35 protein-coding genes and 1 pseudogene are annotated in these 40,761 nt (G+C 60.9%); 20 read left to right on the top strand and 16 right to left on the bottom strand.

Annotated elements, in window-relative coordinates; genetic code table 11:
• Positions 1-130: 130 nt before the first annotated feature.
• Positions 131-315: pseudogene (locus Q0X85_RS03545) on the top strand (ISKra4 family transposase); the annotation flags it as partial.
• 75 nt (positions 316-390) lie between these two features.
• Here Q0X85_RS03545 and Q0X85_RS03540 read toward each other — a convergent pair.
• On the bottom strand, positions 391-2,373 hold the full coding sequence (locus Q0X85_RS03540; protein ID WP_297769087.1) for a calcium-binding protein: 1,983 nt from the start codon (positions 2,371-2,373) through the stop codon (positions 391-393).
• A gap of 497 nt (positions 2,374-2,870) precedes the next feature.
• On the opposite strand from Q0X85_RS03540, the gene Q0X85_RS03535 reads away from it, so the two are divergent.
• The 3 genes from Q0X85_RS03535 to Q0X85_RS03525 all read left to right on the top strand — a co-directional run bounded on the left by Q0X85_RS03535 (position 2,871) and on the right by Q0X85_RS03525 (position 5,962).
• The gene (locus Q0X85_RS03535) at positions 2,871-3,434 is read left to right on the top strand and encodes a hypothetical protein (RefSeq protein ID WP_297769084.1); all 564 of its coding nucleotides are present in this window, start codon (positions 2,871-2,873) and stop codon (positions 3,432-3,434) included.
• A 426-nt stretch (positions 3,435-3,860) separates the two neighbouring features.
• A complete protein-coding gene (locus Q0X85_RS03530; protein ID WP_297769081.1) occupies positions 3,861-4,877 on the top strand; it encodes a sterol desaturase family protein in 1,017 nt (338 codons plus the stop codon).
• Positions 4,874-5,962 carry an acyltransferase gene (locus Q0X85_RS03525; RefSeq protein WP_297769077.1) on the top strand — a complete coding sequence of 363 codons (1,089 nt, stop codon included), beginning with the start codon at positions 4,874-4,876 and terminating at the stop codon, positions 5,960-5,962. The genes Q0X85_RS03530 and Q0X85_RS03525 overlap by 4 nt, the downstream gene beginning before the upstream one ends.
• 79 nt (positions 5,963-6,041) lie before the next feature.
• Here Q0X85_RS03525 and Q0X85_RS03520 read toward each other — a convergent pair whose 3' ends face one another.
• The 7 genes from Q0X85_RS03520 to Q0X85_RS03490 form a co-directional block, all read right to left on the bottom strand.
• Positions 6,042-7,115 (bottom strand): ATP-binding cassette domain-containing protein, encoded by a 1,074-nt coding sequence (locus tag Q0X85_RS03520; protein ID WP_297769073.1) that lies wholly within the window; start codon positions 7,113-7,115, stop codon positions 6,042-6,044.
• A 3-nt stretch (positions 7,116-7,118) separates the two neighbouring features.
• The gene (locus Q0X85_RS03515) at positions 7,119-8,153 is read right to left on the bottom strand and encodes an ABC transporter permease subunit (protein WP_297769070.1); all 1,035 of its coding nucleotides are present in this window, start codon (positions 8,151-8,153) and stop codon (positions 7,119-7,121) included.
• A gap of 96 nt (positions 8,154-8,249) precedes the next feature.
• On the bottom strand, positions 8,250-9,230 hold the full coding sequence (locus Q0X85_RS03510; RefSeq protein ID WP_297769067.1) for an ABC transporter substrate-binding protein: 981 nt from the start codon (positions 9,228-9,230) through the stop codon (positions 8,250-8,252).
• A gap of 405 nt (positions 9,231-9,635) precedes the next feature.
• Complete coding sequence (locus Q0X85_RS03505; RefSeq protein ID WP_297769064.1) at positions 9,636-10,424, bottom strand: IclR family transcriptional regulator; 789 nt, start codon at positions 10,422-10,424, stop codon at positions 9,636-9,638.
• A gap of 13 nt (positions 10,425-10,437) precedes the next feature.
• Positions 10,438-11,799 (bottom strand): TRAP transporter large permease, encoded by a 1,362-nt coding sequence (locus Q0X85_RS03500; RefSeq protein WP_297769061.1) that lies wholly within the window; start codon positions 11,797-11,799, stop codon positions 10,438-10,440.
• 1 nt (position 11,800) lies between these two features.
• On the bottom strand, positions 11,801-12,469 hold the full coding sequence (locus Q0X85_RS03495; RefSeq protein ID WP_297769059.1) for a TRAP transporter small permease subunit: 669 nt from the start codon (positions 12,467-12,469) through the stop codon (positions 11,801-11,803).
• A gap of 97 nt (positions 12,470-12,566) precedes the next feature.
• Positions 12,567-13,802, bottom strand: a complete 1,236-nt coding sequence (locus Q0X85_RS03490) for a TRAP transporter substrate-binding protein (protein ID WP_297769056.1) — start codon at positions 13,800-13,802, stop codon at positions 12,567-12,569.
• 118 nt (positions 13,803-13,920) lie between these two features.
• Here Q0X85_RS03490 and Q0X85_RS03485 point away from each other — a divergent pair, with 118 nt between their 5' ends.
• Positions 13,921-15,558 carry a choline dehydrogenase gene (locus Q0X85_RS03485; protein ID WP_297769053.1) on the top strand — a complete coding sequence of 546 codons (1,638 nt, stop codon included), beginning with the start codon at positions 13,921-13,923 and terminating at the stop codon, positions 15,556-15,558.
• 370 nt (positions 15,559-15,928) lie between these two features.
• On the opposite strand, the gene Q0X85_RS03480 is transcribed toward Q0X85_RS03485, so the two are convergent.
• The 3 genes from Q0X85_RS03480 to Q0X85_RS03470 form a co-directional block, all read right to left on the bottom strand.
• Positions 15,929-17,950 carry a hypothetical protein gene (locus Q0X85_RS03480; RefSeq protein ID WP_297769050.1) on the bottom strand — a complete coding sequence of 674 codons (2,022 nt, stop codon included), beginning with the start codon at positions 17,948-17,950 and terminating at the stop codon, positions 15,929-15,931.
• Between the two features lie 21 nt (positions 17,951-17,971).
• The gene (locus Q0X85_RS03475) at positions 17,972-19,198 is read right to left on the bottom strand and encodes a carboxylate--amine ligase (protein ID WP_297769047.1); all 1,227 of its coding nucleotides are present in this window, start codon (positions 19,196-19,198) and stop codon (positions 17,972-17,974) included.
• 432 nt (positions 19,199-19,630) lie between these two features.
• Positions 19,631-20,554, bottom strand: coding sequence for a PRC-barrel domain-containing protein (locus Q0X85_RS03470; protein WP_297769044.1), 924 nt, complete (start codon positions 20,552-20,554; stop codon positions 19,631-19,633).
• Positions 20,555-20,783: 229 nt separating this feature from the next.
• Here Q0X85_RS03470 and Q0X85_RS03465 point away from each other — a divergent pair, with 229 nt between their 5' ends.
• Positions 20,784-20,969, top strand: a complete 186-nt coding sequence (locus Q0X85_RS03465; RefSeq protein WP_297769041.1) for a PLDc N-terminal domain-containing protein — start codon at positions 20,784-20,786, stop codon at positions 20,967-20,969.
• 277 nt (positions 20,970-21,246) lie between these two features.
• Here Q0X85_RS03465 and Q0X85_RS03460 read toward each other — a convergent pair whose 3' ends face one another.
• Complete coding sequence (locus Q0X85_RS03460; RefSeq protein WP_297769040.1) at positions 21,247-22,296, bottom strand: AI-2E family transporter; 1,050 nt, start codon at positions 22,294-22,296, stop codon at positions 21,247-21,249.
• Between the two features lie 137 nt (positions 22,297-22,433).
• Between Q0X85_RS03460 and Q0X85_RS03455 the strand changes: the two genes are divergently transcribed.
• Positions 22,434-22,574 (top strand): entericidin A/B family lipoprotein, encoded by a 141-nt coding sequence (locus Q0X85_RS03455; protein WP_297769037.1) that lies wholly within the window; start codon positions 22,434-22,436, stop codon positions 22,572-22,574.
• Between the two features lie 54 nt (positions 22,575-22,628).
• Here Q0X85_RS03455 and Q0X85_RS03450 read toward each other — a convergent pair whose 3' ends face one another.
• Positions 22,629-23,540 (bottom strand): LysR family transcriptional regulator, encoded by a 912-nt coding sequence (locus Q0X85_RS03450; RefSeq protein ID WP_297769034.1) that lies wholly within the window; start codon positions 23,538-23,540, stop codon positions 22,629-22,631.
• A gap of 182 nt (positions 23,541-23,722) precedes the next feature.
• On the opposite strand from Q0X85_RS03450, the gene xdhA reads away from it, so the two are divergent.
• The 6 genes from xdhA to Q0X85_RS03420 all read left to right on the top strand — a co-directional run bounded on the left by xdhA (position 23,723) and on the right by Q0X85_RS03420 (position 32,413).
• On the top strand, positions 23,723-25,186 hold the full coding sequence (gene xdhA, locus Q0X85_RS03445) for a xanthine dehydrogenase small subunit (protein WP_297769031.1): 1,464 nt from the start codon (positions 23,723-23,725) through the stop codon (positions 25,184-25,186).
• 11 nt (positions 25,187-25,197) lie between these two features.
• Complete coding sequence (gene xdhB, locus Q0X85_RS03440; RefSeq protein WP_297769028.1) at positions 25,198-27,522, top strand: xanthine dehydrogenase molybdopterin binding subunit; 2,325 nt, start codon at positions 25,198-25,200, stop codon at positions 27,520-27,522.
• The gene (gene xdhC / locus Q0X85_RS03435) at positions 27,519-28,355 is read left to right on the top strand and encodes a xanthine dehydrogenase accessory protein XdhC (protein ID WP_297769025.1); all 837 of its coding nucleotides are present in this window, start codon (positions 27,519-27,521) and stop codon (positions 28,353-28,355) included. The genes xdhB and xdhC overlap by 4 nt, the downstream gene beginning before the upstream one ends.
• Positions 28,356-28,434: 79 nt before the next feature.
• Complete coding sequence (locus tag Q0X85_RS03430; protein WP_297769022.1) at positions 28,435-30,027, top strand: xanthine/uracil/vitamin C permease; 1,593 nt, start codon at positions 28,435-28,437, stop codon at positions 30,025-30,027.
• A 55-nt stretch (positions 30,028-30,082) separates the two neighbouring features.
• Positions 30,083-31,387 carry a guanine deaminase gene (gene guaD, locus Q0X85_RS03425; protein ID WP_297769019.1) on the top strand — a complete coding sequence of 435 codons (1,305 nt, stop codon included), beginning with the start codon at positions 30,083-30,085 and terminating at the stop codon, positions 31,385-31,387.
• A 213-nt stretch (positions 31,388-31,600) separates the two neighbouring features.
• Positions 31,601-32,413, top strand: coding sequence for an MBL fold metallo-hydrolase (locus tag Q0X85_RS03420; protein ID WP_297769014.1), 813 nt, complete (start codon positions 31,601-31,603; stop codon positions 32,411-32,413).
• On the opposite strand, the gene ispH is transcribed toward Q0X85_RS03420, so the two are convergent.
• From ispH to Q0X85_RS03405, 3 genes are all read right to left on the bottom strand, one after another.
• Positions 32,392-33,369: a 4-hydroxy-3-methylbut-2-enyl diphosphate reductase gene (ispH, locus tag Q0X85_RS03415; RefSeq protein ID WP_297769011.1), complete on the bottom strand. Its 978-nt coding sequence runs from the start codon at positions 33,367-33,369 to the stop codon at positions 32,392-32,394. The two genes, Q0X85_RS03420 and ispH, sit on opposite strands and share 22 nt — an antisense overlap.
• A gap of 311 nt (positions 33,370-33,680) precedes the next feature.
• Positions 33,681-34,133, bottom strand: a complete 453-nt coding sequence (locus tag Q0X85_RS03410) for a YqaA family protein (protein WP_297769008.1) — start codon at positions 34,131-34,133, stop codon at positions 33,681-33,683.
• Positions 34,134-34,178: 45 nt separating this feature from the next.
• Entirely contained in the window at positions 34,179-34,751 is a 573-nt protein-coding gene (locus Q0X85_RS03405) for an NYN domain-containing protein (protein WP_297769005.1), read from the bottom strand.
• A 143-nt stretch (positions 34,752-34,894) separates the two neighbouring features.
• Between Q0X85_RS03405 and folK the strand changes: the two genes are divergently transcribed.
• The 7 genes from folK to Q0X85_RS03370 form a co-directional block, all read left to right on the top strand.
• Positions 34,895-35,464 (top strand): 2-amino-4-hydroxy-6-hydroxymethyldihydropteridine diphosphokinase, encoded by a 570-nt coding sequence (folK, locus tag Q0X85_RS03400; protein WP_297769002.1) that lies wholly within the window; start codon positions 34,895-34,897, stop codon positions 35,462-35,464.
• 78 nt (positions 35,465-35,542) lie between these two features.
• Positions 35,543-35,896 carry a DNA-directed RNA polymerase subunit omega gene (gene rpoZ / locus Q0X85_RS03395; protein ID WP_297769000.1) on the top strand — a complete coding sequence of 118 codons (354 nt, stop codon included), beginning with the start codon at positions 35,543-35,545 and terminating at the stop codon, positions 35,894-35,896.
• Positions 35,897-35,929: 33 nt separating this feature from the next.
• Positions 35,930-38,071 carry a bifunctional (p)ppGpp synthetase/guanosine-3',5'-bis(diphosphate) 3'-pyrophosphohydrolase gene (locus Q0X85_RS03390; protein WP_297768997.1) on the top strand — a complete coding sequence of 714 codons (2,142 nt, stop codon included), beginning with the start codon at positions 35,930-35,932 and terminating at the stop codon, positions 38,069-38,071.
• 11 nt (positions 38,072-38,082) lie between these two features.
• Entirely contained in the window at positions 38,083-38,763 is a 681-nt protein-coding gene (locus tag Q0X85_RS03385) for a DUF2062 domain-containing protein (RefSeq protein ID WP_297768995.1), read from the top strand.
• A gap of 39 nt (positions 38,764-38,802) precedes the next feature.
• Complete coding sequence (locus tag Q0X85_RS03380; RefSeq protein ID WP_297768991.1) at positions 38,803-39,552, top strand: pyridoxine 5'-phosphate synthase; 750 nt, start codon at positions 38,803-38,805, stop codon at positions 39,550-39,552.
• 13 nt (positions 39,553-39,565) lie between these two features.
• Positions 39,566-40,045, top strand: a complete 480-nt coding sequence (locus tag Q0X85_RS03375) for a nucleoside deaminase (protein ID WP_297768987.1) — start codon at positions 39,566-39,568, stop codon at positions 40,043-40,045.
• The coding region (locus Q0X85_RS03370; RefSeq protein ID WP_297768984.1) for an alpha/beta fold hydrolase at positions 40,042-40,761 on the top strand (720 nt) is incomplete at its 3' end. The genes Q0X85_RS03375 and Q0X85_RS03370, both read left to right, overlap by 4 nt.

The following is a 40,761-nucleotide window of genomic DNA, read 5'->3' as shown; positions in this document are numbered from 1 at the left end:
GCGCGTGGCAAACCGCACAAGGTCGTTATCGTCGCAATCGCGCGCAGACTCGCCACCATCGCAAATGCCATCCTCAAATCAGGCACCCCCTGGCAAGCAAAGCCGATCATCTAGACACAGTTGCTAGGCCGACTATGGTCGTCGATACAGAAATGGCCTCGCCGTTTCATCGTCCCGGGAAGAAGGCTGAATCAATGACATCGGCAACAACAGCATGGGAAAACGCCGCCGAAAAAACGCCGCCGAATGAGATGGTCACCGCAGGGCGCTCATCGAGTTGCCGTCACACGAGCTGCCGTACTTGACGGGAGGCTGTAGGCGTAGACAAGTTGGCCGCACGCTGGACCGCTAGATGTTGCAGACTCGCGACCGACATATATGAACGGGATGCTAGAACAGGAAATCTCCGGATTCGATGTCGCCAGCCGCGTCGAGGATGCGTATCGTATTGCCGAAGCCATCGTCGACGATCGCATCAAGCCCTGACGCGGTGACGTTCAGATCCGCAAATTCATCAATTTGCGTGTGCGCCCCAAAGTCCAGTATATCAATACCCTTCGTGAAGTCCTGCACCGTGTCGATCCCAAAGCCGTTCGTAAAGACGAATACATCCGCGCCAGAACCGCCAAGCATCTCGTCATCTCCGCCTCCGCCTTCCAGCGTGTCGTTGCCAGACGCGCCGCGCAGCCAGTCCGATCCGCGCCCGCCCTCGATGAGGTTATCCCCGGTCGAACCGGTCAGCGTATCGTCATGGTCCGAACCCAAAAGGTTCTCGACATCCGTGTAGGTGTCACCGTTGGCATTGCCCGCCGATCCCATGCCCGCGCCGAGATTGGCGTTCACCCCCGCCGCAGCCGTCACGAATGCCGCCGTGTCGCGCCCGGGACCGCCGTCGATCACATCAGCGCCAATGCCGCCTTCCAAAGTGTCGTTTCCCGTCTCTCCGAAAAGCTGATCTGCGTTATTTTCACCCTGGATGAAATCGTTTCCTGAGCCACCCTCGACGATGTCACCACCTGCCCCTGCAAAAATCCGGTCTGGGCCGCCGCGCCCGTAGATGAGGTCTATTGCAAGCGTGCCGTTGATCGTTTGGCCCAGATCACCATCGATCACAAGATTGGCATTCGAGAAGGTCAATTGATTTGGGGGAAAGACCTGGCCCGCGAACTCGAACCGTTCGATGTTCACTACAGTATCCACCCCTTCGCCAGGCGAAGCGATTAGAAGCCGGTTGAACTGATCAAGGAAAATATGAACCTCGCCCGGCGACGCCTGCCAGACGCCCCGATCGGGCGGTTCGCCTGCGAAGACCGATCCGCCGCCGCTGCCGCCATCAAGAAAGTCGAACCCGATTCCGCCGACAAGCACATCTTCGCCTGGGCCGGATCGCAAAGTGTCATCCCCAGCCAGCCCGATCAGCCTGTCCCAGTCGATGGTTGCCGCGAAACGACCGACAATCTCATCATCGAATTGCGTGCCAATCCCAACCTCGACGCCCAGGATGTTGTCGTTGGCCGCAATGCCCGCTGGTTGCTCCAGGCTGGCCGCGTCCAACACAATCTTGGCGCCCGAAGACGCAAGTTCGTAGGATACTGTATCGACATCGCTCGTGTTTAGGACGTTTTCACCGATGCTGTTCGTGCCCTGTCCGAGGAAGTAGAAATCCGACCCAGGTCCTCCGTTCAGGACATTGACGCCCGAACCACCGTTCAGGATGTCGTTTCCTGCGGCACCCTCCAGCTGGTCGTTACCACCAAGGCCTGTCAGTTCATCGCCATTGCTAGTGCCACGCAACGAGTTGTTGGCATCGGTGCCGGTGAACGAGAACTGAAATTGGTCGAAGAATGCCTGAAGTTGCGCCGGCGAACCGCCATTATAAGAAGAAACCACTGCTTGCCCGAGTTGAGCGGCGTTCACGCCAGGCAGGCCGAGGATGGCATCCGGCGCTCCCCCAAGATTGAGGAATGCAATATTGGCGAAGATGGCCCTCTGCTCTTGAAGCAAGTTAATCTCGGAAGCCGAGAGCCCAGGGGTCGCGAGATTGCTGAGAGTTCGATCTAGATCTTCGTTGAAATAAAAATGTAAACCGGTGATCGTGCCGGAGGTCAGTTGCGGGAAAGTTCCCAACCCGCCTTGTAGGTTCGCCGTCGCGATGGACAAACCGGTTCCGAAAATCCGCAATTCTCCTAAAAATTCGGGATCGCGTAGCACGATCGAGGATGCCGTGGCGCTTATCACATTCGGCGTCGCAATATTTACGCCATCCGTGATATCGGTTGTACCAAAATACCCCTTTAAGCCCGAAATCCCGTTTATCGGGTTCTCACCAATAAGATTATACGTCGCGCCATTGAATGTTCCGACCCAAAACATTGGCACCTCCCCAAAGGTCACCCTAAAAAATTGAGGCACCCCGCAGAAGTCGAAGGCCGCCGATTCCTGCTTCAGGCTACCACATCTTGCTCGTCACCCTGAACTGAAAAGGAAATCTGGGGAATAACCCCATGCTTTTCCTAGGGCCGGGATCCATTAATTTTGGAGTTGGCGCGATCGTCAAGTTATTGACCACAATTCCAATTATCCGTAACGCGCGGCATCATCATCCAGATTTACCAACCTAGCTTCAATGGCTTCCGCTACCCGCGTGAGGTCGTTGCGCAGGCTGTCTGAGCGTACCTCCGGTTGGCCTTGATACCAGAAGTACAACCTAGAATTGTTTTAACGGTCGACGACTAAATTTGGAAGGTAGTGGATGGATATAATGTTGTGCGAAGTCGAGTGCATATGTTGACGAACTTGTTCCCTAAACTTTTACGAGACTTCACTGAGCGTTGTGTTTCCAATAAAAAGTATAAACGGCTACACGCTATTTGCAAGGTCAGTACATTCTGCCGGACGATTTGCCCGGCGATGAACGTCTATTTGATTTCGCCGCCTGGATGCGGAAAGAGGAAGTATTTAATAAGGCCAATCCAAACCTGCGCATCGGTGGGGGAAGCCAAACTGGTTACACCTTGTTCGAGGTCACGCCAAAACTGGCGCGATGGTATTCTGATGTCGAAGTCGAATTGCGATCTAAATTAGGTGTCCGCGACGTAACAGGTACCCACTTGCGGCCAGTTGCTGGACTTAAGACTGAAGGGCCTCTCATATTTCAGGCGCTAGACGCCAAGGAGTTTCGTCAAGAAATTGTTGCCTATTTTGATGATGAAATCTCTCTAAACTTCGATCCGCCCGGACCTGGTGGAAATGCGCACAGGTTGGCTGCTTCTGAAGGCCTTGAGTTGATAGCGATACAACGTGTTGGAGCACTTGATGAGAACCTGAATGTAACAGGTGTTGGTGCAGCGCCGCTGGTTTTCCTCAAAGACCAAGATCAAACGATTGAATTACTGGAAATAACCTTGGGGGCAACACGTAATGATCGCTTATGATACATTTCTTAATCTGACGTCTCATATAGATGCTGCTAATCAAGATTTAATCTGGAACTACGTAAACACTAGCGACCTTTCTTTTGATCTCTCACTGCGGAAGTCCGAAGGTCGGATCTATCTTGACGCTTAGCTTGGGCATCAAACTTGGTGTTTCTTGTGTTCCAGGGGCCAGACCTCGAGAATTGCAGACAAGATGCTGGCTAAACTCTGACATGGATGCCTCCCACATGTTGGTTACTATAAAACCGTTATGGCACATTCGATGCCGTTGGATGGCGGCATCCAACGCATCAATTCCCTTGACCCTTGACCCTTGAAACGGTTGTCCGGGCCAGAGCTTTCCCTCTCGGGGCTCAAATCTTGCCATAATTATGGGGTTTGATCTGCTTCGAAGTGCAGTGTCAGGGGCGGAGGTGCCACGCGATGGAGAACGTCGTACGCGAGATCGGGAATGTTATAATCGAGGCAGCCCAGAGCGCCGTTCAGCCAAGCAGCCGGCTCTGGCCTGTTTATCTTTTGATCACGGTTCTGATTGCCTATGCGGTATTCCGGCGCCAGGCTGGCGGGGGCTCGTTTCTGAAATGGCTGCTGCCCCGCTCAATCTACTTTCACGCCTCCCACATCGTTGATCTGAAAATCTTTTGCCTGAATCGGATCATCGCCATTCTGGGTGTCTTCGGCTTTGTCATGGCGAGTGCCACGCTTGCCGGGGGATTGGCGGACGGTCTCGGGCCGGCGCACTCGTCGTTGAGCTTGCACCCCGTTGCGATGGCGGCTCTTTTGCTGATTGTCGGCGATTTCGGAACCTATTGGGTGCACCGGATCCACCACGAAAACCGGGTCCTGTGGCCTTTTCATTCGTTGCATCACTCTGCTGAGGTGATGACACCGATCACGGTGTACAGAAAGCACCCGATCTATGATCTGCTCTCTGCCTCGATCAAAGGCATCCTGATCGGCGGCCTACAGGGGCTTTGCCTCGCAATTTTTGCCGAGGTGCCGTCCTACGCGACATTGGTCGGCATCAATGCCGGATACGCCCTCTTTAACCTTGCCGGGGCCAATCTTCGGCATTCGCATGTCTGGCTGAGCTTTGGGCCGGTTCTGGAGCGCATTTTCATTTCTCCATGCCAGCACCAGATTCATCATTCGCTGGATCCGCGTCACCACAACAAGAATTACGGTGAAGTTCTGGCGATCTGGGACTGGATGTTTGGTACGCTCTACGTGCCGAAAACGCGTGAACAGATCGCCTTTGGGCTTGGCGACAAGACCGGGCGACCACTTCGCCAGCGTCATGACAGCCTGGTCGCGGCCATGGTGGTGCCGGTGCAGGACAGCTACAGGCAGATCCGCAAGCTGTTTGATGCCGGTGGCAAACACCCGAGCCCGCCGGTTGGCCAACCCGATGACACGCGAAAGAATGCGGCACGGTCATGAAACCCGGCCTCTCTCTTTACCTCGATGCGCTGCGCTTTGGCGCGGCGCTCGTCGTGCTGCTTTCGCATTTTGCCTACCCCCGATTCTCGGACGGACGCTGGCTGTGGGTGCGCGAGTTGAATCTCGGAAGCGACGCGGTGATCGTCTTTTTTGTTCTTTCGGGGCTGGTCATTGCGCATGTTGCCGCCCGTCCGGATGCGACCGGCCCGCGCTTTGCCTTCGATCGTGCCACGCGACTCGTCTCTGTCGCGTTGCCGGCGATCATTCTGACCTTCACGATGGACCGGATCGGATCGCAGTTGGCGCCGGCGGTTTACGCTGCCCCGTTTTACCAACCGATGCCGCTGTGGGAGATGCTCTTGCGCGGGCTGACCTTTTCCAACGAATGGGGCATCTCGGTGGCGCGATTGGGGAGCAATGGCCCATATTGGTCGCTCAGCTACGAGGCCACCTATTTTGCACTGTTCGGTGTTGCGGTCTTTACCCGTGGGGCTCGGCGATTTGCGTTGTTGATTCTGCTCGGCCTCGTTGCCGGGCTCACTATCCTGCTGTTGTTGCCGGTCTGGCTGATGGGCGTGGGGTTGCACGTTTTTCTGGCGCGCGGACATACCCCGTCTGATCGTCTGTCATGGACGATGGCGTTGGTCCCGGTTTTGATCTATTCAGTCGCGCTCTGGCTGAATCTGCCTGGTGACCTGCGGGCTTTCACCTTCGAGAGCTTGCCGCGGCTTGCGCTTCGGTTTTCAGACGAATTCATCTGGAATACCGTTCTGGGACTACTCGTCACCTGCCATATCGCTGGAATGGCAGGACTCCTGCGGTCGCAACGCACATGGTCCACCGCAGGCGTGATCCGCTGGGGGGCTGGGCGTAGCTTTTCCATCTACCTCGTGCACTACCCGGTTTTGCAGTTCCTGGAGAGTCTGCCATTGCGCGACATCGGGCCATGGCAGGGCGATGTCACCATGATCGGCTTGACGCTTGTGATCTGTTTGGCCTTTGGCAGCATATTCGAGGCGCAGTTGCCGAAATTACGCGCGGCGCTGCGAAATCGCGGGCTTGGCCTGAGCGAAAAAGAAGCCTGAAGCGGTCCCGGTGCACGAACGCAGACCATGCCCGGACACCGGTGCCTTTCGCGGCACCGGTATCCGTTTGGGCTGGGTCTCAGGCTGCACCGGCGCGGATGCCGTCATCGGATGCTGCGATGGGCACGAGCGCTTTGAAAAGGTCAGTCATTTTCAGGACGCCGACCTGTGTGCCATCTTTCATGACCCGATATGTCAGCGCCGTCTCGCCCTCGGATCGCGCAATCACTGACTCCAGCGTCGCGTCGTGATCGACCTCTCCGGCCGGGTTGTCCGGCGCTTGCCCTGTCTCTTCCATCACCGAGCGCACGCGCAGCACGCGGGCGCGATTGATGTCAGAGATGAAATCGACGATGTAGGGGTCGTTCGGTTTCATCAGGATCTCCTGAGGTTCGCCCTGCTGAACGACATACCCGTCTTTCAGGATCACCAGGTGATCCGCCAGTTTCAACGCCTCGTCCAGATCGTGCGAAATGAACACCACCGTTTTCTCAAGCTCCTCCTGAAGCTCAAGAAGGAGATCCTGCATGTCGGTACGGATCAGCGGGTCAAGGGCCGAAAACGCCTCGTCCATCAACATCACTGGCGCGTTTGAACACAGTGCGCGCGCGATGCCCACGCGCTGTTGCATCCCGCCCGAAAGCTGGAACGGAAACTGATCGCCAACCCCCTGAAGGCCGACGCGCTCCAGCCATTTATGGGCTTCTGCTTCGTATTCCGCTTTGGCCACACCACGAACCGCGAGGGCGGTTCCGGCATTTTCGAGCACGGTCCGATGGGGCATGAGGGCGAAGTTTTGGAAAACCATCGACATTTCCTCGCGACGAACGCGACGCAGCTCATGTTCGGTAAGGTCTACGATATTCGTGCCATCGAGATTTACCGCGCCCGCAGTCGGCTCGATCAGGCGGTTCAGGTGCCGGATCAAGGTAGATTTTCCCGACCCGGACAGACCCATCATGACCGTGATGTCGCCCTCCTTCACGTCCACGTTGATATCGTTCAGCCCGAGGACGTGATTGTGCTTTTCGAGCAAGTCATTCTTGCTGATGCCGGCCTTCACCTCGGCGAGAACGCTTTCGGGCTCTGCGCCGAAGATCTTGTACAGATCGCGAATGGCGATCTTGGTATTCTTCTCGGTTTTCGTAGCCATGGGTCAGCCTTTCTGCGCGGCGTTGATGCGGTTGAGGGCCGCTTTGGTCACGCGATCGAGGATCACGGCAAGGATGACGATGCCCAGCCCCGAAACCAGACCGACCCCAAGCTCGAGGTTGTTGATCCCGCGCAGGACCAGAACACCAAGGCCCGGTGCCGAAACGAGAGAGGCGATGACGACCATCGCGAGGCTCATCATGATGGTTTGATTGACGCCCGCCATGATGTTGGGCAGGGCCAGCGGCACCTGTACGCCGAACAGCTTCTGGCGGTCGGTCATGCCAAAGGCGTCCGCTGCCTCGATGACAGTCTCGTCAACCATGCGGATACCCAGATCGGTCAGGCGTATGACCGGGACGATCGCGTATAGAATGATCGCGATGCCGTAGAGCTTTGGCTCTGTGACCGAGAAAAGGAAGATCAGAGGTATGAGATATACGAAGGGCGGCAGGGTCTGGAGCATGTCCAGAATGGGTATCGTGAACGCGCGCATTTTGTCAGAGCGTGACATCGCGATCCCGATCGGCACGCCGAACAAAACGCACAGGAATGCGCAGACCATGATGATCGCGAGGGTCTGCATCGCGTAGCTGTAATAGTCGATAAACGCGAGTCCGCAGATGCTGATCGCGACAAACGTCAGCAATTGCCACGACTTGGCGACCATCCAGACGATGGCCAGCAAGAGGGGGATGATGATCCACCACGGCGTATTCAGGACCGCGTAAAGCGATGCGTCGAGCATCCACGACAGCGGTTGCGTCAGCGGGTCAAGAACGACGCTGATCGAGTCCTTGACGTTGAGGAATCCATTTTCGAGGCCCAGTGTCAGTTCGCGCGATTGCGGAAACGCCGCACAGGCGTCATTCAACGCGTCCATCGACGGGAAAGGGAGGTCCCAGATTGATCTGGAGACTTCTTCGCCGGAGCTTTGTGCCACAAGCGCTTCCATCGACATCGGTGCCGAACCACCACCATCCGCTTTGCACCAGTCCTCCAGCCCAAGCGCCCTGAAGGCGAAATCATATGTTGCCATAGTGCTTTTCTCCCGTGCGCTGCCGCATCCGCAAGACGCAGGCGCACAAAAAGGGCGGGGCCAGCCACAGACCAGCCCCGCCCAGGTTTCATTGAATTAGCTTTGGTTCAGAATCGAGACCAAGTTTTCCTCAGCCGAGTCATCGAGCCACGTCTTCCACTGGTCCTTGTAATTGGTCAGATAGTAGACTGCCGCTTCGTCCGCCGATGCGTTGTTCTCATCTTTCCAAGCAAGAACCGCGCTCATGTCGGAGGTCTTGAAGGTCATGTTCTGCATGAGTTCGAAAACGGCGGGGTTGCTCTGCTGAAAGGTAGACGTCACAGCCGTCACGATCGGCGCGGCGGGAAAGTCGGATACGCCCGGATTGTCGGTGTCAGCATTCTGGTTGCGAGCATGCACCTCGGGATTGACCTCGCCGAGATCGACCTTGGTCATATCGTACTTGCCGAGCGGGACTGTCGGTCCCCAATAGTAGCCAAACCACGGCTCTTCTTCGAGAACGGCGTCGGCCATGGACGTGGCGAGCACCTGCCCTGAGCCAGAATTGAACACCTCAATGCCGTTGCCTTCGAGATCCAGCGCGGCAGAGAGATTGTCGCTCACCACGCGGCAGCCCCATCCTTCGGGGCAGTTGTAGAACCGGCCGTCGATGAGGTCGGGATTCTCCAGAATGCCCTCGATTGTCTTGAGCTCGGGGTGTTCCTCGGCGAGGTAGGTCGGAATCCACCAGCCTTCGACACCGCCAGGATCGAGGACACTACCCGCTTCGACGACCTTGCCGGCGTTTTTCAACTCGTCATAGGTGTCGCCTGTCGAGTTGAGCCATAGCTCGGTGACAATGTCCGGTTCTCCGTTCTCGGCGACCGATGTGACAGCCGGGATCGTGTCCGAGGACACGACGCTGACATCGCAGCCATAGCCTTGCTCCATGATGAAGGATGCAACGCTCGTGACCACTTGAGCCGATGCCCAATTCATTTCGGTAATCGAAACACTTCCACACTCATCGGACTGTGCATATGCTGTGGCTGGCACAGTCATTGCGCCAGCTGCGAGGATAAGCGATAGCTTTTTCATAGTCGGTTCCTTTCGGTTCATCGCGCCGTTCACGCATCTTGCAACAGCAAGAGCGGCCTTGTCACATTGGGTATTATGTGTGCTTCAGGCCACTTTCGGCCAGCGCCGGGACACCGTGCGCGTCCCGGGCAAGAGGCCGGGTGTCGGCAGGATATTGCGAGTATCCACCCATGGCAGACTAGTTAGTTAAGCTAAGCAATAGTTTCAACCCCCTTCCGGGAGTGCGGGCGGATGCCGATCCCGCGAAAAGCGGTTTTTCTGGATTGGACGTGGATAGTTGAAATTCAGGACGTGTCCTCATTTCTGAGTTCTACGCTGGCCGCTTTGAGTGCCGTTGCCACACCGAAGCCGCCTGGCACCGTTTATGCCGGTCCGCATGCCCCGGCCGCTGCCCAATTGCACTGGTCAAGTCGACGGAGGCTCGTCACTGTCGGTAACCAGTTTCGACAGGTCTTCGGCGGCGGTGCGCAGCGACGTGAGGCAGCCGAGCGCCTTTTCCAGATCAAACCGCTGCGTCGGCGCGTGAAAGGACAGTGTGGCCATCAGTCGTTTGTTGCTGTCCCGGATGGGGACGGCAGCGGCGATCATGTTCTGCATGAATTCCTCGCGGTCAAGCGCATAGCCGTCTCGCCGGACATCGCGAATTTCGTCGATCAGCGCATCCCGGTCGGTGATGGTATTTGGCGTGCGCTGTTCGAGATCGGTTGCGGAGAGATACTTGTTCAGGTGGTTCCGGGCGAGGGAACTGAGATACATCTTGCCGCTGGCCGTGCAGTAGAACGGGACGCGCGTGCCGATTGGCAGCTGGATACGCAATGGCCACTCGGTCTCGACGCGCTCCAGATATGTCATGGCATCGCGATCGGGCAGCGCGATGTTGCAGGTCTCGCCGATCTCACGGCTGAGCCGTCTGAGGACCGCTTGCCGCGCCGTGCGGATGCGCAGCGATGACAACACGCCGCCTGCCATGATGCGCAGGCGCGGCCCCGGCGAATAGGTGCGCCCGTCCATGTCGCGCTGAAGGAAGCCTTCCTCTTCCAGCGTGGCAAACAGGCGATGGATGGTGGGCTTGGGCAGGCCGATTGCGACATTCACCTCGGTGGGTGTTACCGGTACACCGGCTTTTACAATCTCTTCCAACACCAGCAGGAGGCGCAGGTTTGTTGGGATCGTGCCCGTGCTGTCACCGTCCATCTGGCCCTCATCGTCAGCGGTTTGGCAGCAATGCTGTCGAAAGCGCCGGAATCATCGCGACGATGAACCAGACCGTGAGCAAAGCCACAAGATAGGGGACCGTGTAGCGCAAAAGCCGGAAGTAGGGAACGCCCGTTACGCCCGAGGCCACATAGAGATTGAGCCCGTAGGGTGGTGTCACAAACCCGATTGAGGCGCCGACAAGAAAGATCACCGCGAATTGCACCGGCTCGACGCCGACCTCATGCGCGATGGGGGCAAGGATGGGGGCGAGGATGATTGTCACCGGCAGGCTTTCGAGCACCATACCGCAAACGAAGACAATCGCCATCGAGGTGAAGAGCACCGCGTAATAGCCGCCCATCGAGGTCACGAAACTGCCAATCAGTTCCTGTGCGCCCAGCACCGACAGGATCTGCTGCATCACCACCGACACCGCGATCAGCGGTGCTAGGATGCCGGTGATCTGCGCCGAGCGCATGGTGATAGAGGGCAGCTCCAGCGGGCTGAAGCCTTCGACCACGAGCATTTCCGACACGCGCTTTTCGCTGACGTCGCGGCCCTTGGCTCCGCCCATCATCTTGTAGAGCGGCAGGCTGACAAAGCCCACGATCACGCAGAAGCCGACGGTCACGCCCGCCGCCTCGGTGGGTGAGAATTTGCCCGTGTAGATGCCCCAGAGCACGAGGCCGATGGCAAAGAAGCCGAGCCAGGCGCCGATCGCCGTCTTGATCACCCGCATCGGGCTGAGCGCGATGAGGATGCCCCATTTGTTGCTCCAGCAGATAAGGAACGCGGCGGTCATCATACCCAGAACCATAAGCGCGCCGGGAATGATCCCGGCGACGAACAGCTCTGAAATGGGCAGGTTGAGCAGGAAGCCGTAGACGATGAAGATGATCGAGGGCGGGATGATGATGCCGACCGTGCCGCCCGCCGCCGCTGTCGCCGCCGAGAACCGCTCGTCATAGCCGCCCTTGACCATTTCGGGATGCAGCATCGAGCCGATGGTCGCCGTGGTGGCGGAGTTAGAGCCGGAGATCGCGGCAAAGAGCCCACAGGCCCCAAGCGAGGCCATCGCCAGCCCGCCGCGAATCCAGCCAAGGCAGGCATAGGCGAAATCCGACAGTCGGCGCGCGATACCGGAGCGGTTGATCAGGTCCCCTGTCAGGATAAAGAGCGGCATGGCCAGCAGAGCAAAGCCGTCGGTGAACACATCGGCCAGCGCCCCGCCGATATTCTGGAGCGGCATGCCGAGGACGAATGAGACGCCGATCACCCAGTAGCCGATCACCAGAAAGACCGGCACGCCGAGCATGAACAGAAGCGTCACCGCGATGGAAATGAGCGTGACGAGGGTCGAGGGGTCGGTCATGTCAGTCGCCTCCGATCACGGCCTGGGTGATGAGCGTATCACCACGCCGGAAATTTGCGATGTCGCGCAGGGCGTTCTCGATCACCCGCGCCACCAGCGTGGTGAAGGCGAGCGGCACTGACAGAAGGAACCACCATTGCATCACGTTGTCAGTCCCAAGCATGATCTGGAAATTGGCGGCGGAATTGGCCACCACCTTGGTCGAGGTGACCACCACCACCCAGGAAAACCCGATCCACAGCACCGCATCCAGCATCAGGCAGCCCATCTGCCCGGCGCGCGGCATCGCGGTGCGGAACTCGGCAAAGGCCAGATGGGTGCGCAGCTTGACGTTATAGGAGCAGCCGAACCATGTCATGATCAGAAACAGGAAGGGTGGCAGCGTGGTCGACCACGGTGCCTGTTGCGACAGGACGAACCGCCGGAACACCTCGACAAAGATGATCCCGCCGATCGCGAGGTAAGAGATGACCATCAGCGATTGTTCGAAATTGCGCTCGGCCCAGGGCACGACGCGGTAGAGAACGAGGATCAGGATCGCCACCACCAGCATCGCCATCAGGCCCAGCGGCCAGACTGCGGGCGCGCGCATCGCTTCGCTCAACATCCATGAATCGCCCGAGGCGAGGGCACTCAGGATCTCTCCCGTGCCCTGAAACCAGCCGGTCATGCCCACTCCTCCCTTTGGGTTGCCGTATGTTTTGGCCGCACATGCGGCGCGGTGTCAGGCCGCCCGAGATGGGGCGGCCCGCAGAAAGCTTTGTGCGTCAGGCCGAGCGCCACCAGCGGCGCGGCTCGACATTTTCGGGCGGCATGTCGGTGGGGATCTGACGTGCGACGTCGTAGATCTCCTGATAGGTGTCGATGCCCCCGGCCCAGTTGTTGAGCCGCTCGCGCCACTGTGCCCAAGGCTCGGGGTTGAACTCGGGCGAGCACATTTCCTCGGCCATCTTCACCTGGTCGTCCGCGAGGAAAGCAGGGCGCACGTCATTCTCGGCAAAGATCGTGCCCGGCAGCTGCGGATCAGAGAACCCGACGGTCTTGACCAGCGCCGCCTCGTTCGCCGCCTGCACATGGACCTGCGCGAGATAGGCCGATTCCATGATCGCATCCTGCAAATGCGGCTCCATCGCGTCGAAGACCCGCGACGACATCGAGGTGTGTTCCGTGCCGCAGAAGAAGCGCAGATCGACCGACTGGCTGACCACCGGCGACATGTTGGCATAGGCCACCGCCGACGCCCAGGTTTCCGCCCCGTCGATCAGGCCCTGCTTGAGCCCGTCGAGCGTCTCTTCCCAGGCCACCGGCACCGGGTTGAGGTTGAGAAGCTGCATCGCGATGCGGCCCAGCTGCGTGCCGGTCACGCGGTTCTTGGTGCCGAACAGCTCCTCCAGCTTGGTCACCGTGGGCTTTTCGGCAAAGTTGTTGCCAAGCTGGATGCCGCGCAATTCGCAATGCGAGAACAGGAATTTCAGCCCGTGCCGCTTTTCCAGCGGATCGCGCAGGATGCGCTGCGATTCCGGGGAATAGAGGAAGTGATACTGCGACGCCCGGCTCGGGAACATGTAGGCATAATCGAGCACGTTGAGATAGGGTGCGCCGCCCGCAGAGTTCTGCGTCGAGGCGGCATACATGTCGACCACGCCGGTCTGCGTCTTCTCCACACAGTTGAGCTGGCCGCAAATCTGGTTGTCGCCGATGAATTCGACCCGGATCTCGCCCTCGGTCCGCTCCTCCAGATCGCGGGCGAATTGCAGAACGCCAGCGCGCTCGATCAGCAGGTTGCGCGCATTAAAGCCTGACGCCCCCAGTTTAAGAGTGTGTTTGGGCTCTTTGGCAAAACGCTTTTCATAGGTGCTCTCGGCGGCGCGGGCCAAAGATGGCAGGCTCACCGCCCCCGTCAGTGCGCCGGCCCCCAGGACCACGGATGACAGGCCGAACTGACCTGACAGACGGAATAAATCCCTGCGGGAAATCCCGGCTAGGGCTTTCGATGCTTTCATGGTTTCCTCCCTGAAATTGCAAATTTTGATACTTGCGGTCTCAATATTGCTAGACTTATGGTCAATCTGGCAAGGAAAAACTTTTTGTTACTTACACGCATCGAAAGGTCATTGAGAAATGTCGGAGATTTCAGCGGATTACGTGATCGTCGGCGCGGGCTCTGCTGGATGTGTTCTGGCGAATCGTCTCTCCGCCGATTCCAAGATCAAGGTCGTGCTACTGGAGGCGGGCGGGCGCGACTGGAACCCGTGGATCCACATTCCGGTCGGGTATTTCAAGACCATGCACAACCCGTCGGTGGATTGGTGCTACCGCACCGAGCCCGATCCGGGGCTGAATGGCCGCGCCCTCGACTGGCCGCGTGGCAAGGTGCTGGGCGGGTCATCCTCGCTCAACGGGTTGCTCTACGTGAGGGGCCAACCGCAGGATTACGACCGTTGGGCGCAGATGGGCAACCCGGGCTGGGGCTGGGACGATGTGCTGCCGCTTTTCAAACGCTCCGAGCGGCAAGAGCGCGGCGCGGATGACTATCACGGCGATCAGGGTCCGCTGTCGGTGTCGAACATGCGCCTGCAACGGCCCATTTGCGACGCTTGGGTGGCCGCCGCGCAAGAGGCCGGCTATCCGTTCAACCCTGATTACAACGGTGCCCACCAAGAGGGCGTGGGCTATTTCCAGCTGACCGCGCGTAACGGGCGGCGCTGCTCTTCGGCCGTGGCCTTTCTCAACCCGGTGCGGGGGCGAGAGAACCTGACCATACTGACCAAGGCACAGGCCAGCCACATCACCTTTGACGGGTCGCGCGCGAGTGGCGTGGCGTGGCGCGACAGGGCTGGCGTGCGCCATACCGTGCATGCCAATGCTGAAGTGATCCTTGCCTCCGGCGCCATCGGCTCGCCCCAGCTGTTGATGCTTTCGGGGCTGGGCGAGGCCGCGCATCTGGCCGAACATGGCATCGAGGTACGCCGTGACCTGCCCGGCGTGGGCCGCAACATGCAGGACCACCTACAGGCGCGGCTGGTCTTCAAATGCAACGAGCCGACGCTGAACGACGAGGTGCGCAGTGTGCTCAATCAGGCGCGCATCGCGTTGAAATACGCGATGTTCCGCGCCGGGCCGATGGCCATGGCCGCGAGCCTTGCCACCGGCTTCATGCGCACGGGCGAGCATGTCGAGACGCCCGATATCCAGTTCCACGTGCAGCCCTGGTCCGCCGACAGCCCCGGCGAGGGGGTGCATCCGTTTTCCGCCTTCACCATGTCGGTCTGCCAGTTGCGCCCCGAAAGCCGGGGGCAGATCCGCCTCGCCTCGGCCGATCCGGGCACATATCCGAAAATTCACCCCAATTACCTCGCGACCGAGACCGATTGCCGGACCATCGTCGAAGGTATCCGCATCGCCCGCCGCATCGCCCGGCACGCGCCGCTCAGCACCAAGATTTCAGAGGAATTCCGCCCTGACGCCACGCTCGATCTCGATGATTACGAGGGCACGCTCGACTGGGCGCGGAATTATTCCACCACGATCTATCACCCGACCGGCACTTGCAAGATGGGACAGGGCGCCGATGCGGTGGTCGATGCGCGGCTGCGCGTGCATGGGGTGAGCGGGCTGCGCGTGGCCGATTGCTCGATCATGCCCGAGATCGTCTCTGGCAACACCAACGCGCCCGCGATCATGATTGGGGAAAAGGCCTCGGAGATGATCCTTGAGGATCGCCATCAGGCGCGCGACAGCGTTTCGACTTTTCGTTGAAACAGTCGTAACGCTGTCGTTCATTGTTTTTGCGCAATTTCGAACCGAAAAAGTCTATCACCTTTTTCTGAAATTGCTTTAGCGCTGTAGTTAAACCTTAAGTTTAATAATCATTCCTTCGGTTCGATACGCACTACGTCCGACATCCCGCTCTTATCTGGAGCGGTTCACCAGCAAATAAAAGCCGGATCACGGCTCAAAACGGCTTTGGTTTTTGTCCACAATGCATGAAATGCGCTCTTGCCAACGCGGCGCGCGGGCGGGACGTGTCCGGCCCATGTCCTGCGCGATCTTGGCAAAGGTAAGACGGTTGGTCCGCGCGGCGATGATTGGACGCCGGGGCAGTGCTGCGCGGGCGATCCAAAATCTGTCAGTTGACCTGGGTCGCCGCGAGGCGAGAAATCGCAGTACCGGTAATTTCTTGTCGGCCTGCGGCCCATGTCGCGCGTGCGATGCCTGCCACACGTTCGAGCACCTCCAGAGATGGACGGGATTGCGCGGTGGGCCGCATCCCATCCTCGTGAAAGAGATAAAGACGCGAGGCGAAGGTCTCGAATGGCAGTGAGGCCTCGCCGAAGCGTTCTCCCGATCCATGGGTCGAGACCACGGCGCCGCCGCCCCAATCCTGGCCTGAATCGTTGTTGGGATTGTAGAAATAGACCCGCATTTCACCCTCGCGGTCGGGGGCCACGCGCAGGATGGTGATGGCATGCCAGCCGACAAAACGACCGGTGGCGTCGGTGGCCGCGATCCCGGCGGGCTGCGGGTGGATCACCGGTTCGCCGCCATTGTAATCCGGATGATAGGCGGTGTGAAAGCGGGCGATGAAATCTTCTATCCCCGCGAGCGCCCCGGTCGGCACATCGACCGCCACGGCACAGGCGCGGCCCACCCACCAGCCGTGAAATTCCGGGTTGATCCAGATATGCGGATCGTCATTCCGGTCGGCGCAGAGGCGGCCCATCTCGGCATAGATCCGGTCGAGATGCGGCACCAGCACGACCGAGACGGGATCGGCATCGAGCGGCGCACCGAGGGCCAGCCCCGCGGGCAGATCGGCGGCGTTGATCGCGCGCCCCTCGAAATGCATCATCACAGTATCGACGCGTGCCGCCTGCGCCACCAGATGCAGCAGGTAGTCGGGGTCGTTCTGCGCCCACATCGCGATGGCACGGGCCGATTGGCAGGTCGGGTTCGCGCCTTGTCCCACGCCCAGAGGCAAGCCGAGAACCTGAATGCAACCAGCAAGCAGGAGGTCAGCAGGCGCAGCTGCGTAAAGTCCGGCCATCGACAGGCGCTCGGCCACGGCGGGGCAGGGGGCAAGCTCCAGTTGGCGGCGCAGGGCCGGGGCGATCGGGGCGTGATGCAGGATGCCCCGGTCGAGCATCAGCGACATGCCGTAAAGCGCCTGCGCGGTCTCGGGCCGCACCGCGCGGCGGATCAATTCCAGGATCAGGCCACGGTGCTGCTGCATGCAGTCGCGCCCGGTGGTGCCGAGGCCAAGCGTGTCCGCGACCATGCCATCATGCTCGGTCTCCAGCACCCATGTGAGAAAGGCGGCGTGATAGTCCGAGACGAGGCCGGTATCGTGCATGGCGCGCGCCAGCCCCTGCGCCTCGTGGCGCAGATCGGTTTCGTCCATCACGGCGAGCCGCTCGTGATAGGTGTCGAGACCGGGATCGCCCATGCAGGCGGAGGTCGGGCCGAACAGCGCCGAGACCAGACGGTCGGCCCCGAGACGCCGGTCGCCGATCTCGCTGCCGCGCTCGCTGAGGGTGATGGCGATCTGCGCGATCATGTCCTTGGCGTGGGCCACCTGAATGGGCCGTTGCCGCAGGATACGCCAGATCTCGTCGACCAATTCGCCCAACACATCCTGAAAGCCGACATGCTCGGCCAGATATCGAAACAGCGCGTCGGTGGTGGCCTGCTGCGCGCCCGCCGCGCGGGCCGCCTCATCCGTGGCGCCGAAGAAGCGCCGCATGTTGAGCGCGAGAACCTGGGTCAGAAAGCGCCGGGCGGCGGCGGCATGGATATGGGGGTGGCCGGCCTCACCCTTGGCCACGGCAAGCAGGCGCAGCAGGCTCACCGCCTCGGCGGCGACCGAGGTGGGCGCGCCCTGCTCAAGCGTGCCCGCGACAAGGCCCGGCAGCAGATTGGCCGGGGCATCCCAGTCGGACCCGGCAAAGAGCCCGGCCGCATCCATACGCGGGGCCAGCGCGTGCAGCCGCTCCAGCCCGCCGGGCACGGTCAGCAGGCGCCCGGCCACGTCCAGAACCTGCGCCTGAAAGCGGGGCTTGGCGAAGGGCCGGGCCTCTTGCAGATGCGTTAGCGGCCCTTCGAGCGTGGCGGCGAGACGATCCGCCTCGCCACCCTGATCCGTGCCCGCCATCAGAGATACCTCTCGGTGTGATCAAACATAAAAATCAAGCTCTTCCTGTGCCTTGAGCAGGTCGCGCAACTGGTGCGGGTCCTCTCCGAAGAAATAGACCAGCCCCCAATGCGTACCGAAGGCTGTGCGCTTTGTCACCTTCTGCTCCATTGGCTGCGCCAGTTCGTGGAACTCGAAATAGGGGTTCCTGGCGGTCTCTTCGGGGATTTCCAACCGCTCGACCACACGCCGCCGCGGGTAGGCCCCGAAACAGCCGGCATGGCCCTTGGCATCCTCGACCGGGGTCGGGAAGAAGGCGTCAAGCTCGTCCTGCGTGGTCTTGGGGTCAAACGCCAGCACGATGCCCTGATAGCCGTTGAAGCCATAGGCCCGCTCGATCAGTTCCAGCGCGTTGAAGCCCGGCGGGCGGTAGGCGACCTCGCCGAAATACATCGTGCCATCGCTGGTCACGAAATACTCGGGGTGGATAAAGCCGAAGTCGATATCGAAGGCCTTGATCAGCTTGTTGATCTCCTCCTCGATCTTGGGCCGCCAGGATTCGAGCTCCGGCGTTGCGGGCACAAAGACCGAATAGCCAAGCGTCACATATTCCGAGATGTTGAGAAACTGGATCTTGCCATCCTTGATCCAGGCCTCGACCGCGAATTCCCAACCGTCGAGATGACTTTCGAGAAGCGCCGGGAACTCGTCATTCGATATCGAATCGACATCTTCGACCGTGCGGATGGTGCGGTGCCCAAGGCACCCCGCCTTGTCGAAGGCCTTGAAATGGATCGGGTCGTCGGGGTCACCGTCCAGTTTGAGCAGCGTTTGGTTCACCCGTTTGAGAAACCGCACCACATCGGCATGGGTGTCGGCCTCCTCGAAAATGCCGACGCGGATGCCCGCCAGCTGCGCGCGGCGCTTCATCAACGATTTGTCGCGGAACAGCATGGATTGCCCGAGCAGGCGCGGATTGTCGAGCAGCACGGAGTTGATCGCCCCCGCCCATTCCACGGTTTCCTCGTAAAGCGGAATCGCCACGTCACAGCCCTCGTCCTTGAGGATTTGCGCGATCTCGTGCGAGCGTTCGTTCAGGCGGTCGAAATCCCAGGCGATGAACGGGATGTCATTGGCCCGTGCATAGTCCTCGGCCCAGGAGGGCGCGACGATCACATAGCGGCGGTCAAAACGGTCGATCGCGTCGATCGCGTTCAGCGACCAACCCAGGATCGCCACATAGCCTTTGTCTGGGTTCTTCTCGGTCATGGTTGGCCTTTCATTGGAGTGTGAAGGAAGAGATGCGGGCGCGACGCCATGCGTATTTTTCGCGAACGCGATGCGGCATGCCGTACCGGCTGTCACAGAGATCGAGGGTGCCCGATCGTGCAAAAATGATCGCATCATGTCATGGATATTTATATAGCATAGCTAAGTAAAAACCGAAACCGCTCAAAATTGCGTTTTACGAGAGCATCCCCTCTTGATCAGTCTTGTGAGGCTTAAAATGTGACATATTCAATAAATCCCGATCCTGGTTTCCCCGTGAGACAGATTTGTCAGGGGCCAATCGGAGTTATAAATATTAGGCAAATCGAAGTTTATATTCACACTCTGCGCCACGCGTATGTGCCCATGCTGCGCAGAAAGAGGCCGAGCTGGATGCGCTCGGCCTCGTTGATCAGGTGCCGGAAAGGGTGTTCAGCCTTTCCATGCCTTCATGCTCTCGAACTCCTCAACCGTGAGCTCGGTCGTGGCGCGCAGGGACTCCGACATTTCGTCATTGTCGCGGCGCAGCTCGATCTTGTCGAACGGGATGGCAACCGGTTTTTCACCGAGGCCGAGGAACCCGCCAACATCAATCACGACGTCAGAAACACGGCCATCGTCGGTCAGCACGGCATTGGAGATTTCGCCGACATGCGCATTCGATGCATCATACACGGCGACCCCTTCAATTTCTTCCGCGGTCACGGCATTGCGCTGGTCGTCGCTCATCATGCCCGTTGTTTGTTGGGCATCGGCGTCTTGAACCTCTTTTGTCAACTTCTCGACGGGGCGAGTCGTCCGCCCTTCGGTTTGTTCGTTGTCCGCGAAGAAACTATAGCCTTCGTCACGCATGCCGTCACGGTCGACCATATCCCGCTCTTCAAGCGCCGAGCGATCCCCGGTGAAGACGACGAAATACTCTCCGTCCGTGCCTTCTTCGGACACCATTTTCAACTCATCCATCGAGGTGCTGACCTGCTTTTCACCAACCCCGAGGAAGCCGCCTGCGTTGAGCGTAACCGAGTCGATTTCGCCGTCTTTGGACAGTACGACATCGCCGATTTCGCCGACGTTGTTCCAGCCATCGGCCGGGGCCCCGATGCTGTCGGCAATCTCGAGGTCCGATGCGTCCTCACTGCGGATGTAAACGGATTTGCCAATCAGGTCTGTGGCGCGGATGTCCATACCGTTGACGTTGGTGGTCACGTCGCTCTGCGCGTTTGAACCGTTGCTCTGCTGGCTCATCTCAGCGGATTGCTTGGCACCGGTTTGGGTGTCATCGGACGCATCCGACTGAGCGAATGCCGGAGCTGCGGCGAGAGCGATGATCGCGGTGGTGGTGAGAATGCGTTGCATGAGTGCACTCCTTTTCAATGTTTCATTTGACGCTGCACGAGTGCCGCGTCGTGTCAATTTCAACCAATTGCTGCGGTCAAGGTTTCAATCTGAGGCCAAAATTTCGTCGATATTTTTATGGAACATTTTGCATGGGGTTACAGTTAACTCGCGGGTGTACGTTTGGCATCACTCGGTGTGACGCGGCCGCGCGCGATATTGATCTTTTCAAAAAGACGAAGGAAACGGCATGCTTGAGGTGACGGGTATCGGTGGGATCATTCTCTTGATCCTGGATATATGGGCAATCGTTTCGATTGCCGGGTCGGTCGTATCGACTGGCAACAAGGTGCTCTGGATCGTGCTCGTCCTGCTGCTCCCGCTCTTGGGGTTCATCCTATGGCTGTTGTTTGGCCCCCGGTCTGCACGGGTATAAGCCCGTGAGCGATGGGTTGGGGCTTGCGTGGCCGTCTGCGGTGCGCGGGAACAATGCGGGCGTCAGGGCGTTGGGGGTGTGTTGCCGTTGCGTCAAGCACTGGCAGCGCAGAGCCGTCCCTGCCGTCCCCAATGACGTGCGACGTGCTCTGCTGCGCCCTGTGTCCCAGGGCGCAGCGCCCTCGCCTGCTTGGGCGGGGGCGTCTTTTGGTTGGGGTCGGGAACTTGGTCTTGACCGCTAGGCAGGGTGCAATGACGCAATCGCTGTTCGTCCGGACCTACTGGACGCTGTTGCGGGTGGCATCTTGGGCGAAAACGTCGAGCATTGCGAGAGCGATCACAAGGATCGGGATTGCGATGATCCCCCCGATCGGTCCCCAGAGCCAGAGCCATATCACCAGTGATACAAATATTAAGAGCGGGTTTACCGACACGTGCCGCCCGACAAAGGCCGGTGTGACGAACTGCGCCTCCAGCATGTTGAGCCCGAGAAAGATTGCGGGGGGCATCAGCACCAGAAAGCCATCGAATGCGAGTAAACCGGCCACAAGCAAACCAGCGGCCACGACCATCGGCCCGACATAGAGCACGAAATTCAACAAGGCAGCGACGCATCCCCAGATGAAGGGCCCGGGCAGGCCCAAGATGGCAAGCGCGCTACCGAGGATGGCACCCAACCCGGCATTGATCGTCGAAATGGTGAGAAAATACCGGGCCACAAGCCGCTCGGCGTTGGTGAACCGGCGCAGGATGACCTGGGTGTCGTCCGGCGTGCCGATCCACAACGCCAGCCACTCATACATGCGCTTGCGCGTGAGAAGGAAGAAGAACAACGTCCCACCGAAGATCAGGACCTGACCGAGTACGACCGGTGCCAGAAAAAGGGCGCTCTCGATGCCTGGCATGCTGGATTGTGCCTGGTTTTCGGATTGGCTGGGGTCTGCCCCAAGCGCTTCCTCCATCTCGCGGTTCATTTCCGCCAATCCTTGGATCAGGTTGCGGAATTCGGCAACTATGGCGCGCAACTCCAACTGAATTCGGGGCAATTCCTCGGCGATGCGCCAGACCACCGGCTCGGCGAGCGCGGCGAGGGTGGCCAGAATACTTATCCCGAAGACCAACACGGCCATTGATGCAAGGCCGGTGGACAGGCCTGCGCGCTCAAGCCAGACAGTGACAGGGGCCAGCATGACGCCGGTCACCAGTGCGAGCACCATGGGCGCGAAGATATCGGCGCCGGCACGGAGTGTGGCAAAACCCAGTGTGAGCGCGATCACGGTGACCGCAACGCGAATGACCGGGTCACCAGTGTTGTTTGATTGAGACATGATCTTTCCAACGCGTGACACGGCGTTTGGTTCCGCTGACGCGATTGAAGAGTGAGGATACTGGTATTTTCAAGATGACAGGGAACCAGCACCGCACACGCGCGTTTTTTCTCCGGAACATAAAAGCGGAGGTCGCGATGATACGTAAGAGAGTTTCCCTTATCTCCTTGCTTGCCATGGGTGTCCTTGCCGCCTGCGAGACAGTGCAGGGAGCCGGACAGGACATCGAGACTGCGGGCGAGGCGGTGTCCGAGACGGCTGAAGACGTGCAGGAATGATCGCGGCGCGCAACGCGCACGTGCGCTTATCGAGGGGCAGGCCGGCCGCCGGAATCACTGCGCCGCGCGGATCTTTTTCAGGCTGTGCTCTGCCATGAACGCGACGAATTTTCGGATCTTTGGGTCTTGCAGCTTGCGGTGCGGGTAGAGACAGCCGAACAGCGAAGGTCGCGGCGGCGTGTCGGGCAACACTTCGACGAGCCGCCCGTCCGCGAGATGAGCGGCGACATCGAATTTGGGCTTGTTGGCAATGCCGTGACCGGCCAGCGTCCAATCCGTCAGAACATCCGAGTCGTCGGCATCAAAATGACCTGAGACCTCCAGCTTGCGGGGCCCGTCACCCGTGTTGAGCACCCAGAAATACTCGGGCGAGCGGGGATATCGCAACAAAAGGCAATTGTGCCCATCGCTCAGCAGATCATCCGGCTCTTGCGGCGTGCCGTGCCGGTCAAGATACGACGGCGCGGCGCACAGGATGCGGGTGCAATCGGCGATCTTTCGGAGCTTGAGGTTCGATTCCTTCGGCACGCCGATGAAAAACGCCACGTCCATACGCTCTCCCAAAAGGTCCACCGTCCTGTCCGACAGGCGCATCTGCACTTGCACGTCCGGGAAGGCGGCAACGAAGTCTGGCACCAGCGGCGCGATGATGCGGCGCCCTACGCCCAACGGGGCGGTTACCCGAATAACGCCACGCGGTTTGGCTGAAAGGCTGGCGACGGTCGCCTCTGCATCCGTGACCGAAGCGAGAATTTTGTGCGCCTCGTCATAGAACAGCCGCCCGACCTCGGTTGGGGTCAATGAGCGCGTTGTGCGATTGAAGAGGCGCACACCGAGCCGCTTTTCCAGTTCCTTGATCCGTTTGCTCGCCACGGCGGGGGTCAATCGAAGGTCGCGCCCGCCGGCGGTGATGCTGCCCAACTCAACGACGCGGGTAAAGACCCGCAGGCTTTCGATATACTGCATGGCTCGCTCCTTGTGTCGGGCGGCGGGCCGCCTGCTGCGCGCTGTCGCTCCAGTGAACAGCGAAGCCTTCTCATTTTCAACGCTTTGTTGAAAGTATTTGCCGAATGCTGCCGTATCCATAGGCATTCAAAACCGGTAGTCTTTGCCTGATATCGCATCCACGCAGCTAGGAAGGACGCCACATGGACCAGCGTGACGACATCCGGTTTATGCTCAACGATCACGAGGTCGCCCTGCGCGATGTGACCGCCACGCAGACAGTGCTCGATTACTTGCGCCTTGACCGTCGCCTGACAGGCACCAAGGAAGGCTGCGCCGAAGGCGATTGCGGCGCCTGCACCGTTTTGGTGGGCCGCCTGAAAGAGGGCGTCTTGCACTATGAGAGCGTCAATGCCTGCATCCGTTTTCTGGCCTCGCTCGATGGGTGTCACGTCGTGACGGTTGAGCATCTGAAAGGCGCTGAGGGCGGATTGCACCCGGTTCAGCAAGCCATGGTCGACGAGCATGGCAGCCAATGCGGCTTTTGCACGCCCGGTTTCGTGATGTCGCTCTATGCGCTCTGGATGGAAACCCCGGAACCTGACGAGGCCCGGATCGAGACTGCGCTTCAGGGTAATCTCTGCCGTTGCACCGGATATGCCCCGATCATCCGGGCAGCCGTTGCGATCAGCCGCCACGGAACACCGGCCTCTGATCATCTGGTGCAGGAGCGCGACCGGGTCACCGCGCGCCTCAAGGCGATGCGGGACGGAGCACGCGTTGTGAGCGGGCCCGATGACAATCGCGCGATCTTGCCCGCAGATGCTGCTGATTTTGCCCGGGTGCTGGACGAGACACCGAATGCGACCGTCGTCGCGGGTGCCACGGATGTCGGGCTATGGGTCACGAAGTTTCTACGCCCCATTGGTCCGGCCATCTTCATCGGCCATCTCGATGAGCTGAAGAACATTTCGATCGGTGACGAGGATATCCGGATCGGCGCGGGCGTGAGCTATTCCGAGTTTGCCCCGGTGATTGCCGAGCATTTCCCGTTCATGGCCGAGTACTGGGAGCGTATCGCGGGCTGGCAAGTCCGGAATATGGGGACGATCGGCGGCAATATCGCCAATGGCTCGCCAATCGGCGACACCCCGCCCGTTCTCATCGCGCTCGGCGCCGAACTCACCCTGCGCAAAGGTGAGACACGCCGCAGCCTGCCGCTGGAGTCGTTCTTTATCGACTATGGCAAGCAGGACCTTGCAGAAGGCGAATTCGTCGAAGAGATCAGAGTTCCGCGCCCGGACAAGGCGCAACGCTGCGCGGCCTACAAGATCTCCAAGCGCCGCGACGAAGATATTTCGTCTGTGGCTGTGGGCCTGAGCGTCACCGTCGTGGCTGGCACGATCACCGGGTGTCGGCTGGCCTTTGGCGGGATGGCGGCCACACCGCGACGGGCACAGGCGGCGGAGGCGGCGTTGACCGGCAAGGCCTGGGGCCGGGCGGCGTTCCAGGAGGCTATGGCTGTGTTGCCAAACGATTTCTCGCCGCTCTCGGATTGGCGCGCGTCGTCGGAATACCGGATGCGGGCCGCGCAAAACCTGCTGTTGCGCTTTTACCTGGAACACGAGGCCGGCGCGGATGAGACGCCGCCCCGGCTGAGCGCGTGAAGGAGCACATCATGAAGGATCAGACCGAAATTCGCGGCACGGTGCACGCGTCGCTGCAACACGACAGCGCGGCCAAGCACGTCACGGGCCGTGCCGAATATACTGACGACATTCCCGAGCCGGTCGGCACGCTGCACGCCTATCTGGGCTGTTCAACAGAGACCCATGCGCGCATCCTCTCGATGGACCTTTCGTCGGTTCTGGCGGCACCGGGCGTCATCGGTGTTCTGAGTGCGCGGGACATTCCGGGACACAATGACATCAGCCCGACGGGGCGCGCAGACGAGCCGGTCTTTCCAACCGATGTTGTGGAATACCACGGTCAGCCGCTCTTTGCCGTGGTCGCCGACACCCGCGATGCCGCGCGTCGCGCCGCAGAGCTGGCGCGCGTGGATTACGAGGTCTTGCCACATGCGCTTGACCCGGTCGCGGCGCGGGAGGCGGGCTATCCGCATGTCACCGATTCGCTGACGCTCGCGCGTGGCGATGCCGATGCGGCGCTCTCATCATCGGGGCACCGTATCTCGGGGCGCATGGTGATCGGTGGGCAGGACCATATGTATCTCGAAGGGCAGATTGCGTTTGCGATGCCCGGCGAAGACGAGGATGTCGTCGTGCACTGCTCGACCCAACACCCGAGCGAGGCGCAGCACATGGTCGCGCATGTGCTGGGCGTTCCGTCCAATGCCGTCACCGTCAATGTGCGGCGAATGGGCGGTGGCTTTGGCGGCAAGGAAAGCCAGATGAACCTCTTTTGCGCGGTTGCGGCCCTTGCGTCAAAGACATGGAATCGCGCGGTCAAGATCCGGCCTGACCGCGATCAGGACATGACGGCCACCGGTAAACGGCATGATTTCGTTGTGGATTACGCGGTCGGCTTTGATGACACCGGCCGGATCGAGGCGGTGTCGGGCAGTTTCGCGGCGCGCTGCGGCTATTCCTCAGATCTGTCCGGCCCGGTTACTGACCGGGCGCTCTTTCACGCCGACAACGCATATTACTATCCTCATGTCCGGCTCGAAAGCCATCCGATGAAGACCAACACCGTCTCCAATACCGCGTTTCGCGGGTTTGGCGGGCCGCAAGGCGTGATTGCCGCCGAGCGCATGATCGAAGAAATCGCCTATCGGCTGGGGCGTGACACGCTCGATATCCGCAAGGCGAATTTCTATGGGGGGCCGGGGCGCGATGTCACGCCGTACCATCAGACCGTCGAGGACAACATCCTTCTGCGCATCGTAGAGGATCTGGAGCAGCGTGCAGATTATCAGGTGCGCCGCCGCGCGGTGCTGGAACACAACGCCAAGGCCGGGCTCATCCGGCGCGGTCTCGCCTTGACCCCGGTCAAGTTCGGGATTTCCTTTACCGCCACGCATTACAATCAGGCGGGCGCGCTGGTGCATGTCTACACCGACGGCTCGATCCACCTCAATCATGGTGGAACCGAGATGGGGCAGGGCCTGAACACCAAGGTCGCGCAGGTCGTGGCGGACGCGTTTCAGGTGAATATCGACCGGATCAAGATCACCCGTACCACCACCGAGAAAGTGCCCAACACCTCGGCCACGGCTGCATCGAGCGGGTCTGACCTCAATGGCATGGCGGCGCTCGACGCGGTCGAGCAGATCAAGGTGCGGCTGGTGGCCTTTGCTGCCGAACATTGGCAGGTTGATCCCGGCAAGGTGCAGTTTTTGCCTGGGCGGGTGCAAATCGGCGACGAGGTTGTCACCTTCGACGCACTCATCCGCGCGGCCTATATGGCGCGGGTCCAACTGTCGGCGGCGGGGTTCTACAAGACACCGGACATCCACTGGGATCGTGCGGCGGGCAAGGGCCGTCCATTCTACTACTTTGCCTACGGCGCCGCGTGTTCCGAGGTGGAAATCGACACGCTCACCGGTGAGTATCGGGTTCTGCGCACGGATATCCTGCACGATGTCGGGCGTTCGCTCAATCCGGCGATCGACAAGGGGCAGGTCGAAGGCGCGTTCATTCAGGGCATGGGCTGGCTCACCACCGAAGAGCTGTGGTGGGATGATCAGGGGCGACTGCGCACGCATGCCCCCTCGACCTACAAGATACCGCTGGCTTCGGACCGGCCTCGTGTCTTCAACGTGGACCTTGCGGAATGGTCGCAGAATCGCGAGCGCACGATCAAGCGGTCCAAGGCCGTTGGAGAGCCGCCCTTCATGCTGGGGATCTCGGTCTTCGAGGCGCTTTCGATGGCGGTGGGAAGTGTCGCGAATTACCGCGAATGCCCGCGTCTCGATACGCCCGCGACGCCCGAACGGATTTTGATGGCCGTCGAACGGCTCAAGGCGGGAGGGGGATCATGACCGGGACGGAAACGCTCTGTGCGTTCCTCGGGCGCAATCGTGACGTGATCCACGTCCGCCTGAGCGATGTCCGCGGATCTTCACCGCGCGAGGCGGGGGCGGAGATTTTTGTAAGCATCGCCGAGTGCCATGGTACGGTCGGTGGCGGGCAGCTTGAATATATGGTGATCGACGCGGCGCGCGCGATGTTGCGATCCGCCGAGGTGCTGCGTGCGATGGATATTCCTCTGGGCCCGGAGATCGGTCAATGCTGTGGCGGGCGCGTCGTCGTCGACCTGAGCTATATGGAACAGGCCGACCGGCACCGCGCGCGGGAGCAGGACGCGCAGCAGACCGCTGCCTTGCCGCATGTCTATGTCATGGGGGCTGGCCATGTCGGGCGCGCGCTTGCCGCATTGCTCGCGCATTTGCCGGTGCGCGCCATCGTCGTCGACAGCCGTGGCGAGGAGCTTGCACGCTGTCCGGATGCCGTCGAAACGCGCCTTTCGGCACTGCCTGAGAGCGATATCGACCGGGCCCCTGCGGGTAGTGCCTTTGTCGTTCTGACCCATGATCACGCGCTGGATTTCTTGCTTGCGTCCCAGGCTCTGGCGCGTGGGGATGCGGCCTATGTCGGCATGATCGGATCCGCCACCAAACGCGTGCGGTTTCGTCGCTGGTGTCGGGACCATTGTGACGGGCAATCCACGCAGGCGCTCGTTTGTCCGATCGGGGCTGGCGGCAGCCGTGACAAGCGCCCCGGCGTGATCGCGGCGTTGGTCGCGGCGGAGGTGATGACGGCCCTGACAACGCCCGCGCGGGAGCGAGCCAAGCCTCTGCACCTTACAGAATAGACAAGCAATACGCCCGGTCCCGGCAAACGAGGAGAGACGCCGCCCGGGCGCGTTTTCAGCACAGGGAGGAGACCTGCCGATGCAGGGAAGACATTATACCTATAGATTGTTCGCACGCAGCGATTTCAGCGCGTTCTGGGCATTGTTCACCGACAACCTGATCAACCTGATTGTGTTATCCGGCATTTGCCAGTTTGTCTTTCAGATGCCGGCCGAGGTCGTATTCGGCCGCATCGTTCCGGGCGCGGCGGTGGCCATCGTGGCCGGGATCGCGGTCTATGCATGGCTTGCCAAGCACGTCGCGGAACGTCAGGGCCACGATGTCACGGCCATGCCCTATGGCATCTCGACCCCGGTGATGTTCGTCTATCTCTTTGGCGTGATCGGCCCGATCTACTGGAGCACGCAGGATGCGATGCTGGCATGGCAGGTCGGGATCGGTGCGGGCTTTATGGGCGGCATTGTCGCGGGGCTCGGTGCGATCATCGGTCCGTTTCTCAAACGCGTGACCCCGCGTGCGGGCATGCTTGGCACGCTTTGCGGTATCGCACTGGTTTTCATCGGTACGGTGCCGTTGGCGACGGTTTTCGAGGACCCGTTTGTCGGCTTTGCCTCGATGATCATCATTCTCTGGGGCCTTGTCGGCCGGTTTCGTCTGCCCTTCAACATTCCCGCCGGGCTACTGGCGTTGATTGTCGGCACGGTCGTCGCCTTTGGCGTCGGCAAGGCGTCGATCAGCCTCGAAGGGGTCGGCTTCTACCCGCCGGTCCCGTATTTCGGGGACCTCGTCGCAGGGATTCAGTATCTTTTTGCGAACCCTGAACTGTTTCTGGTTCTGGTGCCGGTGCAAATCTACAATTTCATCGAGACGATGAACAATGTTGAGAGCGCCGAGTCGGCAGGAGATCATTATCCGGTTGCCCTCTGTCAGGTAACAGACGGCGTTGGAACGATGGTCGGGGCGGTGTTCGGCTCTCCCTTTCCGACGACGGCCTATATCGGACACCCGGCCTACAAGCGCATGGGCGCGCACGCCGGCTACGTGATCGGCGTGGCGGTCGTGATACCGCTGGCGGCCTTTCTGGGTCTGCTTGCCTTTCTCAACAACCTGATCCCCGTGGCGGCGGCCGCACCGGTGCTGGTGTTTGTCGCCCTGAGCCTGATCACCAACACCGCACATTCGGTCAAGACCGAGCACATGGCGGCGGTGACGATTGCCATGATGCCGCATATATCCAGCTTTCTGATGATCAAATGGGGCGCGCTGATAGCGGCGCTCGGGGCGTCGGGCGTCGAGGGGCTGCCGCAACTCGGGGACGTGGCGCTGACCGCTGCTCTGTTGGAGCAGGGCGCGCATTTTGCCGGGCATCAGGCATTGAGCCAGGGCGCGATCCTGACCGGGCTCATCTGGGGTGCGCTGGTGGCAAGCGTCATCGACGGGGACTTTCGCAATGCCGGGGGGTTCGCGCTGGCCGCAGCGGGCATGTCGCTCATCGGGATCATCCACGCGCCCAGCCTGCACTGGCCCGCGTTCAACGGTGTGAGCGTCGGATACCTGATCTCGGCTGCGTTCCTGTTCATCTACCCGGCCTTTCATCGGGACGACGGGCTGGTGAACCGGGATCTTCCGGTCGACGATCTGCAACCGGGCAAAAAGACCGTCATAGAATGAGATCAAGACGAAGGGCGGCCTCCGCCCTTCGCACACATGGACCAAGGACCGAGGAATGACATCTAACCACCTGTTACTGCGCGGCCGCGTCTTGTCGTTCAATGCCGAGCCGGAAGGGCCGGAGGACACCGCCGCCTATACATATGTAGAGGATGGCGCCATTTTGGTCGCCGATGGCCGCATTCTCGCATCCGGTGCATTCGACACGGTGGCCGCGCAGGGCGTGGCCGCCGAGGTGATCGACCATAGGCCGCATCTGATGATGGCCGGCTTCATCGACACGCATATCCATTTCCCGCAGGTGCAGGTGATCGCGTCGTGGGGGGCGCAACTGCTCGATTGGCTCAATACCTATACATTCCCCGAAGAGATGCGCTATGCCGATGCCGGGCATAGCGGGCGCATGGCAGAGCGCTTTTTTGATCAGCTGATCGCGCATGGCACGACCACGGCCGCTGCCTATTGCTCGGTTCACAAGACGTCGGCAGAGGCTTATTTTACCGAGGCGGCACGGCGCGACATGCGCATGATCGGCGGAAAGGTCCTGATGGACCGAAATGCCCCCGAGGGGCTACGTGACACCGCCAAAAGCGGCTATGACGACAGTAAGGCCCTGATTTCCGAGTGGCATGGCAAGGGGCGCGCGCTGTATGCGATCACGCCCCGTTTTGCGATCACTTCCAGCCCGGAGCAGTTGGAGATGGCGGGCACGCTGGTGGCCGAGCATCCCGATTGCCACATGCAGACGCATCTGTCCGAGAACCATGACGAGATCGCCTACACAGCCGCGCTCTATCCCGAGGCGCCGGATTATCTGGGGATCTATGAGCAGTACGGGTTACTTTCACCGCGCGCGTTGCTCGGGCACTCGATTCACCTCGGCGCGCGCGAACTAGAGGTGTTGCGCCAAAGCGATGCAAAACCAGTGTTTTGTCCTACCTCGAACCTCTTTCTGGGAAGTGGTCTCTTTGATGACGCAGGGTTGCGCGGACAAGGGCTCACCAATGCGATTGCCACCGATGTGGGCGGCGGCACGAGTTACTCGATGCTGCAAACCCTGAACGAGGGTTACAAGATACTGCAATTGCAGGGGCAGAAACTGCACCCCTTGCGCGCGTTCCACTGGATCACGCGCGGCAATGCCCTTGCCCTTGGGTTAGAGCACGATATCGGGACGCTGGAGGCCGGAACGGGGGCTGACATCGTGGTGCTCAATTCCGCCGCGACCGATGCGATGGCGTTGCGAATGGAGCGGGCAGAGACCCTTTCGGAAGAGCTGTTCGTACTGCAAATCATGGGCGATGACCGCGCGATCGCCGAGGTTTACGTTGCAGGGCGCGCGCAGAAATCGCGGAGCTAGGCGCGCGTCCGGCAGATTTCGAATGTCTGGCCTGTTGCGGTCGCTTTCGCGGGAGGTGCCCCCGTGTCCTCTTCACGCCAGGAGCGACTGATTTTTCAGCAAGCCGCATGGCGCGTCCTCCAGTTCCGACGCCGTTGAACGCTTCGTTCCATCCAGAGACCTGACGTCACGTCAAACCGTGCTATCCTCTGTCTGACAAAAGGAGGACTGCCGATGATCCGACTGCTTCTTGTCGTCCTGATGCTGGGTCTGCCTGCCTCGGCACAGGATCGCCGCCCGAGCCATTGCATCGCGTTGGCTGATGCCACGCCGGGGCTGGAATATCTGCATAAGGCCGGTTTTCGCGATCCGCTGCCGGATTATACCGTACGCATCCGCTATATCGCGCATGCGTCGTTCCTCATTCAGGCGGGGGGGTACAACGCGGTGACGGATTTCACCGGCTTTGTCGGGACTGCCGATTTCATCCCCGATATCGTCACCATGAACCACGCTCATTCCACGCATTGGACCGCCAATCCTGATCCGGCGATTCCGCATGTCCTGCCGGGCTGGGGCGAGTTCGGGCAGGGGATCGAGCATCATCTTGATCTGGATAGCCTGATCGTGCGCAACGTCTCGACCGATATCCGTTCGGGCGGCGGGGTGGAGCCAAAGGGCAATTCGATCTTTGTCTTCGAGGCCGAGGGGCTGTGTATCGCGCATCTGGGCCATCTGCATCATGAGCCGTCGGACGACCAATATGCCGCTCTTGGGCGGATGGATGTGGTGATGGCCCCGGTGGATGGCGGGTTTACCATGGCGATCGAGAACATGATGAACGTGTTGCGCCGGGTGCGCGCCAGCGTGGTGATCCCGATGCACTGGTTTACGGATGGCACGCTGGGGCGGTTTCTGGCCGGGATGGAGGGCGACTTTGCCATCGAGCGCCCGGGCACCAGCGAAATCGAGGTCTCTTTGCGCAGTTTGCCGAACCGGCCGACCATCGTGGTGCTGCGCCCGGCCTATCTGCGCGACGACGATTGAGGCTGTGTGCCGGCCTCGCGCAGCACCCTCGGCACCTTGAACTCGACGTTTTCCTGCGCGGTCTCGACCTGCTCTACGGTCACGTCATAGCGAGCGCGGACCGCGTCGATGACCTCGGTCACCAGCACCTCTGGGGCTGACGCCCCGGCGGTGATGCCGATGGAGGTAATGCCGTTGAGCGCACGCCAGTCGATATCGGTCGCGCGCTGGACAAGCTGCGCATAAGAGCACCCGGCGCGCGCGCCGACCTCGACCAGACGTTTGGAATTCGACGAGTTGGGTGCGCCCACGACGAGCATGGCATCGACCTGAGCGGCCATCGCCTTGACCGCCTCCTGCCGGTTGGTGGTGGCGTAGCAGATGTCTTCCTTGTGCGGGCCGACAATGGCGGGAAAGCGCGTGGTGAGGGCGGCGACGATCTCGGCGGTATCATCAACCGAAAGGGTGGTCTGGGTAACGAAGGCGAGTTTGTCGGCGTCGCGCACGGTGAGGCGCGCTACATCGTCGGGGGTCTCGACCAAGAGAACCTCGCCTTGCGGCAATTGACCCATCGTGCCTACCGTTTCGGGGTGGCCCGCATGGCCGATCATCACGATCTGCAGACCGTTCTCATGGTGACGCTCGGCCTCGATATGCACCTTGCTCACCAGCGGGCAGGTGGCATCGACAAAGAGCATCTGCCGCGCCGCCGCCTCTGCGGGCACGGATTTGGGTACACCGTGGGCGGAAAAGATTACCGGGCGGTCAGTGGGGCAGTCGTCAAGCTCTTCGACGAACACGGCGCCTTTGGCGCGCAGGTCGTCCACCACGTATTTGTTGTGCACGATCTCGTGGCGCACATAGACCGGAGCGCCATATTTCGAGAGCGCCATCTCCACGATCTTGATCGCGCGGTCCACACCGGCGCAGAACCCGCGGGGTGCGGCAAGGTAGAGGGTAAGGGGGGGCTTGGTCATGGCGGGTCTCCTGCTTGGACCAGAGGTAAGGCAGGGGATGCGCGGCGTAAAGGGAGGCAGGGCAAATAGACTATCGGGTTGAACGGTGTTGGCCTGAAGCGGACGTTGCATCCCGTCAGAAGGTGCCGCGCGGTCGCAGGGCCGGGGACTGGCGAGGCAACGGCCTTTGCGGGCGCTTTATGCCAGCCAAGTCATTCTCAACTCAACACGTTGCACGCCCTATCAAATCGCCAGGCCGCGGGACGGCCCGGCGATCGCGCGGCACCTTCGGTGCTGTTCGCGCGGTAGGCGGTTAGGTCCGCTTCAGGCCATTAACCTCCCGCCTGTGTGGTCAGCCATGCGAGCACGATATAGCGTCCGGTCTTGGCGATGGTCACGAGCACGAGAAAAACCCAAGCGGGCGTGCGCATGACACCCGCGATCACCGTGAATGCGTCGCCGAACGGGGCCCAGCTCATCAAAAGGGTCCAGACACCCCATCGGGCATACCAGCGCTGCGCGCGCGCCAGCTGCGCGGCATTGACCGGAAACCAGCGGCGGTTGCGGAACCGTTCCAGTCCGCGCCCCATGATATAATTGACAACTGCGCCGAGCGTGTTGCCCACACTCGCCACCACGATCAGCCAGGTGAGTGAGGCAGTCCCCGCCAGTTGGAGCCCGACAAAAACCACCTCGGATTGGAAGGGCAGGATTGTGGCGGCCCCGAAGGCGGCCAGAAACAGCCCCCCCAACTGCAAAAAAATACCCGGGTCCAGCACGCTCATGCGCCGGCAACCCGGGTACTGTCACTGAAAACCAGCAGGATCACATCAATCCTGTTCGGCATAAGCCTCCTGCCGCTCGTTCTGATGCTCGCGCGGCGGGCGCCCGATCACATCCTTGAGATCGGCCAGTTCAATGAAGTTGTCCGCCTGACGGCGCAGCTCGTCCGAGATCATCGGCGGCTGGCTGCGAATGGTCGACACGACGGAGACGCGAACGCCCTGACGCTGCAGGCTCTCCACCAGCGGGCGGAAATCGCCGTCGCCGGAAAAGAGCACGATGTGATCGACACGCGGGGCGAGCTCCATGGCATCGACGCAAAGTTCGATATCCATGTTGCCCTTGACCTTTCGACGCCCCTGACTGTCGGTGTATTCCTTGGCCGGTTTCGTAACCATGGAATAGCCGTTGTAGTGCAGCCAGTCGACGAGCGGGCGTATGGGCGAATACTCGTCATTTTCCAGCAGAGCCGTGTAGTAAAACGCACGCAGCAACTTGCCACGGCGCATGAATTCTGATCGAAGCAGCTTGTAATCGATGTCAAATCCGAGCGCCTTTCCGGCGGCATAAAGATTTGAACCGTCGATGAACAACGCCAATCGGTCGTCCTTGTAAAACATCTAAATATCCTTCCGAGTGGTCTTGTCCCGACCCGAGAATGTGAGTGTGTGAGTGGTGCGGCGAGACGGGAGTAAAGTGACGAATTAGGGGTTTCCAATTATGTATGCAAGGGCATCTTACGTCGCGAAAGGATAGGTGTCTCATGTCATTTGATCAATATTACTTGATCGCGATTGGTGGAAACTTGCCATCTGTCGGACTCTGCCCGTCGGACACGGTGCGCGCGGCGCTTGCGCGCCTGGCGGCTGATGCGGGGGGGGAGCTGCGGGCGACGAGCCGGTTGTATCGCAGCCCGGCGTTTCCACCCGGCTCCGGCCCGGACTTCGTCAATGCGGCGGCAGAGCTGCGGATGCCCGGGGCGCCGGAGGACGTGCTGGCGTTTCTTCATGCTGTCGAGTCGGAGTTCGGTCGTGAGCGTATTCGCCGCTGGGGCCAGCGCACGCTGGATCTGGACCTGATCGCGATGGGTGACCGGGTGCTGCCGGACCTCGCCACATACGACGCGTGGCGCGGGCTTGCGCCAGAGGCGCAGCAGGAGCGCGCGCCTGACCGTCTGATCTTGCCGCATCCGCGCGCGCATGAGCGGGCTTTCGTGTTGGTGCCTCTGGCCGATGTGGCGCCGGACTGGGTGCATCCGGTGCTGGGCCTGTCGGTGCGCGAGATGCTGAGCGCGTTGCCGCAAGAGGCCCGTGACGAGGTCGTGCCGCTTTGATTCTTCGCTTGTAATTCCCGACTTGACAGCCTAGATACAAGGCTTCTGGAAATTTGCCCTAACTCTGCCGGAGGTCTAATGGCCCGCGTTACTACCGAAGATTGCGTTGACAAGGTTCCGAACCGTTTCGATCTGGTGATGCTCGCGGCGCATCGCGCCCGTGAGATTTCTTCGGGATCGCCACTGACGGTTGACCGTGACAACGACAAGAATCCGGTCGTCGCCCTGCGCGAGATCGCGGAGGAAACGCAATCCGCAGACGATCTGCGTGAGCGCCTGATCGAGTCCAACCAGACCCAGATCGAGGTGGACGAGCCGGAAGAAGATTCCATGGCGTTGCTCATGGGCGGCGAGGCGGATAAGCCCGAGACAGACGACATGTCGGAGGAAAAGCTGCTCCGTGCCCTCATGGAAGCCCAGGGTCAAGGCTGAGCCCGACCCTGATTCGGCAAGGCGCGACTTCTGATGATCGCCGTTGATGACCTGATCACGCTGGTGCGCCATTACAATCCCCGTACGGATGAGGCTCTCATTCGTGCGGCCTATGACTTTGGTCGTGAGATGCACAACGGGCAATTGCGCCACTCGGGCGAGCCCTATTTCACCCACCCTGTTGCCGTGGCCGCCATCCTGACCGAGCAACGGCTCGACGATGCCACGATCGTCACCGCGCTCTTGCATGACACGATCGAGGACACCAAGGCGTCCTACCAGGTGGTCGACCAGAAATTCGGTCGCGAGGTGGCGGATCTGGTCGATGGCGTCACCAAGCTGACCAATCTGCAACTCTCGAGTTCCGAGACCAAGCAAGCCGAGAATTTCCGCAAGCTTTTCATGGCGATGTCCAAGGATCTTCGGGTGATTCTGGTCAAACTCGCCGACCGTCTGCACAACATGCGCACGATCAAGGCGATGCGCGTCGAGAAGCAGGCGCAAAAGGCGCGCGAGACCATGGATATCTATGCGCCGCTGGCGGGGCGCATGGGCATGCAGTGGATGCGCGAAGAGCTGGAGGATCTCGCGTTCCGCGTCCTTAACCCCGAGGCGCGGGCCTCGATCATCCGCCGCTTCATCACCCTGCAACGCGAGACCGGCGATGTGGTCGAGCGGATCACCAGCGACATGCGGCATGAGCTCGACAAGGCGGGGATCGAGGCGGATGTGTTCGGTCGCGCCAAGAAACCCTATTCGATCTGGCGCAAGATGCAGGAAAAGGAGATGGGCTTTTCGCGCCTGTCGGACATCTACGGATTTCGCGTGATCACCCGGTCCGAGAATGATTGCTATGGTGCTCTTGGCGCGATCCATCAGCGTTGGCGCGCTGTGCCGGGACGGTTCAAGGACTACATCAGCCAACCCAAATCGAACGGCTATCGCAGCATCCACACCACCGTGTCGGGCCGCGATGGCAAGCGGGTCGAGGTGCAGATCCGCACGCAGGCCATGCATGACGTGGCCGAAACCGGTGTCGCGGCGCATTGGTCCTACCGCGACGGGGTGCGCGCCGAAAACCCCTTTGCCGTCGATCCCGCCAAGTGGATTTCGGCGGTCAGCGAGCAGTTTGATGCCGAGGAAGATCACGAGGATTTTCTCGAAGCGGTCAAGCTCGAGATGTATGCCGATCAGGTGTTCTGCTTCACGCCCAAGGGTGACGTGATCAAGCTGCCGCGCGGGGCGACGCCGATTGATTTCGCCTATGCGATCCACACAAGGATCGGCCATGCCTGCGTGGGCGCCAAGGTGGACGGGATGCGCGTGCCGCTCTGGACCCGGGTCAAGAACGGACAATCGGTCGAGGTGATCACCGCCGACGGGCAGACGCCGCAGGCCACGTGGCTCGATATCGCCACCACCGGCAAGGCGCGCGCGGCCATCAGGCGGGCCCTGCGCGAATTGGACCGGGGGCGGTATGTCAAGCTGGGGCGCGAATTGGCGCGCTCGGCGTTCGAGCATGTTGGCAAGAAGGCCACGGACAAGGCATTGGAGGCGGCCGCCCGCACGCTGCGCCTGAAAAACGCCGACGAGGTGCGGGCGCGCCTCGGCAGCGCAGAGTTGACCGCGCATCAAGTGCTGACGGCTGTCTATCCCGATCTTGTGCCCGAGGCGGGCAACGAAGTCGCCCGTGACAGGGCCGTGATCGGCTTGGCCGCCGACCAGAGCTTTGAACGGGCACGCTGCTGTCAGCCGCTGCCGGGCGAGCGCATCGTCGGCATCACATATCGCGGGCGCGGTGTGGTCATTCACGCCATAGATTGCGAAACCTTATCGCAATACGATCAACAGCCTGACCGATGGATGGACCTGCATTGGCACACCGGGACCCATCCGGCGGCCTATGACGTGACACTTGACCTCACCATTGGCAACGATGCCGGGGTGCTTGGGCGGATTTGCACCTTGATCGGCGAGCAGAAGGCCAATATCTCCAACCTGACATTTGTGGATCGGAAACCTGACTTCTACCGCCTGTTGATTAATGTCGAGTTGCGCGACGCCGAGCATTTGCATGGCGTGATCTCGGCCCTTGATGCCGAGAGCGATGTCGCCGCTGTCGAGCGTTATCGAAATCCGCCTCAAACCGGGGGCGGACCAAGCCATGAACCCTAGGAGCCGCACTGGTGGTTTTCAAACGCCGAGACAGACGACCCCTGTGGAAGGTGATCGCTGATTTCTTTTGGCCCAAGGGGGGCTGGGCGCGGGCGTTTACCTATGTCAAGCACCGGCTGCACCGGCTGCCCGACCCGCCGGACCGGATCGCGCGGGGTATATTTGCGGGTGTCTTCACCACGTTCACGCCATTCTACGGGCTGCATTTTTTTATAGCTGCCGCGCTTGCACTGATCCTGCGTGGCAATGTCGTTGCCGCCCTGTTGGGGACGTTCTTTGGCAATCCCTTGACTTATGTGCCGATCGGGGTGATCGCACTCCAGACGGGCCATGCAATTCTGGGCCGACATACGCTGGCCGAAGACGAGATCAGCCGGTCGCTCGGTGGAAAATTCCTCGATGCTGGCGAGGACCTCAAGAACAACGTGTTGGCGATATTTTCGGACCATGAGGCCGACTGGCACAGTCTGCACGTTTTCTATGATGAGGTGTTCTTTCCCTACATGGTGGGTGGCATCGTGCCCGGCATCGTCACCGCCCTTGCCGCCTATTACATCAGCCTGCCGGTGATCACCGCCTATCAGAACCGCCGCAGGGGCGTGCTGCGCGCGAAGTGGGCCGCGATCAAGGAAAAGAAGGCGCAGAAGGAAAATGCGTCAATTGAGGCTGACGGGCGCGGCAAAGGGGACTAGGTTGCACCCCGAGCCGTTCATGATCTGAGGAAGAGCCCGATGCCGTCCGATGCAAAACTGCGCCTTGGCGTGAATATCGACCATGTCGCCACCGTCCGCAATGCGCGCGGCGGCGCCTACCCTGATCCGCTGCGCGCCGCCAAGCTGGCCGAAGAGGCAGGCGCCGACGGGATCACCGCACATCTGCGCGAAGACCGCCGCCACATCTCGGATGCCGATATCGATGGGCTGATGGAGGTGCTGACGGTGCCGCTCAATTTCGAGATGGCCGCAACCGCCGAGATGCAGAAAATTGCCCTGCGCCACAAGCCGCACGCGGTCTGCCTCGTGCCGGAAAAGCGCGAGGAACGCACCACCGAGGGCGGGCTGGACGTCGCGCGCGACGAAAACCGGCTGGCGCATTACATCGCGCCTTTGCGCGAGGCGGGCTGCCGCGTGTCGATCTTCATCGCCGCCGACAAGCGGCAGATCGAGGCGGCGCACCGGATCGGGGCCGAGGTGATCGAGTTACACACCGGCGCCTATTGCGACGCCCATGCCGAGGGCGATATCGCCACCCGCGACCGCGAGTTGGAGGGTTTGCGCGAGATGTCGGCCCATGCCCATGCGCTGGGGCTTGAGGTGCATGCGGGTCATGGCCTGACCTATGATACGGTGCAACCCGTCGCGGGTTTTCCTGAGGTGATGGAGCTCAATATCGGGCATTTCCTGATTGGCGAGTCGATCTTTCTGGGGCTTGGACCGGCGATCACCGAGATGCGCCGCCTGATTGATGAGGCGCGCGGGTGAGGCGGGCCGGGCCATGACCGCAGGCCCTGTTATCCCGAGCGCGGCCGAGGACCGGCTCTTGCGCGAGCTATGTGACTGGGCGCTTGACCTGGCACGCGCGCAGGGCGGGCGGCAATTTACCGCCGCCGTGATGCGCGGCGATCAAGAGGTGGTCCGCGCGCGCAATGACGTGGCCGAGACCTGTGACGCGAGCCGCCATGCCGAGATTGCGGCCATGGCGCAGGCAGGGCGCGCGACAGGGTCTGCCGATCTGTCCGGGTACACGCTCCTGTCCTCGTGCCAGCCTTGCGAGATGTGTCTCGCCGCGATGCGCTGGGCAGGGATCACGCGGTTGATTTTCGCGGCACGGCAGGAAGCGTTGGGCGAGGGGTTTTCCCAGTTCGGCAGGCTGACAATTGCCGATCTGCATGCGGCCTCGGGTGGGGCGTTCGAGTATCTGGGCGGGCTGCATGAGGCGCGTGTTCTGGCCATGTACCGGATGGGCAAGGCATGAGGCGGATGGTCGTCCTGCTGCTTGGGCTGGCAATGGCCGCGCTTGCGCTCTGGCAACTTGAGGCGCAGCGCGCGGGGCTGGAGATCAGTACGCGCACCGTGGGCGAGACGCCGGTGACACGCATTGCGCAACCGGGCTCTGATGGCCCGTTGGTGGTGGTTGCGCATGGCTTTGCCGGGTCGCGGCAGATGATGCAGGCCTATGGCCACGATCTGGCGCGGGCGGGTTTCCGGGTCTGGGTCTTCGACTTTGAGGGCCACGGGCGGCACCCCGTGCCGATGTCGGGCGATGTGGAGAGCATCGACGGCACCACGCGCCTGTTGATCGACCAGACCCGCGCCGTGGTGAATGCAGCGGTGACGGCAGAGGGCTGGCAGGGCGAGGTCGCGCTGCTGGGGCATTCCATGGCCACCGATATCATCATCCGCACCGCGACCCTCGATCCCGGCATCGGCCCCGTGGTGGCGATCTCGGCCTTTTCCAAGGCGGTGACGGCGACTGCACCCGAGACCCTGCTGCTCATCACCGGCGCGTGGGAGCCGGGGCTGCGCGGCTTTGCCCGCGACGTGGTGGCGATGGTCGATCCGCAGGCAGGCGAGGGCGAGACCGCGCGCGCGGGCGAGGTGACCCGCCGCGCGGTCGTGGCCCCGTTGGCCGAGCATGTGGCGGTGCTTCATAGCCGCGCCGGGCGCGCCGAGGCCGTGGCGTGGCTCGAT

Source organism: uncultured Roseovarius sp. (assembly GCF_947259555.1).
GTDB lineage: Bacteria > Pseudomonadota > Alphaproteobacteria > Rhodobacterales > Rhodobacteraceae > Roseovarius.
The sequence above is the reverse complement of the archived record's forward strand: the minus strand, read 5'-3'. Positions and strand labels throughout refer to the sequence as shown.

Coding starts and splice junctions, on each gene's coding strand:
- Q0X85_RS03390 (WP_297768997.1), top strand. CDS start 35,930: ATGATCGCCGTTGATGACCTGATCACGCTGGTGCGCCATTACAATCCC.
- Q0X85_RS03465 (WP_297769041.1), top strand. CDS start 20,784: ATGCTTGAGGTGACGGGTATCGGTGGGATCATTCTCTTGATCCTGGAT.
- Q0X85_RS03450 (WP_297769034.1), bottom strand. CDS start 23,540: ATGCAGTATATCGAAAGCCTGCGGGTCTTTACCCGCGTCGTTGAGTTG.
- Q0X85_RS03505 (WP_297769064.1), bottom strand. CDS start 10,424: ATGGACGGTGACAGCACGGGCACGATCCCAACAAACCTGCGCCTCCTG.
- Q0X85_RS03490 (WP_297769056.1), bottom strand. CDS start 13,802: ATGAAAGCATCGAAAGCCCTAGCCGGGATTTCCCGCAGGGATTTATTC.
- Q0X85_RS03380 (WP_297768991.1), top strand. CDS start 38,803: ATGCCGTCCGATGCAAAACTGCGCCTTGGCGTGAATATCGACCATGTC.
- guaD (WP_297769019.1), top strand. CDS start 30,083: ATGACATCTAACCACCTGTTACTGCGCGGCCGCGTCTTGTCGTTCAAT.
- Q0X85_RS03500 (WP_297769061.1), bottom strand. CDS start 11,799: ATGACCGACCCCTCGACCCTCGTCACGCTCATTTCCATCGCGGTGACG.
- Q0X85_RS03420 (WP_297769014.1), top strand. CDS start 31,601: ATGATCCGACTGCTTCTTGTCGTCCTGATGCTGGGTCTGCCTGCCTCG.
- Q0X85_RS03430 (WP_297769022.1), top strand. CDS start 28,435: ATGCAGGGAAGACATTATACCTATAGATTGTTCGCACGCAGCGATTTC.
- Q0X85_RS03485 (WP_297769053.1), top strand. CDS start 13,921: ATGTCGGAGATTTCAGCGGATTACGTGATCGTCGGCGCGGGCTCTGCT.
- ispH (WP_297769011.1), bottom strand. CDS start 33,369: ATGACCAAGCCCCCCCTTACCCTCTACCTTGCCGCACCCCGCGGGTTC.
- Q0X85_RS03460 (WP_297769040.1), bottom strand. CDS start 22,296: ATGTCTCAATCAAACAACACTGGTGACCCGGTCATTCGCGTTGCGGTC.
- Q0X85_RS03405 (WP_297769005.1), bottom strand. CDS start 34,751: ATGTTTTACAAGGACGACCGATTGGCGTTGTTCATCGACGGTTCAAAT.
- xdhB (WP_297769028.1), top strand. CDS start 25,198: ATGAAGGATCAGACCGAAATTCGCGGCACGGTGCACGCGTCGCTGCAA.
- Q0X85_RS03410 (WP_297769008.1), bottom strand. CDS start 34,133: ATGAGCGTGCTGGACCCGGGTATTTTTTTGCAGTTGGGGGGGCTGTTT.
- Q0X85_RS03515 (WP_297769070.1), bottom strand. CDS start 8,153: ATGGCAACATATGATTTCGCCTTCAGGGCGCTTGGGCTGGAGGACTGG.
- xdhC (WP_297769025.1), top strand. CDS start 27,519: ATGACCGGGACGGAAACGCTCTGTGCGTTCCTCGGGCGCAATCGTGAC.
- Q0X85_RS03480 (WP_297769050.1), bottom strand. CDS start 17,950: ATGGCGGGCACGGATCAGGGTGGCGAGGCGGATCGTCTCGCCGCCACG.
- Q0X85_RS03455 (WP_297769037.1), top strand. CDS start 22,434: ATGATACGTAAGAGAGTTTCCCTTATCTCCTTGCTTGCCATGGGTGTC.
- Q0X85_RS03470 (WP_297769044.1), bottom strand. CDS start 20,554: ATGCAACGCATTCTCACCACCACCGCGATCATCGCTCTCGCCGCAGCT.
- Q0X85_RS03520 (WP_297769073.1), bottom strand. CDS start 7,115: ATGGCTACGAAAACCGAGAAGAATACCAAGATCGCCATTCGCGATCTG.
- folK (WP_297769002.1), top strand. CDS start 34,895: ATGTCATTTGATCAATATTACTTGATCGCGATTGGTGGAAACTTGCCA.
- Q0X85_RS03510 (WP_297769067.1), bottom strand. CDS start 9,230: ATGAAAAAGCTATCGCTTATCCTCGCAGCTGGCGCAATGACTGTGCCA.
- rpoZ (WP_297769000.1), top strand. CDS start 35,543: ATGGCCCGCGTTACTACCGAAGATTGCGTTGACAAGGTTCCGAACCGT.
- Q0X85_RS03525 (WP_297769077.1), top strand. CDS start 4,874: ATGAAACCCGGCCTCTCTCTTTACCTCGATGCGCTGCGCTTTGGCGCG.
- Q0X85_RS03540 (WP_297769087.1), bottom strand. CDS start 2,373: ATGTTTTGGGTCGGAACATTCAATGGCGCGACGTATAATCTTATTGGT.
- Q0X85_RS03475 (WP_297769047.1), bottom strand. CDS start 19,198: ATGACCGAGAAGAACCCAGACAAAGGCTATGTGGCGATCCTGGGTTGG.
- Q0X85_RS03530 (WP_297769081.1), top strand. CDS start 3,861: ATGGAGAACGTCGTACGCGAGATCGGGAATGTTATAATCGAGGCAGCC.
- Q0X85_RS03495 (WP_297769059.1), bottom strand. CDS start 12,469: ATGACCGGCTGGTTTCAGGGCACGGGAGAGATCCTGAGTGCCCTCGCC.
- xdhA (WP_297769031.1), top strand. CDS start 23,723: ATGGACCAGCGTGACGACATCCGGTTTATGCTCAACGATCACGAGGTC.
- Q0X85_RS03375 (WP_297768987.1), top strand. CDS start 39,566: ATGACCGCAGGCCCTGTTATCCCGAGCGCGGCCGAGGACCGGCTCTTG.